The organism is Nostoc sp. (assembly GCF_036917095.1).
In the GTDB taxonomy this organism is placed as follows: domain Bacteria; phylum Cyanobacteriota; class Cyanobacteriia; order Cyanobacteriales; family Nostocaceae; genus Nostoc.
In genome coordinates, this window is the sequence record NZ_JBALFH010000044.1 from 1 (window position 1) to 57,671 (window position 57,671).

At 42.3% G+C, this 57,671-nt stretch carries 45 protein-coding genes; 14 read left to right on the forward strand and 31 right to left on the reverse strand.

Annotated elements, in window-relative coordinates:
• Positions 1-260 precede the first annotated feature (260 nt).
• From aroF to scyA, 17 genes are all read right to left on the reverse strand, one after another.
• Positions 261-1,361: a 3-deoxy-7-phosphoheptulonate synthase gene (gene aroF, locus V7L01_RS24500; RefSeq protein ID WP_335039321.1), complete on the reverse strand. Its 1,101-nt coding sequence runs from the start codon at positions 1,359-1,361 to the stop codon at positions 261-263.
• Between the two features lie 281 nt (positions 1,362-1,642).
• Positions 1,643-2,746, reverse strand: a complete 1,104-nt coding sequence (trpD, locus tag V7L01_RS24505) for an anthranilate phosphoribosyltransferase (protein ID WP_335039323.1) — start codon at positions 2,744-2,746, stop codon at positions 1,643-1,645.
• Between the two features lie 77 nt (positions 2,747-2,823).
• A complete protein-coding gene (trpB, locus tag V7L01_RS24510) occupies positions 2,824-4,053 on the reverse strand; it encodes a tryptophan synthase subunit beta (RefSeq protein WP_335039325.1) in 1,230 nt (409 codons plus the stop codon).
• 50 nt (positions 4,054-4,103) lie between these two features.
• Positions 4,104-5,354, reverse strand: a complete 1,251-nt coding sequence (locus V7L01_RS24515) for a tyrosinase family protein (RefSeq protein WP_335039327.1) — start codon at positions 5,352-5,354, stop codon at positions 4,104-4,106.
• A gap of 221 nt (positions 5,355-5,575) precedes the next feature.
• On the reverse strand, positions 5,576-6,418 hold the full coding sequence (gene trpA / locus V7L01_RS24520) for a tryptophan synthase subunit alpha (protein ID WP_335039329.1): 843 nt from the start codon (positions 6,416-6,418) through the stop codon (positions 5,576-5,578).
• 267 nt (positions 6,419-6,685) lie between these two features.
• Positions 6,686-7,513, reverse strand: a complete 828-nt coding sequence (trpC, locus tag V7L01_RS24525) for an indole-3-glycerol phosphate synthase TrpC (protein WP_335039331.1) — start codon at positions 7,511-7,513, stop codon at positions 6,686-6,688.
• A gap of 106 nt (positions 7,514-7,619) precedes the next feature.
• Entirely contained in the window at positions 7,620-9,821 is a 2,202-nt protein-coding gene (locus V7L01_RS24530) for an anthranilate synthase (protein WP_335039333.1), read from the reverse strand.
• Between the two features lie 684 nt (positions 9,822-10,505).
• Positions 10,506-11,702, reverse strand: coding sequence for a 3-dehydroquinate synthase (locus V7L01_RS24535; protein ID WP_335039334.1), 1,197 nt, complete (start codon positions 11,700-11,702; stop codon positions 10,506-10,508).
• Positions 11,696-12,343 carry a DsbA family oxidoreductase gene (locus tag V7L01_RS24540; RefSeq protein WP_335039336.1) on the reverse strand — a complete coding sequence of 216 codons (648 nt, stop codon included), beginning with the start codon at positions 12,341-12,343 and terminating at the stop codon, positions 11,696-11,698. The genes V7L01_RS24535 and V7L01_RS24540 overlap by 7 nt, the downstream gene beginning before the upstream one ends.
• Positions 12,344-12,355: 12 nt before the next feature.
• On the reverse strand, positions 12,356-13,447 hold the full coding sequence (gene tyrA / locus V7L01_RS24545; protein WP_335039339.1) for a bifunctional chorismate mutase/prephenate dehydrogenase: 1,092 nt from the start codon (positions 13,445-13,447) through the stop codon (positions 12,356-12,358).
• A gap of 18 nt (positions 13,448-13,465) precedes the next feature.
• Positions 13,466-14,755, reverse strand: coding sequence for a glycosyltransferase family 4 protein (locus V7L01_RS24550; protein ID WP_335039341.1), 1,290 nt, complete (start codon positions 14,753-14,755; stop codon positions 13,466-13,468).
• A 115-nt stretch (positions 14,756-14,870) separates the two neighbouring features.
• Entirely contained in the window at positions 14,871-16,067 is a 1,197-nt protein-coding gene (gene scyF / locus V7L01_RS24555; RefSeq protein WP_335039343.1) for a scytonemin biosynthesis PEP-CTERM protein ScyF, read from the reverse strand.
• A 156-nt stretch (positions 16,068-16,223) separates the two neighbouring features.
• Positions 16,224-17,522, reverse strand: a complete 1,299-nt coding sequence (locus tag V7L01_RS24560; RefSeq protein ID WP_335039345.1) for a ScyD/ScyE family protein — start codon at positions 17,520-17,522, stop codon at positions 16,224-16,226.
• Positions 17,523-17,619: 97 nt separating this feature from the next.
• Entirely contained in the window at positions 17,620-18,900 is a 1,281-nt protein-coding gene (locus V7L01_RS24565; protein WP_335040812.1) for a ScyD/ScyE family protein, read from the reverse strand.
• A gap of 63 nt (positions 18,901-18,963) precedes the next feature.
• Positions 18,964-19,935: a scytonemin biosynthesis cyclase/decarboxylase ScyC gene (gene scyC / locus V7L01_RS24570; RefSeq protein ID WP_335039347.1), complete on the reverse strand. Its 972-nt coding sequence runs from the start codon at positions 19,933-19,935 to the stop codon at positions 18,964-18,966.
• A gap of 25 nt (positions 19,936-19,960) precedes the next feature.
• Positions 19,961-21,022 (reverse strand): tryptophan dehydrogenase ScyB, encoded by a 1,062-nt coding sequence (gene scyB / locus V7L01_RS24575; protein ID WP_335039349.1) that lies wholly within the window; start codon positions 21,020-21,022, stop codon positions 19,961-19,963.
• A gap of 311 nt (positions 21,023-21,333) precedes the next feature.
• Positions 21,334-23,214, reverse strand: coding sequence for a scytonemin biosynthesis protein ScyA (scyA, locus tag V7L01_RS24580; protein WP_335039351.1), 1,881 nt, complete (start codon positions 23,212-23,214; stop codon positions 21,334-21,336).
• A 1,855-nt stretch (positions 23,215-25,069) separates the two neighbouring features.
• Here scyA and V7L01_RS24585 point away from each other — a divergent pair.
• Both V7L01_RS24585 and V7L01_RS24590 read left to right on the forward strand, forming a co-directional pair.
• Positions 25,070-27,049, forward strand: a complete 1,980-nt coding sequence (locus tag V7L01_RS24585) for a scytonemin biosynthesis sensor histidine kinase (RefSeq protein ID WP_335039353.1) — start codon at positions 25,070-25,072, stop codon at positions 27,047-27,049.
• A gap of 141 nt (positions 27,050-27,190) precedes the next feature.
• Positions 27,191-28,114, forward strand: coding sequence for a response regulator transcription factor (locus V7L01_RS24590; RefSeq protein WP_335039355.1), 924 nt, complete (start codon positions 27,191-27,193; stop codon positions 28,112-28,114).
• A gap of 131 nt (positions 28,115-28,245) precedes the next feature.
• Here V7L01_RS24590 and V7L01_RS24595 read toward each other — a convergent pair whose 3' ends face one another.
• Complete coding sequence (locus tag V7L01_RS24595; protein WP_335039357.1) at positions 28,246-29,448, reverse strand: AAA family ATPase; 1,203 nt, start codon at positions 29,446-29,448, stop codon at positions 28,246-28,248.
• 286 nt (positions 29,449-29,734) lie between these two features.
• Between V7L01_RS24595 and V7L01_RS24600 the strand changes: the two genes are divergently transcribed.
• Together V7L01_RS24600 and V7L01_RS24605 are read left to right on the forward strand one after the other, a co-directional pair.
• The gene (locus V7L01_RS24600) at positions 29,735-29,857 is read left to right on the forward strand and encodes a hypothetical protein (RefSeq protein ID WP_335039359.1); all 123 of its coding nucleotides are present in this window, start codon (positions 29,735-29,737) and stop codon (positions 29,855-29,857) included.
• Positions 29,858-30,005: 148 nt separating this feature from the next.
• Positions 30,006-30,170, forward strand: a complete 165-nt coding sequence (locus V7L01_RS24605; RefSeq protein WP_335039362.1) for a hypothetical protein — start codon at positions 30,006-30,008, stop codon at positions 30,168-30,170.
• 141 nt (positions 30,171-30,311) lie between these two features.
• On the opposite strand, the gene argJ is transcribed toward V7L01_RS24605, so the two are convergent.
• The 3 genes from argJ to V7L01_RS24620 all read right to left on the reverse strand — a co-directional run bounded on the left by argJ (position 30,312) and on the right by V7L01_RS24620 (position 35,130).
• A complete protein-coding gene (gene argJ, locus V7L01_RS24610; RefSeq protein WP_335039364.1) occupies positions 30,312-31,475 on the reverse strand; it encodes a bifunctional glutamate N-acetyltransferase/amino-acid acetyltransferase ArgJ in 1,164 nt (387 codons plus the stop codon).
• 151 nt (positions 31,476-31,626) lie between these two features.
• Positions 31,627-33,141: a hybrid sensor histidine kinase/response regulator gene (locus V7L01_RS24615; protein WP_335039366.1), complete on the reverse strand. Its 1,515-nt coding sequence runs from the start codon at positions 33,139-33,141 to the stop codon at positions 31,627-31,629.
• 12 nt (positions 33,142-33,153) lie between these two features.
• The gene (locus V7L01_RS24620) at positions 33,154-35,130 is read right to left on the reverse strand and encodes a PAS domain S-box protein (RefSeq protein WP_335039368.1); all 1,977 of its coding nucleotides are present in this window, start codon (positions 35,128-35,130) and stop codon (positions 33,154-33,156) included.
• Between the two features lie 1,173 nt (positions 35,131-36,303).
• Between V7L01_RS24620 and V7L01_RS35505 the strand changes: the two genes are divergently transcribed.
• A complete protein-coding gene (locus V7L01_RS35505) occupies positions 36,304-37,218 on the forward strand; it encodes a WGxxGxxG family protein (protein ID WP_442937015.1) in 915 nt (304 codons plus the stop codon).
• A gap of 108 nt (positions 37,219-37,326) precedes the next feature.
• Here the strand turns inward: V7L01_RS35505 and V7L01_RS24630 are convergent, their stop codons facing one another.
• Positions 37,327-39,387, reverse strand: coding sequence for a potassium channel family protein (locus V7L01_RS24630; RefSeq protein WP_335039370.1), 2,061 nt, complete (start codon positions 39,385-39,387; stop codon positions 37,327-37,329).
• A 133-nt stretch (positions 39,388-39,520) separates the two neighbouring features.
• Between V7L01_RS24630 and V7L01_RS24635 the strand changes: the two genes are divergently transcribed.
• The gene (locus tag V7L01_RS24635; RefSeq protein WP_335039372.1) at positions 39,521-40,006 is read left to right on the forward strand and encodes a pentapeptide repeat-containing protein; all 486 of its coding nucleotides are present in this window, start codon (positions 39,521-39,523) and stop codon (positions 40,004-40,006) included.
• Positions 40,007-40,147: 141 nt separating this feature from the next.
• Here V7L01_RS24635 and V7L01_RS24640 read toward each other — a convergent pair whose 3' ends face one another.
• On the reverse strand, positions 40,148-40,921 hold the full coding sequence (locus tag V7L01_RS24640; protein ID WP_335039374.1) for a glucosamine-6-phosphate deaminase: 774 nt from the start codon (positions 40,919-40,921) through the stop codon (positions 40,148-40,150).
• 195 nt (positions 40,922-41,116) lie between these two features.
• Between V7L01_RS24640 and V7L01_RS24645 the strand changes: the two genes are divergently transcribed.
• On the forward strand, positions 41,117-41,803 hold the full coding sequence (locus V7L01_RS24645; RefSeq protein ID WP_335039376.1) for an HAD family hydrolase: 687 nt from the start codon (positions 41,117-41,119) through the stop codon (positions 41,801-41,803).
• Positions 41,804-41,858: 55 nt separating this feature from the next.
• Here the strand turns inward: V7L01_RS24645 and V7L01_RS24650 are convergent, their stop codons facing one another.
• On the reverse strand, positions 41,859-42,485 hold the full coding sequence (locus V7L01_RS24650) for a PadR family transcriptional regulator (RefSeq protein ID WP_335039378.1): 627 nt from the start codon (positions 42,483-42,485) through the stop codon (positions 41,859-41,861).
• A gap of 131 nt (positions 42,486-42,616) precedes the next feature.
• The gene (locus V7L01_RS24655) at positions 42,617-43,537 is read right to left on the reverse strand and encodes an AraC family transcriptional regulator (protein WP_335039380.1); all 921 of its coding nucleotides are present in this window, start codon (positions 43,535-43,537) and stop codon (positions 42,617-42,619) included.
• Between the two features lie 175 nt (positions 43,538-43,712).
• On the opposite strand from V7L01_RS24655, the gene V7L01_RS24660 reads away from it, so the two are divergent.
• The 3 genes from V7L01_RS24660 (at position 43,713) to V7L01_RS24670 (ending at position 45,634) form a co-directional block, all read left to right on the forward strand.
• Positions 43,713-43,907: a hypothetical protein gene (locus V7L01_RS24660; RefSeq protein ID WP_335039381.1), complete on the forward strand. Its 195-nt coding sequence runs from the start codon at positions 43,713-43,715 to the stop codon at positions 43,905-43,907.
• A 96-nt stretch (positions 43,908-44,003) separates the two neighbouring features.
• Positions 44,004-44,738 carry an SDR family oxidoreductase gene (locus tag V7L01_RS24665; protein WP_335039383.1) on the forward strand — a complete coding sequence of 245 codons (735 nt, stop codon included), beginning with the start codon at positions 44,004-44,006 and terminating at the stop codon, positions 44,736-44,738.
• Positions 44,739-45,175: 437 nt separating this feature from the next.
• Positions 45,176-45,634, forward strand: coding sequence for a helix-turn-helix domain-containing protein (locus V7L01_RS24670; RefSeq protein WP_335039385.1), 459 nt, complete (start codon positions 45,176-45,178; stop codon positions 45,632-45,634).
• A 112-nt stretch (positions 45,635-45,746) separates the two neighbouring features.
• Here V7L01_RS24670 and gatA read toward each other — a convergent pair whose 3' ends face one another.
• Positions 45,747-47,207 carry an Asp-tRNA(Asn)/Glu-tRNA(Gln) amidotransferase subunit GatA gene (gatA, locus tag V7L01_RS24675; RefSeq protein ID WP_335039387.1) on the reverse strand — a complete coding sequence of 487 codons (1,461 nt, stop codon included), beginning with the start codon at positions 47,205-47,207 and terminating at the stop codon, positions 45,747-45,749.
• 644 nt (positions 47,208-47,851) lie between these two features.
• Here gatA and V7L01_RS24680 point away from each other — a divergent pair.
• Both V7L01_RS24680 and V7L01_RS24685 read left to right on the forward strand, forming a co-directional pair.
• Entirely contained in the window at positions 47,852-50,773 is a 2,922-nt protein-coding gene (locus tag V7L01_RS24680; protein WP_335039389.1) for a glycerol-3-phosphate acyltransferase, read from the forward strand.
• Positions 50,770-51,117, forward strand: coding sequence for a cupin domain-containing protein (locus V7L01_RS24685; protein ID WP_335039391.1), 348 nt, complete (start codon positions 50,770-50,772; stop codon positions 51,115-51,117). Before V7L01_RS24680 ends, V7L01_RS24685 begins: the two co-directional genes overlap by 4 nt.
• A gap of 90 nt (positions 51,118-51,207) precedes the next feature.
• Here V7L01_RS24685 and V7L01_RS24690 read toward each other — a convergent pair whose 3' ends face one another.
• From V7L01_RS24690 to cobJ, 3 genes are all read right to left on the reverse strand, one after another.
• Positions 51,208-51,564, reverse strand: coding sequence for a hypothetical protein (locus tag V7L01_RS24690; RefSeq protein WP_118164567.1), 357 nt, complete (start codon positions 51,562-51,564; stop codon positions 51,208-51,210).
• A gap of 530 nt (positions 51,565-52,094) precedes the next feature.
• Positions 52,095-52,586, reverse strand: a complete 492-nt coding sequence (locus V7L01_RS24695; RefSeq protein WP_335039395.1) for a DUF4174 domain-containing protein — start codon at positions 52,584-52,586, stop codon at positions 52,095-52,097.
• 171 nt (positions 52,587-52,757) lie between these two features.
• Positions 52,758-54,485, reverse strand: coding sequence for a precorrin-3B C(17)-methyltransferase (gene cobJ, locus V7L01_RS24700; protein ID WP_335039397.1), 1,728 nt, complete (start codon positions 54,483-54,485; stop codon positions 52,758-52,760).
• Positions 54,486-54,759: 274 nt separating this feature from the next.
• Between cobJ and V7L01_RS24705 the strand changes: the two genes are divergently transcribed.
• Complete coding sequence (locus tag V7L01_RS24705; RefSeq protein ID WP_335039401.1) at positions 54,760-55,008, forward strand: helix-turn-helix domain-containing protein; 249 nt, start codon at positions 54,760-54,762, stop codon at positions 55,006-55,008.
• A 44-nt stretch (positions 55,009-55,052) separates the two neighbouring features.
• A complete protein-coding gene (locus tag V7L01_RS24710; RefSeq protein ID WP_335040815.1) occupies positions 55,053-55,679 on the forward strand; it encodes a restriction endonuclease in 627 nt (208 codons plus the stop codon).
• A gap of 11 nt (positions 55,680-55,690) precedes the next feature.
• Here the strand turns inward: V7L01_RS24710 and V7L01_RS24715 are convergent, their stop codons facing one another.
• Together V7L01_RS24715 and V7L01_RS24720 are read right to left on the reverse strand one after the other, a co-directional pair.
• A complete protein-coding gene (locus V7L01_RS24715) occupies positions 55,691-56,800 on the reverse strand; it encodes a DNA-methyltransferase (protein ID WP_335039404.1) in 1,110 nt (369 codons plus the stop codon).
• 213 nt (positions 56,801-57,013) lie between these two features.
• Positions 57,014-57,403, reverse strand: a complete 390-nt coding sequence (locus V7L01_RS24720) for a hypothetical protein (RefSeq protein WP_335039405.1) — start codon at positions 57,401-57,403, stop codon at positions 57,014-57,016.
• Between the last annotated feature and the right edge of the window lie 268 nt (positions 57,404-57,671).

Below are 57,671 nucleotides of genomic sequence, written 5' to 3' on the forward strand. Positions count from 1 at the left end.
CAGATTTCTTGGTTTTCGCACTATCCCTCAAGCTCAACGTGCTTTAGCCAATCAAATTCAAAAGGTTTTTTCTTTCTTTGTATGAAACCACCCTGGGGGCAGGCAGGGGGAGCGGGGGGAGAAATCCGGGCTTAACTTAAGCGTATTGCCCGATATCCTATATTCTTTTCAAGAAAACCCGATCGACAGATTTTTCACAAAAAAGAATCTGTCGATCGGGTTTAGCCGTTTGCAAAAAATCGGTCAAGATGACCCTCTATCTATTTTGAGAGTTCTGGTGTGAAGAGAATGCGGCTTTCACCAATCTTATCAAATGCAGGTGTAGACCAGCGATCGACTACTTTTCCCAAAATTGACATTTCTTGAACTAAGCGGTCAAATTTATCAGGGGTGAGAGATTGGGGGCCATCAGATAAAGCTTTAGCTGGATTGGGGTGAACTTCAATCATTAAGGCATCTGTACCAGCTGCGATCGCAGCCATTGCCATTGATGGCACATATTCAGACCTACCAGTACCATGACTAGGATCGATCGTAATCGGTAAATGAGTGAGCGATCGCAACACCGGAAGCACCGATAAATCTAAAGTATTCCGGGCATATTTGCCATCAAAGGTTCTGATTCCCCGTTCACAAAGAATCACATTGGGATTTCCAGATGCCAAAATATATTCTGCCGCCATCAGCCACTCGTCAATTGTGGCAGACATCCCCCGCTTGAGTAGTACGGGTTTATCTTGAGCGCCTACCTTTTTGAGCAACGAGAAGTTGTGCATATTCCGCGCTCCGATTTGGATTATGTCAGCGACTCTCGCCACTGCTGATAATTCGGCAGCATCCATGAGTTCTGTGACGATACCCAAACCAGTAGCTTCCCGCGCTGCTGCTAACAAATCTAAAGCGCTTTCACCATAACCTTGAAATGCATAAGGTGAAGTGCGGGGTTTGTAAGCACCGCCACGCAGAAACTGCGCTCCTGCTGCCTTGACGCGCTTTGCCGTTTCGACAATCATCGCTTCATTTTCAACGGAACAAGGGCCAGCTATCACTACGATAGGATGACGTTCGCCGAAGTAGACATCACCGTTAGGTGTAGGTACAACAACCTCGCTGGCTTCTCCATGTCGGAATTCTCGACTTACACGCTTGAAAGGTTGTTGCACTCGTAATACTTGCTCAATCCAAGGGCTGAACTCTTGAACCTGTAATTTATCGATGCTAGTGGTATCACCAATTAGCCCTAAGACAACTTTATGAGTGCCAACGCTTTTTTCTACCGTGACTCCCCAAGTTTCACTCACTTCTTGGCTGATGCGAGTAATTTCCTCAACAGGCGTAGCGTTCTTAAGTATGATAATCATCTGTTTTTCCTTGCGTATAGTTTTGGGTGTAATACAGTTCGTTTGTAGGGGCACAGCAACGATCGTTGGTGTCAACTTAAGCTAAAAATCCCTTATCTATTGGCTTCCACGCCCGCCCAGAACTAAAGTTCAGGGCTAATAGCTAAAGTCATCTAAAGATGACTAAAGATTTTTCGGATTATTTAGTCATCTTCAGATGACTTTCGCTATTAGCAAGGAACTTCAGTTCCTTGCTGGACATGGTTTTTACGTTAAATTGACACATATAAAATGCTGTGCCCCTACCTTGGTGATTCGTGCAAAAATTCAGCAAGTTGTTCTAGTTTTGTCCAAGCCGCCCCGCTTTGCAGAATTTCCTTAGCAAGGGTAATACCCTTAACACAACCTGCTAAAACATCAGTTTCCCCGTGAATAGCTTCACCAACTTGCAGTGCGAGGGCTGTATTTAAAGCGACTACATCCTGCTGCGCTTGAGTGCCTTTACCTTGGAGAACTGCCTTCAAGATTTCGGCATTTTCTTGGACATCTCCACCGCACAACGCCGCAGTCGGTGCAAAACTCAAACCCAGTTCTTGAGGATTGAGAGTTAGAGAACGCACTTTTTTATTTTGGAGTACAGCTAAGTCAGTCACATCTGCTAAACCAGCTTCATCTAAACGTTCCCGTCCGTGGACTGCGATCGCTTGCTGACATCCCAATTGGGATAAAGCTTGAACAATCTCCTCTAATAAAAGCGGATCGTTGACACCAATAATTTGCCCTGTCGGCCGCATGGGATTTACTAGCGGGCCGAGCAAGTTAAAAATAGTCCGCACTTTCAAAGTTTTTCGCAAAGTAGCGATCGCTTTAAGTGCAGGATGCCAACCTGGAGCAAACAAAAAGGTGATTCCGACTTCGCCCACTGCGGCTTGCACTTTCTCAGGAGTGGCGTTGAGATTTATACCCAAAGCTTCCAACACATCAGCCGAACCAGTCTTGCTGGATGCCGAACGATTGCCATGTTTGGCAACTTTTACCCCTGCGGCTGCGGCAACAAAGGCGACAGCTGTAGAGATATTAAAGGTTGAAGCTCCATCTCCACCAGTTCCACAGGTGTCAATTAAAGGAATTGGGGATTGGGTACTGCGGATTGGGGATTGGGATTGCAAGACACTAGCCATGCCAACTAATTCTTGTGCAGATACGCCTTTGGCTTGAATTGCGGCTAAAATCGCTCCTGATAGGACATGGGGAATGGCATCAGTGAGCCAACCTTGCATCAAATCCGCACCTTGGGAAACCGTCAAAGATTGGCGATTCAGCAACTGTTGCAATAAAGCTGGCCAGTTGTAGAACTCAGAAGGGATGAAGATATTATCGGGTGGAGTTTGAGTTACAGCGATCATATTTGTCGTTAGTCATTGGTCATTAGTCATTGGTCATTTGTCATTTGTCATTTGTCATTTGTCGTTTGTCATTGCATTTAGTGATTCAGGACTTTGGCGACGGTTTGAACGTCTTTGTCACCTCTGCCAGAGCAATTGATGACGATGCGGGGGTTGCCTTCTAACTGAGGACAAAGGGTTTCTAGATATGCGATCGCATGAGCAGTTTCTAAGGCTGGGATAATTCCTTCGAGTTGCGAAAGCCTTTGAAATGCATCTAACGCTTGTTTATCGGTAACACTGTAATATTCGGCGCGACCAAGATCCTTTAAATAACTATGCTCAGGCCCAACGCCGGGATAATCTAATCCGGCACTAATTGAATGGGCTTCGATTACTTGACCATCATCATCTTGGAGTAAATAGCTCATCGCACCATGCAATACACCTATTCTTCCTTTTGTCAAGGTGGCAGCGTGTTTTTCTGTATTTACACCTTCACCAGCCGCTTCTACTCCAATTAGGCGTACAGTTGGTTCATGCACAAACTCATTGAATAAGCCGATCGCATTGGAACCTCCACCCACGCAAGCCAGTAGAATATCTGGTAATCCTCCCCATTTCTCCTGAGCTTGAGCGCGAGTTTCTACACCAATTATCGCGTGGAAGTCACGGACAATCATCGGGTAAGGATGAGGCCCAGCAACAGAACCCAGGATGTAATGAGTTGTTTCCACATTCGTCACCCAATCCCGAATTGCTTCAGAAGTTGCATCCTTGAGAGTTCCCGTACCTGCTTCCACTGGACGAACTTCTGCCCCCATTAATTTCATGCGAAACACGTTCAGGGCTTGGCGTTCCATATCGTGGACGCCCATGTAAATCACACATTTCAAACCAAATCGCGCACACACAGTTGCAGTCGCAACCCCGTGCTGACCTGCACCCGTCTCTGCAATCACCCGTTGCTTACCCATGCGTTTAGCTAGCAATACCTGAGCTAAAGCATTATTAATTTTGTGAGCGCCTGTATGATTTAAATCCTCACGCTTTAAATAAATTTGCGGCCCCGTACCATCTGGTCTAGCGTAGTTTGTTGTTAGGCGTTCAGCAAAATATAATGGGCTGGGTCGTCCTACGTAGTCACGCAGTAAGTTTTGCAGTTCCGCTTGGAAACTCGGCTCATTGCAATATTGATGAAATGCTGTTTCCAATTCACTTAATGCAGGCATTAAGGTTTCGGGGACGTATTTACCACCGAACTTACCAAACCTGCCCAAAGAATCGGGTTGGACAGTTGCAGTCTTGATGTCTTGTATGCTTACCACTGTTTAAAATCCTTTTATGTTCGAGTATTTTTTACTTTCGTTCTAATTTTTTAGAACTTATTCCACAGATAAAATTCTTTTCGCGTTTCCTTTTCACGGGTTTCGTAGGTATAGCCCAATTCCCTGTGATTCAAAACATCTATAGGGCGCACCAAATCGTTAGAGTCAAAATTTGGTAATAGGGATAATAAATCTCCTAACGCCGTAGCTTTCGGGGTAGACATACCGCCGTCCCAAGGCCACATTAGGTCTTTAAGGTTATGCCCGTAAGGCTGACTATGACCATCAGGAGGATAAAATTTGCTACCTTGATGACCGTTTTCTTGCCATTCGACCCAGAGGCGGTCTACGTTGGCATGATGCAACCAAAACACTGGGTCATAGGGCGAACTTGGTATATTGCCCATAGTACCCAAGCCCTTAAACTTTACGGGTCTTGTGCTTGCGTCTATCTGCACCCCACCAACTAAACCATGAATGTAGTTGTGGATGAATCCTCCTGGGGTGACTTTACCCTGCTCATCTACAGAGATAAATCCTTCCAAAGCAGCACGAAATAGAGAATAGTCATTAAGAGCCAGGGCACGCTCAACATCTTTTTTGGGCACAGGGTAATCGCTGGCAGGAGGTAGCTTTAGAAAGCGGACAAGTGATGTACCTAATGATGTGTTGGTATCTGGGTCAATATTTAATGCTGGATTCATAACCCAGCCATTTGCAGCAGAAAAAGCGCCAGGTACAGGGCCGCCTGTAAAGTTTCCCTGATTTGGAATTTTGATGGTTACTCCTTGACCGTTAGAACCAAGAAAATCATCGTTAAAAACCACATCAAGTGATTTGGGGTCAGTCCAATCCCAGTATGGGAGAGTAACAGTTGGGTCTACTGCTTGCAGTGCTTGTTCAAATCTGCGAATATATTCTCGATGCCAAGGGAAAAATGCGGCATTTTCATGAGCAAGTTCTTGAACGGAACCATCAGAATGCCCTTTATGGTTATGAATCAAGCGTGTTGCCCCTAGATGTATGGCAACGAATTGGTCGTAAATACTGAGCTTGCTACCTGCGGGAATTGTAGTTTTTAATGTTTTGATAGCCTTGACAAAGGCTGTTTTTTCTGCTGATGTCAGGTCAGTTACGTTTTTTCTTATAGCTAGGCGAGCGTATTGTCCAACATTGTGATTCCAATGGTATTTGTATTGTTTGTTGTCAATGCGATCGTGGGCGAAGACTGTAAGGGCACAGGCGCTAACTAGAAGTACGCTATAAATTAATATTTTGACGGATTTCAGCAGGGATTTCATAGCCAAGATTTCCTTTGTATTTCTTCCTTTGCGACCTTTGCGTTCTTTGCGGTTCGTTATTCTTTGTCGAACCACAGAGGCGCAGAGAACGCAGAGAGAGAAAAAAGAGAGCTTTTTATTTTCAGGACTTACGCAAAATAATGGAAAAACGAACCGCGAAGGCGCAAAGGACACGTTCGCCCTTGGCGTTCCCGAAGGGTAGGAATGAGAGTTTCAGAGAGTTATTGCGTAAGTCCTAATTTTGCGGAACCAACTTGTTGCAGGGATACTTGAGTAATGGCTGTTTTAAGTTCTTGGCAGAGTTGTTCAACAGCTTGTAAGCGTTCAGTTGGGCTACCTTCAGCTAACCTTTTAACAAAAGCACTACCAACAATTACCGCATCTGCACCCCATTCCATGACTTGATGTGCTTGTTCTGGCCCTGAGATGCCAAAACCAACGCCGATGGGTTTATCGGTGACGCTTCGCAAATCTGTAATTAAATACTTTACGCGGTCTTGGATTTGAGCGCGGATACCTGTAACACCTGTGACGCTAACCAGGTAGATAAAACCCTGAGATTGACGAGCGATCGCTTCAATTCTATCTTGAGAACTGGTAGGAGCTACGAGCAAAATTACCTCAATTCCAAAAGATGCAGCAGTCTGGATTAATTCTTCTGCTTCTTCTAAGGGTAAGTCTGGTACTACCAACCCTTGCACGCCAGCAGCAGCAATTTGCGCCAAAAACGTCTTAATACCCCGGTGCAAAATGGGATTGTAATAAGTAAATAGAATTATTGGCGCTTTTAGGCTAGGAATCACTATGTGCAACATCTCTAGCACTTGCTCTAATTTCGTGCCTTTTTGCAAAGCGCGGGTTGCTGCTGCTTGAATCACAGGCCCATCTGCCAGAGGATCGGAGTAGGGAACACCCAACTCGATGAAGTCTGCACCATTGCGATCTAAGATGCGTAAAGCTTCGGCAGTGGTTTCTAAGTTAGGATCGCCTGCTGTGATAAACGGGATTAAAGCACACTGTTGGCGATCGCGTAAAGTTTGAAAGGAATCGGAGATAGAGGTCATGCTGAAAAATAGTTAATGATTGGTTAATAGTTTTGGAATAATTAACACTTAGCAATTAGCGATGCCCATGTTAAATTTTTTGTTTATGAGTCTTTGAACTCCATTAATGAGTCTTTTCGCTCCATTAATGAGTCTTTTATCTCCATTAATGAGTCTTTTAGCTCCATTAATGAGTCTTTGAACTCCATTAATGAGTCTTTTATCTCCATTAATGAGTATCAGAGCTTCATTTTTTAGATTCCAGATTTTAGTAATTAGGTAACAGATTTAAGAAAGGCTCAAAATCTCACGCACAGCTTGTTCTACATCGCTTTGTTTAACTAAAGACTCGCCAATCAAAACCGCACGCGCACCAGCTTCAGCAACAAGAGATAAATCAGCAGGTGTATACAGTCCAGACTCGCTGACGACAGTGATATCCAAACTTTGTAATTGTTGTTGACGCTCTGCTAAAAGTTGCTGGGTTGTTCCTAAATCAAGGGTAAAATCTTCTAAATTGCGATTGTTGATTCCTACTAAACTCAGGTTATCAAGTTTTAGCACTCGATCCAGTTCCGCTAAAGTATGGACTTCTACTAGCGCAGTCATGCCCAAATCGTGGATTACTCGCAAAAAATCTTGGAGTTCTCGATCGGATAGAATAGCTGCAATTAACAATACTGCATCCGCGCCTGCTGTCCGCGCTAAATAAATTTGATAGGAGTTAATGATGAACTCCTTACACAGTAATGGTAATGCTACTTGCGATCGCACCCTTCGCAAATTATCAAAACTGCCTTGAAAAAACTTTTGGTCAGTCAGGACTGATAAACAAGCTGCACCACCTCGTTCATAAGCTTGAGCAATAGCTACAGGGTCAAAATCTGCGCGGATAATGCCACGGCTAGGTGATGCCTTTTTTACCTCGGCAATTAAGCTAGGTTGGTTGGGATTTTCTTGCAAAGCATTCAAGAAATTTCGCACAGTCGGGGCTACCTTTAACTGTTGTCGCAAAGAAGCTAAAGGCAGTTCTTGCTGCATTTGTGCAACTTCTTTCTTTTTATGCAACACAATTTCTTCGAGAATATGGCGGGGAGGAGCAACTTGGTTAGTCATAATCTGTTATTTAGCAGGGAAAGCAGGGGGCAGGAGGCAGGGGGAGAATAACAATGACCAATAACCAATGACTAATGACCAATGACCAATGACCAATGACCAATGACTAATGACCAATGACTAATGACTCTTTCGTTGTATATGCACGCACCACATTTTTAATGATTTCCAAACCGACTTCTCCCGCTAGCGTCATGATTGATTCTGGATGAAACTGAACGGCGGCGATGGGAAGTGTCTGATGTTCAATGCCCATAATTACGTCGTCATCAGAAATCGCTGTTACTTTGAGTTCTTTTGGCAAATGTTGCGGTAGAGCAAACAATGAATGGTATCTACCCACTGCAAAAGATTCCGGTAAGTTTTTGAAGGTGACAGAATTGGAATCGGTGACAAAAAGCCGTGAAGATTTACCATGTTGAGGATAGTTGAGAACTCCCAATTCTCCACCAAAAGCTTCAACGATGCCTTGCAGTCCCAAACAAACTCCAAAAAGAGGAATTTGGCGATAAAGAATAGCACCGACAGTCTCTGGAACCCCAAAATCACTAGGTCTACCAGGGCCAGGAGATAAAACAACTAAGTCAGGTCGTTCTGTGTCGAAAATTGAGTCAGAGAAACCATGTCGGAGTGTGGTGACAGTTGCACCAGTTTGGCGAATGTAATTGGCTAGAGTATGAACAAATGAGTCTTCATAGTCTATTAATAAGATGCGTTTGCCAGTTTTTACACCGGCGATGCGTTTACTTAATTTTATAGAATTAGATTCATCAACTTTCTGACTTGTTTGCTTAACACGCCGAATCGTCTCAAATAAAGCAGCAGCTTTGGTAATTGTTTCTTGTTCTTCTGCTTGTGGTATGGAGTCATAAAGGACAGTAGCACCAACTCGCACTTCGGCGATGCAGTCCTTTAATCGGATTGTCCGCAGAATTAATCCAGTATTTAAATTGCCATTGAAATTTAAATAGCCAACTGCTCCACCATACCAACGTCGAGCGCTCTTTTCATGCTGTTCAATGAAATCTATTGCGGCTCTTTTGGGTGCGCCGGTGACTGTAACTGCCCAAGTATGACTTAAGAATGCATCTAAGGCATCAAATTGCGATCGCAGTATTCCTTCAACATGATCTACTGTATGAATCAGGTGGCTGTATAATTCAATTTGGCGACGGCCAATGACTCGTACTGAACCAGGTTCGCAGATGCGGGATTTGTCATTGCGATCGACATCAGTACACATTGTCAACTCAGCTTCATCTTTATGGGAGTTGAGTAACTGACGAATTTGTACCGCATCGTCAAGAGCATCTTGTCCCCGGCTAATAGTGCCACTAATTGGACAGGTTTCTACTCGCCTACCTTCAACCCGCACAAACATTTCTGGAGATGCACCAATCAGATATTCTCCACCCAAATTAAAAATAAACCCATAAGGACTAGGATTTATGTCTTTTAAAGTTTCAAATAGCTTGCTGGGTTCCTGTTCATAGCCCTCAAAAAAGTTTTGGCTAGGAACTACTTCAAATAAATCGCCTCGGCGGAAATAATCGAGCGCACCCTCAACTTTTTTCGCATATTCGCCTACTTTATGGTCGGCAGTTTGATTTGGGAAAAGATGTTTTCCGCGATAATCAAAATACTCACCTGTTCGAGGTAGATTATTAGTGCTGCCATGCGCTGTTTCAAATTCGTATTTTAGACAAAATGCGCGTTGCTGATAGTAGTCAACAACTACCAATTCATCAGGCAGATAAAGCACTAAATCCCGCTGATCTGTGGGGCGTTCCAGGCGGTGATTAATTGGTTCAAATTGAAAAACTAAGTCATAACCAAACGCGCCATACAATCCTAAATGCTCGTCTTCTTGACTAGAAAACGTATGGAGAATTTCGCGGACTATTGTAAATGCTGAAGGTTGTCTGCTACGTTCTTCTTCAGCAAATAATGTTTTCCTCGATTTAACAAAGCCTACGATATGGCTATTATCTTGGGTAACTTTCTCAAGTTGTTTTGACTTGGATAAACACTCTAAGAGTAATGGTAAAAGTACTCGACCGCGTTCATTCAACGCTATCAAAGTGAAAGCATTCTCCTGTGTAGTCAATTCCAATGGTGGATTGACAAATCCGATCGCCCATCTCTTGTATCTCCCTGGATATTCGTAGCTGCTCCTTAACAAGCCTCCACGTTGAGAATTTAGATGGAAAAGAATTTCTTCGAGGGCAGTGTCCATCTTAACTTCTGTGATGGAGCGAGAAACACTTACACCGCCAAGGGTTGTGTATGAACGCGAATCAAAACTCATAGGGCATTTCTCTGGAATAGTTATTAGTCAGTCATCAGTCGAGAGCCATTAATCATTATTGGTAATACCATTTCTTTGTGAACCTGCGCCAAACCCTTTTAACTTCTTTCTTTCTTTGTGTCCTTTGCGTCCTTTGCGGTTCGTTTGTTTCTTGTACTTAAATATGGTTTAGCGCATATTCATACAGAATTGGTATAACTATCTTAAAATTGAAAACAAATCCAGATAATCCGATTCCATTTAATCGAAATTATCCAAATCTGCGTATTTCTTTGAAAAGTTGAAATGAAAAATTTTTTCCTTCTTATTTAAGAGTACTAGACATCAAGCAGATAATACATTGAATAATTTTTCGATTAGGTGTCAATTTATTCGCTTTTTATACTGCTTTTCTAGTACATTTCCTGATAGCCTTATTTCAAAATCTCCGCCTCCCTCAAAGGTAATAGATAATCCAGGGCTATTTCGTTCTAGATATAAACCGCCCAGAACTAAAGTTCCAGGCTAATAGCCCAACTCCACTAAAGTGGACTAAAAGCCTTTATTAGTCGTCTTTAGACGAATGAGTGCTATTAGCCTCAGAATAAATTCTGAGGCAGGCTAGATGAGAATGAAATAGCCCTAATAGATAATCTCACAAGTTCGCATCAAACCTCAGCGTTACTCTGTGTTGAAAATCCAATCCTAAAATTCCCGCAACAGCGCTATTGCTTGTCTGTACAAAGACAAATCCACCTCATGAACTTCAATTCCTTTTCCAATGCATCGTAGCAACGTTAAAGTCAATTCTCCGCCCAAGTGTTCGCGGAACTCACTTAAACCTCCGAACAAACAATCAGGATGTTCTAGTTGTGATAACTTCTGGGCTAATTCTGGCACATACAAGGTGAAACCCAACGCCGAGAAAGTATTCAATATCCGTTGCCACTCTGAGCAATCCAGCAATCCTAATAGATAAGAATAAGTGCTATCCAAAGCGATACCGATCGCAACTGCTTCGCCATGACGCAAGCGATAATTTGTCAAATGCTCCAGTTTATGAGCCGCCCAATGTCCAAAATCCAGGGGACGAGACGAACCCATTTCAAAAGGATCGCCGCTGTTGGCAATATGTTCTAGGTGTAACTGGGCGCAACCATAGATAACCTGTTGCATGGTATCCATGTCTCGCCGTACAAGGGCTGCGGTGTGAGAGTGGATATAATCAAAAAAGCTAGCATCCTTAATCAGCGCCACTTTGATTGCTTCTGCGATTCCAGAACGCCAATCGCGATCGTCTAGAGTTGTCAGGAACGCAGAATCATTTATAACTGCATAAGGTGGCGCAAATGTACCGAGAAAGTTCTTTTTACCAAAGGCGTTGATGCCGTTTTTTACGCCAACCCCGGAATCATTTTGCGCTAACACAGTCGTCGGAATCCGAATTAGACGAATTCCCCGGTGAGCAGTTGCAGCAGCATATCCTACCAAATCCAACACAGCCCCGCCGCCGATCGCTAACACATAAGAGTGGCGACATAATCCGGCTGCTTCAATCACTTCGTGGATTTGCTCTAGCAAAGCGGGATCGTTTTTAGCAGTTTCTCCCGCCGAAACTATCATTGGTTCGGCTGCGATCGCTAGTATCTCTGCATAAAACTTCGTATACGCTACTAATTGCTTAACCAATTCAGGTTGATACTGCAATATTCCTGCGTCTATTACTGCTACTACTTTCTTCGGCTTTGTCTCCCCATCTGCTGCGATCGCTTGAGCTAAGGTGGGATTTTTTAACTCAAATAAATTTTGGGTGAAATAAACCTCGTAGTTAAAAGTAACCGAAACACGTTGATGAATTGTTTGCAGATTGAATCTACTTTTTTGCTTGATGTCAACTACCATATTTTTGCGGGTATCTCTATAAGTGCGGCACGATTCAAAGCTTGAAGGAACATTTCTACCGAATGAGAACCATTTATCTTGACTTTATTATTGATGATGAAGAACGGCACGCTGTTGATGCCATTGGGCCGAGCAAATATCGATTCCGCCACAAAAGCTTTAACAGCAGCATCATCACTCAATTGCAGCCGTAATTCTCTAGAATCCATTTGGTAAGCTCTACCTATGGCAATCAGAACTTCAATATCTCCGATGTTCAAACCGTCTTCAAAGTAAGCTTTATAAATGGCTTCTACGACATCGTTTTTTATTTTTGCTGGTGCGAGTGTAATCAGCCGATGCGAAAGCTTAGTATTGACAGCCAAACGGATTTTATCGAAATTTAGCTTGACTCCAGCCGCCTCACCTGCGTATTGTGTAGAATCAAACAGATTTTGCAATTCTTGGGCTTTTATGCCTTTTCTATTTCGCATAAAGCTGTGAAATTCGTACCCGTCAGCAGGAACGGTATTGTCCAGAATAAAGGGATGCCACCGGATATCTACTTCTTTTTCTGGACATTGTGCCAGTGCATCAAAAAGATGCTTTATCCCTATTCTGCACCAAGGGCAAACGGGATCGTGAAAGATGTCTATCAGCATAGTTTTTATCCTTCAAATGCTCATATTTGTGTGCATCTGTGGTTTAAAATCTCGTTGCAGAGGCGTTGTGTTTAAAGGCTGTAGAAAAGTGGTGATTTTCTCTTCAAAAAATCTTTGAGTATTTTCAAACTCTTGAATTAATGCGTCTCTATCTTTTCTCGCTACCAGTTTTGCCAAACGGCTGTAAGTATTAGCTAAAAAGCTAATTGTATTACACCTTTCTTCTGTAGCTAGCATAATATCAACACATAAATTCGGATTTTGAGAAAATAAACGTTTAACAATATCAATTTCTTGACGATAGTTAGGAGTTGACATTGTTAAGCTCTGCTCTATGTCCACTTTTACTTCTGCTAAGAAGATACCAAGGCTAAATCTACAGAAGTGCTGCGTTGCTTGCACAATCACCATCATTCGATCGTGTTCTTCCGGCGTGCAAACAACTAACTCTCCACCTTTACTTTTAATAAAGTCTAAAAACCATTGAAATGAATCATCGTTCCGACCTGGGCACACTACCACTTTTTGTCCCAAAAACGATTTTATATTTGGCCCAAACATTGGATGTAAACCCATGACTGGGCCGGAATGGTGTTCGAGCATCGCCTGAGTTGGCTGAGTTTTTACGCTCGTGATGTCACACAAAGCTGTAGTTTTGTCAAGGTATTTCGCTGCACGCTTGATAACATCAACCGTATGTTCAATGGGAACGCTTACTAATACTAATTCTGCCTGATTTAACAGTTGCTCTGCGTATTCCCAATCATCATGTTCGAGAACGCTAACATTATGACCAACTACCGAAAGTTGCTCTTTGAATAATCTTCCCATCCTGCCGCGTCCACCGATAATCGTAATTTGTCGGGGACTGACATGATTTATTGCATATTTAGGAATCAAAGTGGCATGACAACTCTTGAGCACACCTGCCCAAACAGACTCAGGAATACCAGCTTGAGCAAGTAGGGGAGCCACATCAGCCAGTTGTTCGTCTAAAGAAGGTTGTTCTGATGCTGCTAATAATGATAGGCGATCGCTCAGTAGGGCGATCAAGCTTTGGTCAGTTTTTTTAAGCCGATCTGAATCAGAGGATTTCAAAGACATTTTTCTTGTCCCCAATTTTCAAATATCAACAAGTGATTCCTTAGAACTCAATTCCGGCAAGATATCCAAAGTTGTTGCTCGTTTGGCGATCGCATCAGCAAATAACTCTTCATACCGATCTAGCGCTTGCTCAAAGGAATACTTTTCTACAGCAAACTCTCTCCCTTTGCGCCCTAATTGCGCTGCTAATTCCGGCTGATTATATAAATCTAATACCGCCGCAGCCAAAGCATCTGCTGACTCTGGCTCAACGATAATGCCGCCACCACTTTCTTTGATAGCTTTGGCAGCAGTACCAGTGGCGGGAACTGAACCGACAATTGGGCGACCGCTAGCTAACAGCAGTGGTATTTTAGAAGGCATATTGAAGGAAATCACATTGCGCTTTTGCACAATCAACCCGATATCAGCGGCTGCTAACATTTGCGGTAGTTTTTCTCGCGGTTGCAATGGTAGCAGTAAAACATTATCTGCACCACAAGCAAGACAATGTTTTTGTAACCTTTCGAGAGCTTGGGGTTCGCCTGCGATCGCAAAGACAATATCATTAATATGACGCAAGCGAGCTGCTGCTTCTATAACTGTCTCCAAGCCTTGCGTGAGAGCAATATTACCTGAATAAAGTACTACAAATTTACCATCTAGTTGATGGGTAGCTCTCCAAGAGTTATTCTGCTTCGGTAAAGGGCGGATAAAATTTAGATTTACCCAATTTGGAATGCAGGCAATTTTATTAGCAGGTACACCTTTATTTATTAAATTATCTACAAAGCCATCGGCAATCACGCTAATGGTATGTGCAGTTCGGTAGGCAAATTTTTCTAGAGCTTCCAGAGCTTGAATCATCAACTTATTTTTAATAAGCCCAACACGCACAGCAGCTTCTGGGAGAATATCTTGCACATTCAGCACTACTGGGCAGTTGTATAGCCAAGCTATTAAGGTTGCAGGTAGGCAAACTAGTAACGGCGGCACTGTTAAAAGAATTACATCAGGTCGCTCGCCCTTAAGAGCTTGTGGCAAACTCGTAAAAACAAAGCTCAACTCTAGCATTAGCCTGTCTATAAGATTAGGTTTGGACTTAATCCGCAGGTAACTACGCTGAATTTTGACACCATTTTTATGTTCAGTAACGTATAACTTGCCTCGATACTCATCGTAAATCTGACGCTGAGGATAGTTAGGCATACCTGTGATTACCCGCACTTGATGCCCTCGTTTCACTAGCCCTTCTGCTAGTTCAGTCATCAAAGGTGCAATACCAATTGGTTCTGGATGATAGTTGTATGAATAAATCAGAATGTGCATGAGCTATTAATGTTCTGGAAGCACCTTGATAATGTTGGCTTTGTTGAATTATTGGGATGGTGCGTTAGCCAAGGACATAACGCACCCTACGAAACTATTACTCAAGCCGCAGAACTCAGCACTGTTTTTGCAGTTCCTTCTCTAAACTGAAGACTGGCTTTTGTTGCCCACGTTTCCGCAATGCGATCGTAGCAGCGCCAAGTCCAAGCAACGCTAAACCCAATGCTGAACTAGGTTCAGGTACTTTAGTTGTACCTTCTACGTTTAACACTTGGACGCGACCTTGGAAGAAATCGCCCACATAAAGCTTGCCATCTTTGAGGCTTGTGCCACCCGTCCAGTTAAATCTGCCTGGTGTGAGGTCGAGGGGATTACCAAATGGGGGGTCAGTTAATCCTGGAGGTGGGACTGGGTTGCCTGATGCATCTAGGGCTGGTTGACCGTAGGAAGTCAAGAATTTACCGTTTTTATCAAATACCTGAACGCGGCTGTTGATAGAATCAGCTACATAAACATTCTCTTGGTCGTCCACTTCGATGCCAATTGGCTGAAGAAGCTGTCCAGGCCCGCTACCTGCTGAACCAAATGTGTACAGAGGTTTACCATTTGGATCGAGTACCTGAACGCGGTTGTTATACTGGTCAGCTACAAAGATATTTCCACTAACTGGGGAAATTCTTGTACCGGCTACACCTTGGAATTCTCCAAGTGCAGTGCCATTGGTGCCACCAATGACACCAATTTGCTTTCCGTCTGATGTGAATTTAAGGATTCTTTCGCCGTTAAAATCACCAACGTAAACGTTGCCAGTTTTGTCAAATGTTACACCAGATGGCCCAAAGAAAAACCTACCTGGTATGAGAGGGGTAAATTCTCCATTGGCAAAGGATCTAATAAAGTTACCCTGAGAATCGAATTGATTGATGCGGTTGTTGTAAACATCACCTGCATACAAATCCCCTGTTACGGGATTAAAGTCTACAGTTGTTGGCTCGTCAAACTGTCCGGGCCCTGTGCCGCCGGAGCCAATTGCTCCAATATACTGACCGCTGGGACTAAATTTTTCAATTTTGTCACCGAGGTTGTAGTTAGGAGTACCATCCGGGTTAATACCGCGTCCGTTAGATATAAGGGTATTCCCTTGGCTATCCACCGCTATCCCTTGGGGAACAAACAGTTGTCCAGGGCCGAAGCCAGGTTCGCCGATACTTCTGTCGTAAGTTAATGTTACAGCCTTGGCTTGGGCTGCTGTTGCCAACACCATGAACCCAGTACCGAGAATGCCGATTGACAAATTTTTGACTAATCCCATGAGTTTTAAGTCCTGGTTGTATGAGTTATACTCTTTCCTAGACTAATTTTGTTCCCAGTCTCAGTTCGGGAACCCTGATATTTGGGCTGCTGCCTCTTGTTTGAAATGCAACTTTCTATGTGAGGCAGCAGCCTATTCTGTAAGCTTTACGAGGAATTAGACAGTCTCTGCCTTAACTAATTCTTTGCTGCGTTTGCGCTTCAGCATTGAAGTTGCACCCAAAGCACCAGCAATAATCAGACCTATTGCAGAGGTGGGTTCAGGGACTTTAGCTACTCTCGGATCGATCTTGATAACTTGTCCTGTTCCTGCAAGTCTGGCTCGGTTTGCGATATATAAATTTCCATCAGGGCCATAGGTGATGCCAGAAGCAGCTTCTAGTCCATCACCACTCCAGATAGTTTCACGAGTTCCATCGGTGGCTATTTTGATCAAAGAACCACTAATATCACCAGTGATAATACCGCCCTGTTGAATTTCCTTCCATTCGGAAGTATTAATGTGTTGCAAGGCATACAAACTGCCGTCAGGGTCATAAGCTACACCAGTTAGTTGTGTAAACCCATCTTCGATGACTTTTGATTGCAAGGTATTGGGGTCAACGCTAAAGATACGTGCTTCACCTTCTGGATAAGGAAAATAAGTATATTCGCTAAGTGTTAAACTACCATCTGGAGCGATCGCAATCCCAGTAGGTACTGATTGCTGTGTTACAGGAAGCGCAGATGGATCTACACCTGGTGGAAGCTCAGGATATTCAAGTTTATCTCTATCTATCGTTTTCAGAGGCAATCCAGCTACGTTCTTAATACCACTGCCATCGAGTCCCACAGAATATACTGTGTTTCCGCCGCCATCAACTACGTAACCAGTTTCACCTTTAATTGCCAAAGCATAGGGGTTGGAAATTAAATCAGTACCATCAGGATTAAATGCAGTTTCATAGGCTGCAAAATCCGCAAGAGTTGTCAACCCACCAGTGTTTAAGTCTACTTTGTATAATTTACCGAGGTCAGGCGATTTTAAAACGGTATCACGGTTGCTTGGATCGCCTGCAAGACCGGTCAATAGATAAGCGTTACCTAAAGAATCAAATTTGATGTCCGCAGGCCCGGCTGCTTGTTCCCCAGAGGGCGATAATGCTAGAGAAGTTAGGTCTGAAATTATATTTGTTTTTGTACCGTCCTGAGCAATTTTGATCAGGGAGCCATTCTGACCGGCGCATAAAGGGATATATCCCGCGCTAGGTGATGCAATACATCTTCCGTCTTTTCCATCACCCCCAGAACCACTCTCTGTAACATAAAGATTACCGCCAGAATCAAAGCCGATTCCGCGTGGGTTACTAAGGCCATCGGCAACTACTGTAAAGCTTGCAGCTTCGGCTGCTTTTGGTGCAGAAACGGCAGCAATACAAAGGGTCAAAAGCGTAAGAGTAAATGACTTGAGTTTCATACCTTTGGAGATTAAGAATTAAGTAAGTGGAAAACTTTATGGTTTTAAAGACAACGAATCGCAGTCTTTGAGAAAGGCAGGATTGGTTTGAAACTCTTTACTTGAGGGGCACGGCTCCATTTATGGGAGGTTTGGTAGCTCTCTTCTTGTGCAACCAACCAACGCCCAAGGCAGCGATCGCTAATACGCCGAAAGCAGAATCAGGTTCAGGGACAGATTTGATATTTTCAATTTTGAGAACTTGGCCAAGTCCAGGGCGATCGCCTCGGTTTGTGACGTATACTGCACCATCAGAACCAATAGTCAAGGCGCTAGGCGACTCTAATCCATCCCCACTCAGAAGAGTTGTGCGTGTCCCATCAGGAGCTATTTTGATGACAGAACCATCAAAATCACCCTTCCAAGCTGACTGATTGGCGTATTGCAAAGCATATAAATTGCCTTCAGTATCAAAATCCAAGTCTGTGAGTTGGGTAAAACCATCGGCAAAGACTGTTGGCTTGCCATCAGCACCAACTCGATAGATTTTCGCCCCACCTTCAGGAAAGGGAAAACCAGTAAATTGGCTGACATAATAAGCACCATCAGGCCCTTTTGCCACACTTGAGGGTACTGCTTGGGTTGCAAACTGCGATCGCACTACTTCACCTTGAGATGGCACCTGTGCCGGTTCATTGGATGGAGTACCAGAAGGTGGGAAGACTGGATTAGTCAATATATCTTGGGGAAACGCAGCGATCGCCTGCAAATTATCATTTTCAGTATTAGCACGTAGTAAGTCGTTTGCACCTGCATCAACTGCAACTAAATTATTACCATCTATGACAAAACCCAAGGGATTGCTACCAACATCAGCACCATCGGGATTGTTGGCGAGTTCATAGTTAGCTAAATCAGCAACACTCGTCCAGGAATTGGTATTAAAGTCGGGAGCGATGATTTTACCGAGGTCAGTCTTACCCAAATTGCGATCGCGAAAGGCAGGATTAGCTGCATACCCAATCAGAACATAAGGTTTACCTTTAGTATCAAATTTGATGTCACGAGGGCCAGCGGCTCCAGTGCCATCTGGTAATGCTAAGGAAGGAAGTCCTGTAAGTATGCGCTCGGTTTTACCATTCTCAATTTTGGTAACTGCACCACTTGTGCCATAGCATAAAGAATCACCTTGACCGCTTGCTGGTGGAACACAAGCTCCACTTCCCCCTATCCCCGCCTCTGTAACATAGAGATTACCATCAGGGCTAAAACTCAGACCACCGGCATTATATAGACCGTCGGCGATTACCGAAAATGATGCAGCTGAGGCAGCTTTCATTCCCGAAAAAGCGGCAACACAAAAAGTGAGGAAAGTAATGGTAAGTTTTTTCAGTTTCATGTTTTGTCCTTTGTCATTTGTCATTTATCATTTATTAGTTGACCAATGACCAATGACCAATGACTAATGACTATTAACTAGTGATTCTTGAATTTTTGGTAGATAGCTCATTCCCCGATCGAATGATTTGAGATTGCCCGCTTTGGCTTCGAGTAAACGTTTGATGTTCATGCTCTCAGCCCCAAAGTCTTCAATTTGAAGTTTGCCGTGGCTAACAGTTCCATCTGTTTTCCAAAATGTGATTCGATGCAGGATAAAACCAGAAGCTTCTGGGTCGGCGAAAGCATAGGCGGTTGGGATGAGTAACGCTACAGAACGCTGATAATATTCGTAATCTGGATAGAAATGTTCTTGTTCAAGCAAGTAGTATTTGCTCAGACTATGAACCCGCACGGAAACTTTTACCTTCTGGTCATATTCATCTTTGAATTCACCTGAATCAGAAGTAATATTGCCATTTGGTCGCAATAAATGTGCCCACTCATCTATATTGTGTAAATCCTTTAAGTATTCAATGCCAATTTCAACTGGGGCATCAACATAAATGGTGTCTGTATCAATAAAGTGGCTTCCTTTGGCTGCTGCGGTCAGGCCAGTTTTACGTTCCAAATTGCCTTTGAGAGAACGACATTCGGAAGTGTGTACTGTATGAATTCCCTGCATAATCATCTGAGTCTGCCGTTTGGGATCGACAAAGCTCAACCAGTGAAAGTACACACCTTTTTCATCTGTTCCCGGCTCGATGTAGTCTGTAGGAAACAGCAAAACAGGGTAAACCTGAAAATATTTTTGATACTCTAATCCACAGTGCCACTCAATGCCGTAGAAAAGTGGATTTTCTAGTTTTTTAACGTGATAGTAAAGATTTTTGTGATAACCAGACGCAGTTCCGAGCCAGGTATCTTCGTCAACTTGCTCTTTCATCCGGCTATAAAGCGTCCATTCATCTAAGTTTTTTAAACTACAAAGATAGTCGAAAGCACTTTTTGGTGAAGTAGCAATGTAAGCTGATGTCGCAAAGGTATTTTTTTCCACTTTTCACTCCTTAAAATAATAACAATTAAGCTGCGATCGCCTTAGTCTGGTTTCGCTTAACGCCCTGAATCCGGTCTTCTGCTAATCGTTTGGCAGCATCGTTAGTAGTAACTTCCTGCTGTTTAGCAATATCAAAAATTGCTAATAGGGTGTCATAAATGTTATGCACTTGCTTGAAAGCTTTTTCTTCGTCATAACCAATCATTTCGTTGTAAACGTTGATTAGCCCTCCGGCGTTAATTACATAATCAGGGCTATAAAGAATCCCTTTCTTGGTAAGCATTTGACTATGTAGTTGCTCATTTTCCAACTGATTATTAGCTGCACCAGCAATAATGGAAGCTTGGAGAAAAGGAATTGTATGACTATTAAGAATTCCTCCTAAAGCGCAAGGAGCAAATATATCTACATCAAGAGCGTAAATTTCGGCTGGTTCTACAACAGTTGCGCCAAAAAGCCGTTTTGCCTCTTCTGTTTTTGCTGGATCTATATCGCTAACAAAAAGTTTGACATCATGCTCGTGTAAGTGCCGACAGAGATTTTTACCTACATTTCCTAAACCTTGAACTGCAACTTTCATGCCATCAAGTCTTTTGCTCTGCCAACGAGACTCCACGGCGGCTTTAATTCCGAGAAAAACTCCTAGTGATGTTATGGGAGCAGGCCCACCAGACTTTTCTGATACGCCAACAACATATTTCGTTTCTTGACTGATTGTCCGTACATCGTCAGGGGTAATATTGACATCTTGTCCGGTAATAAAACGCCCATTTAGGCTATTAACAAAACGTCCGTAAGCTCTCAACAGATCGTCTGTTTTATTTTCAGGATTAGCAATAATGACTGCTTTTCCGCCACCAGCCGGAATGTTGGCACAGGCAGCTTTATATGTCATCCCACGACTGAGACGAAGCGCATCTTTTAAAGCAGCTTCTTCGTTGACATAAGGCAAAATTCTTGTAGCTCCCATTGCTGGGCCCAAGGTCGTATCATGAATAGCAATAATTGCCTTAATTTCGGGATTTTTACCATGACAAAAAAGGACTTGTTCGTGGCCCATTTCTCTAACAGTTTCAAATAGCAGCATCTTGACCTCTCGATATTTTTGGGGATTGGTTAGAGAAAGTAATGAACATTACAAAATGTAAACTTATAGACACAAAACGACTCTCGAACATTAAGATTAGATGGAGCTAAGATAAAGATTTAAAGTTAAAAATCAAAAATTTTAAATTCCAGTTTTTTGGTGATAGTTTTTATCTGGAATAAAGTTTTTGCCGCTTCTAAATTCATCCTTTATCTTTTGCTAAATGGGTTAATCCAAACTGCGTTGTAAATTCCGCATTCTGGGAGTGGTTTAGTGTCTATAACAATTGAATGAGATTGCAGCTTTTGAAATCAAACCATCGGGAATGAAACTTGCTTGGCTGTATTTTTAGCCGGACTCGATTTAATTCCTTGTGCAGCCAAACTTTTATTGCGTCCACCAGAGGGTGCAGGACGATCGGCGTCAATAACTACATCAATCAGAAAGGGAACGGTTGATGCGATCGCTTGTTCTAATGCGGCTTCAATATCAGACTCTCTGACGACTACGATCGCTTCTGCTCCCATACCGCGAGCAATCATGGCGAAGTTTGTTGGTGGAATTGTTGCATCTGCGCCCTTTAATCCCAAGATTTTCATCCCTTGATGGCACATGTTGTAACGCGCATCGTTGAGTACAATCCAGATTGCGGGAATTTTGTATTTCACAGCTGTGCTGATTTCGTTATTCATCAGCATTGCTCCATCGCCGACAATCCCTACAGCCTTGCTATTGCTCGCCAGTGCTGCACCCAATACTCCGGTGACGGCGTGACCCATTGCGCCAACTCCGGTGCTGACTCGGTAACGATTGGCTTCGGCAAATTGGAGTAGATGTGTTGACCAAGTAAAGGAGTTACCACACTCCGCCATTACTATGGCATCGGTATCTTCAACAATTATCTTTTGAATTGCTGCCATCAATACTTCTGGCCGCACTGGATAATCTACGTCTGATGCAGGTTCGATTGCTTTGTGTTCTGGACGAGGTAGCAACATTGTGGAATCAGAAGCATCTGGCAATTGCTGCAACAACTCTTTCACAAAAGCTTTGATATCAGACCGAACTGCAAAAGTTTCAACGTGGGGATAGGCTACACCTGGCACTTCCGGGTCAATATCAACATGGACAAAACCTGCTTTTGGAACTAGCGCCGAACTCCAAAAAGAAGTCGGTTCGCCAAGGCGGGTTCCTAATACGAGTGTGCGTAGTGGAGGTTGCTGTTCCATATATGTCAAGACGGAAGCATGACCGCCCAAACCTGTAACACCCACAAACTGCGGATGATCTTCAGGGAAAATACCTTTACCACGAGGCGAACACATTACAGCTGCTCCCGTTTTTTCAGCGAGTTCAAGGATTTCCTCTGCTGCCTCACGCGCACCGAAACCAACCCAGATGGCAAAGGGGCCAGATGATAATAACTCTACAGATTTAGCGATCGCTTCTTTGGAAGCAGTCATCGGAAACGGAGCAACATCTAGTTGAGGCAAGGATATATTCTCAACTAAACTTGTCTGCACTGCGGTGGGAATGCTCAAATGGGCGACAAATCCGCCTGGTTGCGCCATAGCTAATGCAAGTTTGCGGAAAATCTGCGGTAGTTGAGCCGCAGATTCAATAGTGATTGCATAGTTGAATAGCGCTCCTGGGGTAAAAATTCCCCCACTGGGCAAGGTGTAAGTGCTGGTTTCTTGAATAGCCCAGCGTCCACGCTGCGGTGCTGATGTGCAAGCCGACAGCAAAATCACCTTTGCACCTTCACCACGAGCCGCAAACAATCCGGTGAGGGCGTTGGTGATCCCCGGCCCTGCTGTGGTAAAAACTACAGCGGGACGATTATTGGCAAAGTAAGCTTCCGTCGCTGCAAAGGCTGCTCCTGCTTCATGGCGGAAGTTCAACACTTCTATGCTGCTATTCGACAGCGCACCCCAAAGGCTTGCCATTGCGCCACCTGCGACACCAAAAGCGTAGCTTACTCCCAAATTTTCCAACATCTGAGCGATCGCATCGGCAACTGAGAGCGTTGGAGCTATCTCATCGTTTAAAAAAGGCTGAATTCCCCCGTTATTCTCCGATTCATCAAACTGGCGGGAGTCAGAGGTAGATTCTACATATCTGTTTTCTGGAAATTCCTTGTATGGCTCAGTGGTGATTAGAGGAGAGTTTGAACCAGTATAGTTTTGACTCATTGGTTTCACGTAATTACATAAAGTTACACAAAGGCTTTTCAGTTTACAATCACAGCAGTGGCAATATTTAATACAAACAACTCTGTTGCTTTTACAGCTATGACTTAGCCTGGTCGATTGTAGAAATGGTCGATCGCTGCTGATTGATCCTTGTGAGCGCAGTACCAAAAAATTTTTACCAAAAGCATACAACAGTTGAGGCTGTGCTTCTTGTGACCAGAATAAAGGAGTTAAAGACAGTTGTGCAATCAAAAATCTTTTGATTGGGGTGTCAAATTTTTCGCTCCTATGGTGGTAACTACAGTACTTAAGTAGGTTGGCAGGGAAAAACTAAATCATCTAAAGGGATATAAACTTGCAACTAACCTGAACTCAAGCACATTTCATAATCTTTACAAAACTTAATGAAGTTAAGTTTAATAGCACCGATGCCTGCGGCGGGCTACGCCTACTACTTACTAAACCGTCTGGGGAGGTTCTTAACTTGTAATCATTATTATGATGAAAACTTAACTTGCAATGAAAAATCTTTTGATGTGGGTGTCAATTCTTTCGCTTTTATCCTGAATGTGACATTTCCAACTTAGTCATTCTGAAAGATTAATATTTTGCAATCGCAAAATCGGCACATTACCAAATTTACAATAGAAAATCTTTTGATATGGTTGTCAATTCTTTTGCTTTAGGACTTACACAACTGTTATATTATATTTTTTCGTAAATGTTATTTAGGAAAGCCAACGCGCTAATCAGACAATCCGATCTTCTCTGAAGTGGCTACCCATGAGTAACTGCCTGTCTTCTCTTCTCTACAAGAGGCTACGCCAACGAGACGCTCCGCAACTACAACAGTTTGGCGGTCTTTATATTGCCACCAAAAATTCTTTGAGTCAATTATTTGTAACGATAAAGACATCGTTTTTTTAACTTTTTATATTTCCTTTGAGAGATGACTAAGTATTCACTACGTAATAACTTGATGAAATCTATTTTTATGACAAGTATTTTAGTAATATATACTTAGTATACGAATACATTGTTTCTTTATGAAAAAACAAACACAATAATATACGTAAAAGTATGCGTAAAAGTATACGTATTTTTTAATACGAATGTACTCCTTACGACGGATGACTAAGCATATTCTTCTATAGTTAAATCCCTGAGAGAGTAAGTTAAGATAAATTAAGAAAATAAATTAATGAGTAAAATTTGTTCATTTAAGCCAAACCCAGCACTGCAAATTCATTTATGTTGGAAATCAAACGACTCTACACTAGTACAGCACGGCGTAAATCCGGCTACCATCTCAATTAACAAGACAAGTTGCTCTGAGCAACAGGTTAAAGGTAGGCAAACTGACGCCACAGTGTACTAGTAGTTCGCCAAAGTCCGTAGTGGTGGAAAGGTTAAAGGGAAAAATTTTTATCCTTCAAATTTTTCCCAGTCGAAAGCCAGCAATTTTAGGTTGGTGAACCATTAGTTAGCTTTGGTGCAGGGCTAGTTTAAAGTTAAAATATCTTTTCTACTTATGGATTAAGAATTTTGAACTCTTATCTAATAAAGTTTATTGACTAATCTGGATTTGATTTGTCTAAATTTTGTGTTGTCATAAAAAACTGTTTAAGTCAATAAAAAATTTTAACTAAATATTTAGTTTTTTTAGGAAAATTTGGTTCATAATTCAGTTTTTATTGGTATGATAAGTTTTGTTAAGATTGTTAGTAATCTGTTTTAACTTACTAACTAATTTTATTTTTAACAGCCTAACAGTGCACCAAAGATTTTAATAAGTTATAGCTATTAACTAATTAATGGCTATGGTGCTGATGGATTAGTAAGAGGAAGTAGGGATATGAATTCTGGCGATTATACATTAGCTAGATCAAACACTCAATGGGCGCTACAACCAGAAGTACAAATGAAGTTTGCTCACTTCCTAATAAATAACGCTGTAGATGCTGCTTTCTGTTTAGGAGCAAACGCGCAGTTTCTTTACGTCAACGATGCCACTTGTCTTATGACTGAGTATTCCCGTGAGGAATTACTTTCCATGAGACTGCATGATATAGACGTAGACTTTTCTCTACACAATTGGTCAGATATTAGTTCGCAGGGTTCCCTTACCTTTAAATCTCGCTACAAGACAAAAAGAGGTCGGATATTTCTGGTAGAAATATCCATTAGCTATGTAAAACAACAAGATATGGAATTTGGCTGTGCTTTTGCTCGTGAGATAAGTGATGAAATAGTAGAACTGAGCGTGCAAAAGTGGACTGATGAATTAAGGGATGCCAAAGACAATTTGCAACAGGAATTTTCTCAACTCAAGGCAAAAGAAGTAGAACTAGAAACATCTCTTTCTTTACTTCGTTCTACTCTCGAATCTACTGCCATTGGTATTGTTGCAGTTAACTTTGAGGGAGATATTCTGAGTTTGAATCAGAAATTTGTGGATATGTGGCAGATCCCGGAGTCTCTAATACTATCTAAGAAATGCCCTCGATGCAAAGCCTTTTTTGAGAACCAACTTAAAGATCCACAAGCTTTTAGTCGGCTGATTTGGGAAGTGTCTAGCCAATCTGATTTCGAGAGCTACGACATTCTGGAGTTGAAAGATGGGAGAGTTTTTGCACACTACTCTAAGCCTCACTTGTTGGAGGGCAAAATTATTGGTAGAGTGTGGAGTATTTGGGACATTACTGAATCGAAACAGACTGAAGAAGCATTGCGGTTGAACGCAGCTAGATTTCGGACTTTAGCAGAAACGACAGATGTTAGCACTTTTCTGATTCAAGACACGCGACTTTGCTACATAAATCCAGCAGTGGAGAAACTGACTGGTTACACACAAGAGGAACTGCTAACAGATTCTGGACTACGCCGACTGATTAAAAACAAAAAACCTAGGCAGGTACGCAACCAGTCTGAAGCAGCTAATTTTGAATACCAGGAGATAAATATTTTGACAAAAAACGGCACCGAGCGCTGGCTAGCTTGCGCTGTTGCCATGCTGGATGGAGTGCTAGATTTTGGGGGAAAGCCTGTCGAACTGGTTGCAGGCATCGATATTACTGATTACAAATATGCAGAATTAGGTCTTAACCAAGCTTTAGAACAAGCAAAACAACTTAGCGAACTTAGAGCACGTTTTCTTTCTATGGTCTGCCATCAATTCCGGACTCCGCTGAATATTGTTTCATTTTCTAATAGCTTACTAAAGGAAGAAGTAGACAAACGTACACAGAAAAAAATCCAACCATTACTCGATCACATACAAAAAGCTACCGAACAACTCAGCCAAATGTTGGATGATATTTTGTTCTTCTCTAAGGCAGAATCAGCAAAAATTAACTGTGAGCCAAAACCGCTTGAGTTAGTTAGGTTTTGTAATGATTTAGTTGCACAAATGCAGATAAGTATTAGCAAAATTCCGATTATTTTTGTAAGTCAAGATAAATCTCTTACGGCCTGCATAGATAGAAAACTGTTAGAGCCAATTTTAAAGAATTTGCTCGACAATGCAATCAAGTATACTATCTCAGAAATTGCAATTGAGTTGAAATTATATTGCAAACAAGAGAAAGTGATTTTTCAGGTAAAAGATAAGGGGATCGGTATTTCAGCAGTAGATCAACAACGAATATTTGAGCCATTTTACCGTGGTAGTAATATTGATAGTATACCTGGTACTGGACTGGGGCTATCGATTCTGAAAACCCTTGTAGATTTACATCACGGTCAAGTCTCTGTAGAAAGTCAAGTTGATGTGGGCACTACTTTTACCGTAATGTTGCCATTAATCAAATCAGAGTTTAGCACTTCCGAGTTATGAGTGTTGAAATGAAGATAGTTGTTAATTAACAACTTAACAATCATAACTCTCGGAACGAAGTAATCGATCTCATGCTTATTTACATACTCGCCAAAGAGTCTAGTAAGCAACTTCTGTAAAAAGTTATGGTAATAGAAAATTATGTACGAATCATCAAATAAAATTCTCGTCATTGAAGATGATAAGGTTACTCGCAATCTTTATTTAAAGGGTCTTGAAGCTAAAGGTTTTGATACTATAGGTGCTGACAATGGTCTTGCAGGTATCCAAAAAGCGCAAGAGCGTATACCCGACTTAGTGATTTGCGATATTACGATGCCTGATATGGATGGTTATAACGTTTTAACTACGCTACGCCAAGATCCTCTTACAGCAATTATTCCTTTCATTTTTCTGACTGGCAGTAGTACCAAAGCAGATGTTCGCAAAGCTATGGAATTGGGAGCAGACGACTATCTTACCAAACCCTCTACACTAGACGAATTGCTCAGAGCGATCGCTAGTCGCTTAGAAAAGCAAGCGAATCTCCAATACTGGTGCAATATTCAATTTGAAAAAGCTGCAAAATCAGTATTTGCTGATAATACTAGAGCGATCGCTGTTGCCGTTGACGATGGCATTGGCGTTGGCGTTGGCGTTGGCGATAGCGAAGCGGTAGCGACGTTAGGAGCGTCAGCCTCTGGTAGAGAAGCCACGAATAAGTCAATCTTTCCTTACATTCCCCAATTAAAAGAAGTTTTCGACTTTATCGAAGCCCATTATCATCAAGGAATTACTTTGTGTGATGTGGCTCTTGCTGTTGGTTACTCACCTGCTTATTTAACTAACCGAGTCGCAAAGCAGACAGGAGAAACTGTAAACTGCTGGATTGTCAAACGCCGGATGGCGGGTGCTCGTTTTTTACTCCAAAATAATAATCAGACTGTCGAGAAGATAGCAAAAGCATTGGGCTATCAAGATGTGTCTCATTTCTCCCGCCAGTTTCGCCAACATCACGGTTTACCTCCCCAAGCTTGGCGCAAAGAGCATCAGCTTGTATCGCAACAACAGGTGAAATTCTGGTGAAAGTGGTGAAAGTAGATTTACAGCAATTTTCAAGATTGAGATGGGGAATGGGGAATGGTGAATTGGGAGTAGTGTAGTTCAACAAGAAAAGTATTATTCCTTCTGCCTCCTGCCCCCTGCCCCCTGCCTCCTCATACAAATAGTTGCGTAAACTCATATATTAAATCCACCCTACCCTTACGTAACATGGCTGGATCTAATCTTTCGGTAGTGTTGCAAGTCATCAAGACAACTAACCGTTGCTGCATCTGAATACCAGAGTCATCAATTACACTCTGATACAAAGTGCCATCCAGCAAACTTAGAATGTGTTCGGTTTTGTTATTGTATTGCGCTACCTCGGAAGCACGATTTTGCGCTAGGTTATCAGCTTCGTTAATAACGATACAAATACGTTCTATGTAAGTTGGTGGGACAAAGTTAGCGATCGCATCATGGTCTAAAATAAAAATCACATACCCTAAAGGTACAAGAATTTCTTTAGCTACTGCCTGTGTCCACACGGTTTTACCTGTACCTGGTTGCCCATGTACAACAACCGCTAACTGGTTTTGATTAAGAATCGCTTGCTGTACAGAATCAGTAAAGTTTTGGATATCTGCGGGAAATGTCCGAATGGAAAATTGACTATGAACTTTGCCTACACGACTTTGATATCCACTCAGCATAACTGCTAAGTCGTAAGTTGCTTTGTTAATTAGTGGCGCAATATTTTTCGCCATTAAACTATATTGTCGTCGCCCGCGATCGTAGGGATCAATTTGCAACCAAACGTCATACTTCGCCCAGTAAGCATAAACAGTATTAATAACTTCTAAGCGTTCCCAGCTAACAAATTTGTCTATAGGAAAATAAAAATCTCTTTCTGAGTAATACTGGGTAATAATGTCGGGACTACCCAACACACCTAAAACTCGCAGTACAGTAATTTCTTGCAATCGGTTAAGAACATAATCAATGGGAATGCTACTACGACTGACAAATTGGACGATGGGTGTTTCTGTACTCAAAACATCTTTGTAGCGATGATCTGGTGATAGAGGATCTGGGGTGATGTAATTCCAAAACTTTTCAACTTCGTAGCGGGTATTATCAGATACAACACTTAATAAATTAGCCCACCAAGCATAATTATTTCGTCCCAAAATATCGGCAACATTACTTGCCAAATTCAAACTTTTTTGAGTTAATTCGTGGGAATCACTATACAACAGTTGCCACAAAAACCCCCAATCTAATTCTCGGTTAAACGGTCGCCAACCGCTAGCAAGCAAGCTTTGCCGGGTATTATTTGTAGGAGCGCCTTCATTGCTTCTAAAATAGTCAAAATCCATATTTGTTAGTTATGAAGCGTTAGTCGAGTTATTTTCTGTGAAGTAGGAGATTATGAAAAAGTTTTCTTGCAATATAAACTAACTGCGTCCAAATGGTAATTTTATTTGCACCCTGCTGTAGTAGTACACTGTGGCGTCAGTTTGCCTACCTTTAACAAGGGAATTTTTCCCCAAGTCTTCTTAATTGAGATGGTAGCTGGATTTACACACCCGCTGTACTAGTTAGGAATTCTTTTTAATTTAACTCATTAGCTTTGTATTATAGTATAATACAGCAAGACTACCTATGTCAACTTTTTTGACAAAGCAATTGGTAAGTGCGGGTTTACTTTTAGCTATTGGTGTACCTGCACCAGTTATCCATCTCTGGATGAGAACTAATATCACATCCGTTGAATTTCCCATATAAAGCACCTAATCCCATTTTTCGCTTCCTCTCTCTGCTAGCTTGCCTCGTAGTAAGGACTTCAGCCCTTACTACGCGTCATTATCAATCAATACACTTAGTGTTAGCGATCTTTTGCTCCACAAGATCCCCGACTCACGCGAGTCACTACATGGGGAACCACTGCCAATATGGTTCGGTTAAGGCAAGAGAGGCGATAAATCGCCGTCAAGACAAAGGACTGATTATTGTAAAGACGGCGATTTATCGCGTCTTTGCGATTAGCGGCGTGTCATCCAAAAACCTTATCCGAACCGTATTGGAACCAGTGCGGTGACGGGTTCCCCGGTGTGTGGAAACCGCCAGTTCTGTGCGCTGGTTGCCCCTAAAGAGCTTTACTTCCTCCCTTTTAAGAACGGTTAGGGAGGAGCAAGCCTTAACCCAAGCGTATTGCATTATCAATTACAAATTATTTTAATCAAGTTGAGTATTTGCCATTAATTTCTATATAACCCTCTGAAAGATCGCAACCCCATACAGTTGCCGAAGCTTCACCAATATTGAGGCTAACATGGATATTTACTCGATCCTTGGACATAATTTGCCGCAACTCTTCTAGATTTTCATTAGTTAAGCTATTAGGATAAACTTTCACATTATCAAAACTGATAACAACTCGTTCTGGATTTATCTGCTGTTCATTTTCACATTTACCTATAGCCATAGCAACTCGCCCCCAATTCGGATCTGCTCCATAGACGGCAGTTTTTACTAATGGTGAATTTACAATTGCTTTAGCTACTGTTTTAGCTTGTGCATAGTTAATAGCTGAATCTACAGTCACCTCAATAACTTTGGTAGCACCTTCTGCATCGCGGGCAATTTTCAGCACCAATTCTTGTGCAACTTCTTGCAATGCACTAGCAAAATCTGGTTCTGAAACTTCACCCGCTAAACCATTAGCGAGAATCACGGCGGAGTCACTAGTAGAAGTGTCAGTGTCTACACTTAAGCAGTTAAAGGTTTTATCTATAGTAGAGCGAAAAATTGAACGAAGACTATTTGCAGAAATTGCAGCATCAGTAAAAAAGAAAGTTAAAAGGGTAGCCATATTAGGCTCAATCATGCCAACACCTTTGGCAATTCCTACCAGCTTGGCATTCCCTATTTGCCGTGTAGCTAGTTTCGGTACTGTATCGGTGGTCATAATACCACGGGCTGCGGCATGAAAATCAGCATCAGTCAATTTTTTCCCCAATCCTAATAAACCTGCCCGGATTTTTTCAATTGGGTAACGTCTGCCAATTACACCTGTAGAAGCTATTACAATGTTATGTGCAGCAATTCCAGTTTCAGTTGCAACTAATTGCAGAACCTCTTGAGCATCAGAGATCCCAACAGAACCATTAGCTACATTTGCATTTTTAGATATAACGACAATTGCTTGTGCTTGTGAATCTTTTAAGTTATCGCGGCTAATAGTAATACTTGGCCCTGCAAAAAGACTTTGAGTGAAAACTCCATCAGCAACACAAGGAACAGATGATTTAATAAATACAAAATCATCTGTTGTATCCCGTATTCCCAAATTAGTAATAAATGCACTAAAACCTTGAGGTGTGGAAGATATAGTTAATGACATTTTTCGGAATTTAATAATTTGCTTTAATTATCTCATACCATATACCAAGTTTTTTATGACAGATAAATCGGCTATATTGGCGTACATCTGTACGCCAGAAGCAAGATATTTATAGAATAAATTCAATGAAATTTTAATAAAAGTCAAAAACCTATAAATCAGTTAATGTGAGAGTGAATGTAGTCCATCCGTTGCTACTTTCTACTTGAATGTTTCCTTGCAGTTGTTCGACTAATCCCTGTACTATAGGTAAACCTAATCCCGAACCACCTTGATTCCAGATATCTGCATTGGGGACGCGATAAAATTTCTCAAAAATTCGTGGTAACTCTGTTACCGGAATTTCTGCTGAATTACTGATAGTAATAATAATTTTTGCAAGCGCTTCCGAGGGATTGTGATTTACACTTAGGACAATTTCACCACCCGTAGGTGTGTATTTACAGGCGTTATTGAGCAATTCTACTAAGATTCGTTCCAAGCTAATGACATCTGAGAACAGCGACGGGAGATTTGAAGGGAGATTTATCTGTAGAGTTTGCTGATGTTCTTGAACACGGATTTGAAACGGCTCAATAACCCAAGGTAACCACTGTTGTAATAGCAATGCATCAGGTGTAATAACTGGATAGGATGAGGTTTCTAGCCGTTGTAAGTCTAGTAGATCGTTAATTAATCCTAGCTCGCGATCGCACTCGGATTCCATCAATTCTAGATAGCGTTTAGCTTCCTCAGTAGTAATAGATAATCGGATCATTTGAATCATTACCTTCATATTACTTAGAGGCGATCGCAGTTCGTGGGAAACTAAATTCAAAAAGTCATTTTTGAGTTGATTTATCTTTTCCCATTGCACCACAAGTTGCTCTTGCTCAATTTGCTTTTGACGCGCCTCAATCGCTCGTTTGCGCTCAGTAATATCTCGAAAAACTAATACAGCACCTGTAATATTATTTTTATCATCTTTAATTGGTGCTGCGCTGTCATCAATTGGTATTTCTGCACCGTCTTTAGTAATCAGAATAGTTCCTACTGGTAGCTCAACGATAGTACCACCTTGAAGGACTTTGACAATCGGACTTTCAACAGTGTTATGAGTTTCTGCATTGGCTATATTAAATATTTCTGAGGAATTTCTGCCACAAGCTTCTTCTTCTTTCCATCCGGTCAGATTTTCAGCAACAGGATTCATAAAAATTATCAATTCTTGCAGATCGCTAGCAATTACACCATCACCGATACTTCTTAAAAGTGCATCAAGCCATTTTCTATTCCCCTTTAATTGCTTTTCTAAACCATGTTTAATCAGAGTTATTTCAATATTTATTTGTAGTTCTCTTTCTTTAAAAGGTTTGAGAAGGTACCCAAATGGCTCAGTTATTTTGGCTCGTTTAAATGTATTCTCATCTGCATAAGCAGTCAAATAAATTACTGGAATATCTAAACGCTTATAGATTTCTTGGGCAGCTTCTATACCATCCATCGATCCTTTTAGCTTAATATCCATTAGTACTAAATCTGGACATATTTCTACTGCTTTATTAATTGCTTCTTCTCCTGAAGAAGCGATAGCAGGAACTGTGTAACCGAATTTTATAAGTCGATACTCTAAATCTTTAGCAACAATAGCTTCATCTTCTACAACTAAAATTTTTGCGTTTGTCATATTTTAGTTATTTTATATTAATGTAAATGTCACTTGACACTCGACTCCCATAGCACCTTGGATATTGAGATTTCCTGAAATTTGATTAGTTAAAGCATCTACTAGTTGCCAGCCTAAAGAAGCTATCTTTTTAAAATTAAAATTTGATGGTAAACCAATTCCATCATCACTAACTGTAAGTGTAACCTGATGGTCTTGATTTTTTTTAATTCCGATATGAATTGTACCATTTCTACCTACTGGAAATGCATATTTCAAGGAATTGGATACAAGTTCATGGATAATTAAACTACAAGGGATTGCTGTATCCAGTCCTAAAAACACTCGATCGTCGATATTTATATTTAGAGCGATCGCATCTCGATCGACTTCGTATGCACTAAATAAACTTGCTACTAAATCTTGAATATATTCACCAAAATTAATCTTTGCCAAGTCTTGAGACTGATACAATTTTTCGTGAACTAAAGCCATTGATGCAATCCGCTGCTGGCTTTGTTTAAATATTACCAAATCGTGTTGGTCTTTGATATAAGCAGATTGCAAGCTTAACAGACTAGAAATAACCTGTAAATTATTTTTAACCCGATGGTAAATTTCTTTTAATAACACCTCTTTTTCTAAAAGTGATGCTTGGATTTGCTCCTCCCACTGCTTGCGATCGCGCAGCGCGGCTTGCCGTTCAGTAATGTCTTCGATCACAGAAATAAAATACTTTGGCTCCCCACAAACTTCACGCATTAAAGACACTGTGAGATTAACCCAGACTATGGAACTATCTTTGCGGAAATAGCGTTTTTCCATTGAATAAGTTTGAATATTATCCGCTAATATCTGGTCAATATATTGCAGGTCGGCGTTAAGATCGTCTGGGTGAGTAATATCTTGGAAAGTTAGCAATTGTACTTCTTCGGCTGTGTAACCAAGAATATCGCAAAACTTCTGATTAACTAACAACCACCTTCCATCTATTGCTACATGGGCGATGCCAACAGCAGCTTGATGGAATGCAGCGCGGAATCGTTCTTCGCTCTCCCGCAATGCTTCTTCTATTCGGTGGCGCTCAGTAATTTCTGCCTGTAGTGATTCATTGATTATTGTTAACTCTGCTGTCCGTTCCTCCACTTTGCTTTCTAGTTCCTCCAGCAGGTTACTTAATGTCTCTTCTGCTTTTTTACGCTCAGTGATATCTTTTTGTGTACCTGTCATCCGCACTACGTTACCATCTTCATCCCACAGTGCTTGACCTCGATCTAAAATCCATTTGTAGGTGCCGTCTTTACATAGAACTCGATGCTCGGTAGTATAAAACGGTGTTTTTTGTGCAAAATGCTCTTCAACTGCTTGTGTCACCCGGTCAAAATCATCTGGATGCACTCGTGTCACCCTTTCATCTAAATGGTTAGAAATTTCGTCGTCTTCGTAACCGAGCATTTCTTTCCAGCGAGGTGAAAAGAAAACTTCATTGGTTTTAACATTCCAGTCCCAAATTCCATCATTATTGCCGCGCAAAGCTAATTGCCAGCGTTGTTCGCTTTCCTTCAACACCTCCTCAGTCCGTATGCGTTCAGCAATTTCCTTTGCTAGTTGGTAGTTTGTAGCCTCTAGTTGGGCAGGACTCGGTAGAGCTAGTGCTTGGGGTATTAATGGCACAAGTTCTATAGCCGTCAATACGGAGGCAAAAGCGGTGATAGCTTTAATTAACCCTGATAGCCAATAGGTAGGGTACCAAAGCGTCCACACATCCATTAAATGGGTTGTGCCACAAGCAACAATGAATGTGCCAAACATCAGGAATATCCAGCGGAAAGGCATATCTTGCCGTTTACGGACAAAATAAACCAACATCACTGGAATTGAATAATAAGCAAGTCCAGTTAACACATCTGAAATCAGATGCAACCTTACTAATTCTGGTTTCCATAGGTAGCAATGCCCGTGGGGGATAAACTGGCTAGTAGAGAAAAAATTATTTAAAAATTCCATCATAAAAACCTATACACTGCACAAGTTTTCACTAAAGTCCAAAGCGCAAAGGAAGAGGTTTATTACCCTAAGACCTCTGTAGAGGCACAGACGCCTAGATGGTGGCTTCTGATACTCTTCATCAAAACACGTTGGGCGTTCGTCAGAGTTTTTCTGCACTAGCCGTAGGCTAGGGTCAAGTAACAGCTTGAGCTTCTATATCCAGTCTCTGTCATCCTTTCTGAGTTTTTTAACCTGATAATGTAAGATTTATTGAAATTAAAGTACCGCGATCGCTTTGGTTTGTGTTACCGTAGATTCTCTGAAATGAACCATTTACATTTATAAAAACCTTCAATAATCACAGTAATATTTCGCTTACTTGAAGTAGCAAAAATTTTTCTAAGTAATATCGCTTAATTAAGGTATATATTTTAACGTACATTGCTTGCGATCGCTCGATTGTATCGCTGACAATTTTCCAGGCGAAATCTTCCCAACATCAATGATTGTGTGTAATTTCTAACGATTTCACCATCTGTTATTTGGGAAACTGATTTTATCCAAGCCAAAAAGCATTCTTGAAATTGCTGTGAGACAATTTCAAGAATGTATTTGCGAATGTATCGTGTGAAATGACATAACAAACTAACTGACTGACTGACAATAAAAATATTCCTTAAGTTTAATATAAGACACACCTAGAGTATGAAGTTATAAGTTCTCAGGTGAAATAAGATTGGAGAGTATTTTCAATACAATAGATGGTAACATGTGCCTGCTTTAATGCCAAATTCATTCCTGCGATATAAGTGGTTTTAATCTTATGGTAGAAGCGTGGTAAAAAACTAGCAGTTATCCTAAACAGGAATAACAAAATAATTCACAATAAGTAATTAGAAATTATGATGGCAAGAGAATATAGTTTATTGAGAATAAAATTATTCTTTGCATTTTGTGAACAAGCGGTTTTGCTCGTTTATTCTTAATCATGAATTAGTAATTACTTATTATGAATTGGTTTGACTCTAGCGAATAATCTTTTGTTGTGGGAGCTTCAAATGCTTTCAATTATTCCAAAAGAAACTAGACGAGCTATTCTTGTCAAAATTTACCTAATTTAGCAGTGGATTGAGTAGACAATATCAGTTTTGACAATCAACCACGGAAATCTAGAACATAAAAGGAACCATAATTATGAAGTCTTTTGCTTTATCTAAAGCTGTTTTGGCTACTGTCTTTGCTATCAGTTTCGCTTCTCTGTCATTACCTCCTTCTGTTTCTGCCCAAAGCGGAGGCTCCGGCAGCGGAGGTTCCAGTGGTGGCAGTAGCTCAGGTAGTAGTACAGGTAGCGGTGGTATAGGTAGCGGTACAGGCACTGGTACAGGCACTGGTACAACGGGTAGCGGCGGTATAGGTAGCGGTACAGGCACTGGTACAACAGGTAGCGGCGGTATAGGTAGCGGTACAGGCACTGGTACAACAGGTAGCGGCGGTATAGGTAGCGGTACAGGCACTGGTACCACAGGTAGCGGCGGTATAGGTAGCGGTACAGGCACTGGTACCACAGGTAGCGGTAGCGGCGGTCTAGGTAGCGGTACAGGCACTGATACCACAGGTAGCGGTAGTAGTGGTCTAGGTAGCGGTACAGGCACTGGTACCACAGGTAGCGGTAGTAGTGGTCTAGGTAGCGGTACTGGTACCACAGGTAGCGGTAGTAGTGGTCTAGGTAGCGGCACTGGCACTGGTACCACAGGTACTGGATCTACAGGCACTGGTACAGGTACCGGAGCTACAGGCACTGGTACAGGCAGTGGAACAGGTACTGATACCACAGGCAGTGGAACTACAGGTAGTGGAACTACAGGCAGTGGAACAGGTACTGATGCCACAGGCACTGGCACTACAGGTACTGATGCCACAGGCACTGACACAACAGGAACTAACAGGAATGCAGGCGTCACAGCTTCCGAAAGAACTAGCGATCGCGGTTTCGATTGGGGTTGGCTAGGTTTACTTGGTCTAGCCGGTTTAGCGGGTCTAGCTCGTAATCGCGAAAAAGTCCGGGCTTATAACGATCCTAATGAAGTAACAGGTACTCGTTCTAGATAGTATTTAGCACACTGTAAAAGCCGTATATCTGTCGTTTACAGTGGTTAGATGCACCCGTATGGGCACAATATATTGATATTGCGCCCTTACAATGACACGCAAGTTCGCTCAAGTCGAGCTACTGTCTTGTCCAATGTAGATTACACTTGCCAAAACTTGTACTTTTATTAACTCGCGCACGAGACGTTGAGCTTGATGTTTATAAAGTGATATTGGCAACACTCCAGGCAAATTATTCATCCATTGCCTAGCAGTAGCTGAACTGCATCCCGTAATCAAGACTATTTCTTGGGCGCCATACATAATAGCATTTGTAGTCAGAGCTTTTTCAATCTGCACCTGCCAAAAGCGAGGCAGCATTTCACCCCATTCAATTCGCTGCAAACTACTGCTTGTGGCTAAAACAATCAAGCGATCGCTAGCATAAAGCTTAACATCATACCAGGGCATTAAGGAGTAATTGTCTCGCTGATATTTCTGGTAGAGAATCGGCACAACACTGTAGCCATAGGCTATTTCAGATAGAAGCAACCCATTGAGAGTATCGCCTTCTTCAATTTTGTATTCCGTCACCATGACTATTTGCTCGCTCAAGTGAAACAAGCTCAGAACATTTTCTCCAAAGGCAGCACAAGCAAAAACTTCTGCCGATAATGCCGCGCCACACAAAACTTGAGCATAGGGAAAAAGAGGGGCTATATTATCGCTAAAATGGCGATCTTGAGAGCGGATAACCAAGCTAGTGGCGGGGTTTATTGCATGAGCCATCAAACCAATTTCCAGATTTTCCATATTATCGTCCCCAACCAAAACGATGCTTTTGGCACGGGAGAGATTTACCTTAGTTAGCGCTTCGGTAGCATTGCCAACAATAAGGGGCATATCTGGTAAAGTGTTTTGGTCGAGAGTGGTAGTATGAATTCCTACTAACGGCTGGTTGAGTTCTTGTAAAAGAGCAGCCACTCTCTGTCCCAAGCGATTTAAGCCAATAACCACCACATGGCTGTGTTGTGGTATGGGAGGACGGGAATTGAAAAAATGGAATCTTGAAGTGACAAGAGCATCAGTCAGCAGTGCGTATAATACTCCCACGAAAGCTTGACCTGTCAACGTGAGTCCCAAGCTAAACAACCGCAACCACCACGGAATATGCTCTGAAGGTTCTGATTGCGATGTAAACTCAACACCGCCAAATAAATCTCCGTATCCTCCCAAAAGCAAGACTGCTGTCGCATAAAAAGCTTCTTGCAGAGTGATGTGAGGATAATACAAACGGTAAAGAACTATTCCAGCCAACCACAAAATGAGTACAGTAATCGCATAGATTGTCGCAATTCGCCGGATTTGATTTTGGCTTTGGTAGTAAGATTGCCAAAATTGCGCTATTTTATCCTTGAGATTTTTCCCTGTGATGCCTTGGACAAATTGTTGCCACTGCCACCTTTGATTATGAGATTTCCGGTGTTGCTCAGATAAAGCCAAATCGTATGCAACATCAATGTAAACCAGCGTGTCTCCTACCTGCACTTCTGCTTCTGGGTTCCAGCCAAACAATTCTTTGAGTGGGTTAGATGAAGCAGTTGTATGACTCAAGATGCGGCGAGTTGTGAGATTCAGTCTATGTACTGGCTTGCCATTACACCAGCTATCCTTCGCTTGTACCTGGTGCTTTATTACTTGTAATAGTTGCCCTTCTAAGGTGAAATATCCAATAGCTTCAGAGCCGAGAGCTGTCAGAGCGAATGCATGAGCTGAGAGATGGGTAGGCTCAAAGGCAACAAAATTGCCGAGATTTTCCCACAAGAGTTTGTTAAAATTTTGTTTGTCAGAACGTACAATCAGGCGAACGTGCGGATTAAGACGCCTTGCTGCAAAGGCGGCTTCTATATTTATCCGCTCATTTCTGGTCACTAAAAGTATTGACCGACACTCCACTATACCTGCTTGCTCTAAAACACTTGGCTGGCGGCAGTCTCCTATAATTAACTTTTCTAGTAAGCTTGGGACTTCTGGGACTTCCCAATGTTCGAGTTGTACATCGTCAATGGCGTTAACTTTAACATCGTATTCCTTTAGGACTGCAACACAATGCTGCCCTAAACTTTGGAGTCCGCATACTAAAAAAAGGTCTTGGGGTTTTTTGGGATTGGTGCTAGGAGGGGGATGCACTTTCTGTTGATAGCAGCAGTCAATACTGCTAACAGTATGTGTTTGGTAGGATTATATCTTACTGTTTATGTAATCGCTTGAATTGGGCATTAAGCATTGGGCAATATGTGTTACTTGATGTGGGAGTTGAGGTATGGAAAGGAAGAGAGTTACTGTAGAGGAATTTCTCAGACGTTATGCTGCTGGGGAGCGAGATTTCCAGCAGATCCTTTTAGAATACGCTGACTTGAGTGGGGCTGAACTGAAAGGTATTAGTCTCAGAGGCGCTCAATTTTCTTATGTCAACTTGAGTAGTATTAAGTTGAGGGATTGCGATTTGAGGGCTGAATTCATCTACTGTAACTTTACGGATACCAACATCGAGTCTTGTGACTTGGAACGAGCTAGGTTTTTTGACTGTGATTTGAGAGGGGCTAATATAAGGCTATGCGATGTGAGTAGTACTGCTTTCACCAGAGTTAACCTTCAAGGTGTTACACGGAGTAACTCTGGCAAAGATCCTTGTGAGTACTGGGATATCATTCGGGAAGACGGAGTTTTCATACCTGGTTTTACCCTCGATCTTTATATTGCTGAACGTATTGCTGAAAGCAAAACTAGAGGGAATGATGTTTTCTGACCATGTAAAGGGTTGCTTTTCAATAATATCCTGAATTTATTTAGGAACATTTGATAAAAAGTAATACTGAATTCCACAATCTTGATTTTTGATACATCACCAAAAACTTTTAAAACATCCTCTGATAATTCAGAGACAAGTTCAAGAAAGCAAACTAGCAGAATTTACGTCCAAAAATAACGTCGCTTGAGATTGTTGACGGAGAATAGAAGCCGGACAGTCTGTACTTATAGCTCCTTGCAACATCTCTTTTACCACATTCGCTTTACGTGTTTCTGGAGCCAGACAGATAATTTTTTTAGCTGAACAAATCGCCGAGATAGTGACAGTAAAAGCATACTGTGGGACAGTTTCTAGATTCGGAAAGTGACCTGTGCTTACTTGTTGCTGACGGTTCACTGTATCTAGTTTCACCAGCTTCACGCTGTAAGGATCTTGGAAATTTGCTACTGCTGGATCGTTAAAAGCCAAATGTCCATTTTCGCCAACACCAAGACAGCATAAGTCAATTGGTTGTGCAAGGAGTAGTTTAGTGTAGCGATCGCACTCTGCCACTGGTTGCAATGTATCACCTTCTATATAGTGAAATACTTTAGGAGCAACCCGCTTCTCTACACGTTCTCGCATATAGCGCCGGAAACTCGCAGAATGGTCAGCAGTAATTCCCAAATATTCATCTAGATGGAACAGAATAATTCTTGACCAATCTACACCACCCAATGCAATCAAAGCATCAAGAAATTTGAGTTGGGAGTTACCTGTTGCTAACAATACAGCAGCTGTCTCCTGAAGATTAAGAACTTGCTGTAAATGCTTTTGCGCGATTTCGGCAACGTCTTGGGCCATTTCGACTTCAGAGTTGTAAATCTGCACTAGTAAATCATCAACGCGAAAAAAGTTTGGATTGGCTAGCATTTGCTTACATAGAAGGTTATCAATTATACGGCAGTTTGTTAAGAGGTTTTACCTGTCTGCTCTTATATGCCCTATCCAGTATAGATTTTAGGATTTAGCAGATTAATTTATAGCTTTTTGCGCTGTATAAGGACAAAAAAACAATGTAAACTATTTAAATTAAGTTAACAATTATTTACATTTTACCCAAAAATCATGTTGGCTGCAATTCTCTTTGACCTAGACGGCACTATTGTCAACACTGACCCTATACATTACCAAGCTTGGGGAGAAATGCTGTTAAATTACAGCATAGAAATTGACGAAACATTTTATAAATCCCGAATTAGTGGGCGGCTAAATCCAGAAATTGTTAAGGATATTCTGCCACAGTTATCAACAGCAGAAGGGGAAAAATTTGCAGACGAAAAAGAGGCGCTTTTTCGCAAACTCGCCCCGCATCTAAAACCGTTGAGTGGATTTTCTGAACTACTAGCATGGACAGAGACACATCAATTAAAGCGGGCATTAGTAACTAATGCTCCTAGATTAAATGCAGAATTTATGCTAGAGGTTTTGGGAATCAAAGAAGCTTTTCATTCAATTGTTGTAGCGGATGATTGTATTGCAGGTAAACCCGATCCTGCACCCTACCAAGTCGCTCTGAGTAACTTGGGGATTACAGCAGAGGAAGCGATCGCTTTAGAAGACTCTCCCTCTGGTATTCGGGCGGCGGTGGGCGCAGATATCCGCACTATTGGCATCGCCTCCACCCACGATCCCCAAGTTTTACAGGAAGTCGGCGCATTTATGGCAATTCCAGATTTTACTGATTTGCAGTTGTGGACATTGCTCAACTCACTCATCGAGCCAGATTTGAGTGCGATCGCTTCTAACTCTTAAGCGCAAAATCTGAGAACATCAACGTAGAGACGCGAATTTGCTAACCCGTCTCTACTTATTTTTGGGCAAGAATCGCGTAAATTTCGCGTTTAACTTGCTCTAGAAGCTCACGCACCCGATTTATCCGCTCCATATTGCCACTACGAGCAACTTGCACCACAACACCAGCTAATTCTGTTGCAGCATTCCGCAACTCAATAAACTCTTGGGGCTTACCTTTCACAAAACTTTTTACGGTATCCCAAGGAGAGTCTAAAGTTTCTTGTTGGGCACGTTCTGCTAATAATTGTCTACCTTCATCAGTAATCGTGTAAATCCGCTTGCCACCTTCCTGTGCGCTCTTGAGATAGCCTCCTTCCTCCAGCAATTGGAGTGTTGGATACACTGAGCCAGGACTGAGGCGACGGAAACCACCATAGCGAGTTTCCATCTCTTTAATCAGGTCGTAACCATGACTAGGATGCTCGGATAACAATTCCAGCAGGATGAACTTGATGTCACCCCGACGAGTCCGATGCTCATCTCCCCAACCACGACCAAACATTTCGTTGCCAAAGTGTTTGTCACGATCTCTACCATGATGCTTGCCATGCCCAAACCATGACCTAACAAGCAATGAATCATCTTCGCTAACTCCTGCCCATGCAGGTGTACTAAAGCGTGACCGAAAGTGTCTAAACATAAATCAATCTCAAATCAACTTTCTCTAATATACGATATATCGGAATATATCGCGATATATCGGAATAGAATTTTGATGAAGATTTATGAAGTAAGCAATTATGCCAACCCAAAGCTGATACAGGTCTACGCTCAGGCTGTGCGTAAACGTTGAATATCCTTGATTGGTGGCGCACCGAACATGCGCGAATATTCGCGGCTGAACTGTGAGGTGCTCTCATAACCCACCTGATAGGCAGCATTAGCCGCATCGGAGTTTTCGGCAAGCATCAGGCGACGTGCTTCTAATAGTCTTAATTGCTTTTGATATTGAAGCGGACTCATCGATGTCACTTCCTTAAAATGGTAATGGAAAGATGAAGGAGACATACTGGCCTGCCCAGCTAATTCCTCAACCCGCATCGGCTTTGTGAAGTCAGCTTTGATGAGTTTTATCACCTCGGCGATGCGCTGCATGTTGCTACCGAATGTTGCAATCTGACGGACAGCTTCGCCTTGTTCGCCGATTAAAAGCCTGTAATAAATTTCACGAATAATCATTGGGGCGAGTATTGGGATATGCTGCGGCGTATCCAAAAGCCGCGTCAGTCTGATAGCACAATCGATTAACGGTGCATCAGCGTTACTGACGAATAAGCCTCTGACAGAGTTTTCTTTCTTAGGCGTACCTGGTCTGATTTGGGCAATAAGATCGCAGAGTTGCTTTGGGTCTAAATTCAGCTTAAAACCTAAATACGGCTTGTCTGGCGTGGCCTCTACAACAAATGCACTAAGCGGCAACTCAACCGAGACAACAAGATACTGAGCCGCGCCATAGCAATAGGTTTCTTCACCCAGCAGAGCTTCTTTTTTGCCCTGAACGACAATGCCAAGAATAGGTTCATAAACACCGCATATTGTCGTGGAAGCAGAAGACTCCCGCATAAATTCCAGTTGATTTATATCTGTTTTATGGGTACCGTTCTTTTTGCCATCGGTATGCTGATTTAGTAATGCCGCCAGTTCTTTACACTCATTGACGGCCGCGCCGTGCTTCAGTATTTCAATCGTCATGGTGGCTTACTGACTGATTTAATTATTCTCATTCGCTCATTATAGAGAATATTTTTCCTTCACAAAGCTTAGTTTTGGAGGATTAGGCAACAATATGCGAGATTTGTGCATTTTAAACTCTGCTTATAACCCATATTATGAACACATCCGAAAGAAGCAGTTAAAGGATAAGGCAATGACGAAAGACAAGACAAAAATTGCATTGGTGACGGGATCGAGCAGAGGAATTGGCAAAAATACCGCTTTGACCGTTGCTAAAAAAGGGGTCGGTGTTCCTGATGATATCGGAGGTGTGATTGCTTCTTTGCTAGAAGAAAACAAATGGGTGAATGCACAGAGAATTGAAGTTTCCGGCGGTATGTTTCTTTAATTCAACGAAAATTGCAGGGAATCCCATCCCAACAAGAGGGGTGAGAAGAATAGCCGTGGGATGAGTTAACTAACTTAAATACAAAGGAAAATAATCATGCTTTACGTAGAAAATAAAGTCATTGCTATCACTGGAGCAAGTAGTGGAATCGGTGAAGCCACCGCTAAACTACTGGCCAAAAACGGCGCAAAAGTTGTTTTGGGCGCACGGCGCACTGAAAAACTAGAAACGATTGTCGAGGATATCCGCGCGAATGGCGGCATAGCAGAATTCAAAGCCTTGGATGTCGCCAATCGCCAGGATATGAAAGCGTTCATTCACTTTGCCCTAGACAAGTTTGGTCGGGTCGATGTCATTTATAACAATGCAGGTGTTATGCCCTTATCCCCGATGAATGCCCTGAAAGTCGAGGAGTGGGATGCCATGATTAACGTGAATATCCACGGCGTATTAAACGGCATAGCTGCGGGTCTGCCGATCATGGAAGCGCAGGGTGGTGGCCAGTTTATCAATACCGCCTCCATCGGCGCACATGTGGTAGTGCCTACTGGCGCGGTCTACTGCGCCACAAAATATGCCGTTTGGGCAATATCCGAAGGATTGCGTCAGGAATCAAAAAATATCCGCGTGACAACAATAAGCCCCGGTGTTGTTGAGACTGAACTCGGCTCTGATATTACAGAGGAGTCAGCAAAAGGCGCTTTGAAAGAATTCCGCAAAATTGCACTCAACCCGGATGCGATCGCTAGAGCCGTTTTGTATGCCGTTTCCCAGCCGGATGATGTCGATGTCAATGAAGTGATTGTCCGCCCGACGGCAAGCGCATTCTAACGCTGGGAGAAAATCCATAATAAATAGACAGATCGCACATTGAAGGGGAAGTGGGTACTGTAAATTGGGCATTGGAAAGAGGCAGAGGGGCGGGGTGCTGCTCTTGCTGAGGCGAAAACTCTTTTCCTCTGCCCCCTGCCCCCTCTCTTTTTTGGTAACAGCGATCGCTGCAATTATCCCAGTCTAGAGTAGCAGTTGGAAAAATACTTGTATTAGAAATTGCATTTAGTTAATTTCTATATCCTAAACTTTCTATTATAAAGTATATATTAAAACCGAAGAAATACTTAGTATTGGCAGCATTAGCATTTCCAAGTCTAGATTTCAACTATTATCAAAAAAAATTCCCTAAAATCAATTATCCAGTAAAAATACGTATGCACTTTTGAGTCTTCTCACTATATGAATAGTAGAATTAGCCCATAGAGGAGAAGACTGTGACGCTCTTAAACCAAGCTCAAGTAGAGCAGTTAAAGGAAATAACCACACAATTACGACAAGTAAGACAAGAAAAATCCATACGCATAGAAGAAATAGCCTCTCAAACACTGATTCGAGCAGGTGTTTTGCAGGCTTTAGAAGAAGAACGATTTGAAGAATTGCCTGAACCTATTTTTGTTCAAGGGTTCATCCGTCGCTATGGAGATGCTTTAGGACTGGATGGAAATGCTTTATCACACACTCTTATGAGCAATGTAGTCCGCCAGGACTCCAGAAATGAGCATAAGAATTCAGACAACAAACCAAATACATATATACCTATTGTTGTTACCTACATTTTCTTATTAGTAGCTGCATCTGCTGGTCTCTTATATATACTTAATCCACCACAAATTACATCTGAATCCCTGACTCCAGAAGTCAATAGTCAACAGTCAATAGTGAGTAATCAGTGAATACTAATAAGGGAGTGAGGAAGAAGCAGGGAACAGAGGGGAGAATAAAAAATTACCTCTTTCCCCTCTGCTCCAAGCTTTGTGTCCCTCTATCTCTTCCCCATGCCCATTTTCAAGATATTTGCGGTTTACGCAGATGCCAAGTAGTGGATTGCTCATAAGCGTAAGCTACTTGAAACAGTAGCTCTTCTTCCAGGACATTGCCAATTAGCTGTAATCCTATCGGTAGGCCGCGATCGTCAAAACCACATGGCAAACTTAAACTGGGTAAACCAGCAAGATTTACAGGAATAGTCATCAAGTCAGTTAAATACATGCTCAAGGGGTCAGTAGTTTTTTCCCCTGCTTTGAATGCTGTAGTGGGAGATGTAGGACAAACTAACACATCAACCACGCCAAAAGCCTTTTCAAAGTCTTGCTTAATCAGGGTGCGGACTTTTTGCGCTTTCAGGTAGTAAGCATCGTAATAGCCAGCCGAAAGTGCATAAGTGCCAATCATAATCCGGCGTTTGACTTCTGTACCAAAACCAGTGGCACGGGTACGAGTGTACATCGATAGCAGATTATCCGCATCAGGGGCGCGGTAACCATATTTAACGCCATCGTAACGAGCCAGGTTTGCTGACGCTTCTGATGGGGCGATAATGTAGTAGGTGGGTAAGCCATACCGAAACCTGGGACAGGAAACTATCTGAATCTCCGCTCCCAAACTTTGTAGTTGGTCTACTGCTTTGGTAACAGCTTGTTCCACAACAGAGTCTAAACCTTGACCAAAAGTTTCTTTAATGATGCCAATTTTTAGCTGACCTCTGGGTTTTAAGTCTGGTTTTAAGCTGGCTGCGTAGTTGGGAATGGCAACTTTGAGGCTGGTAGAGTCTTTGGGATCGTGACCTGCGATCGCACTTAATAATATTGCAGCATCTTCTACTGTGTTTCCAAATGGCCCAATTTGATCCAAAGACGAAGCGTAAGCCACCAAACCATAACGGGAAACCAAACCATAAGTAGGTTTCATCCCCACCACACCGCAAAAAGATGCAGGTTGGCGAATCGAACCGCCAGTATCAGAACCGAGAGCAACAACACATTCTTGGGCTGCCACTGCCGCCGCCGAACCTCCCGAAGAACCACCTGGAACTCGTGACAAATCCCAAGGATTAGCCGTGACTTGGTAGGCAGAGTTTTCTGTAGAACTACCCATCGCAAACTCATCCAAGTTGGTTTTGCCTACCATTACCGCGCCAGTATCTGCCAGTTTTTGCGTCACTGTTGATTCATAAGGCGGCACGAAATTTTCCAAAATCCGGGAAGCGCAGGTGGTAGGAATTCCCTTGGTACACAAATTGTCCTTAATCCCAACAGGAATTCCTGCTAGCAGCCCAATTTCTTCTCCCGCAGCAATTTTAGCATCCACAGCCCCCGCCTGCTCTAATGCCCGTTCTGCGGTCACACATAAAAAGCTGTGCAATTTCGGCTCTAACGCTTCAATGCGCTTTAAAGATTGTTGGGTAATTTCAACGGCAGAACGTTCTTTGTTAACCAGCTGTTGGTGCAACTCGCGGATGGATGCCATGATTGCTCTCTTTGTAACTCAAGTCCTTGATTTTAGTACATATTGACCAAAATTGGGTATGGGGCATTGGTCAATGTCAATAATCAATAGTTATTCTCCCTCTGCCTCCCCTGCTTCCCCTGCCTCCCCTGCCTCCCCTGCTCTTCCCCCACTCCCCATCACTGTAAAAATAAGACAATACCTCTCACGAAGTAAGCAATTGTGGTGATGGAAAAATTGCCAAGCTTAAACAAAATAATATGAGGAATTTAACATCATCCTTAAATAGAAGGACTACAATCAAAACGGACAAATTTTTCATGCTCCAAAAAGAGAGGATTACAAAGCTGTGTCCGACTTAAATCGCGGAATTATGAAATTTGAGGGTGCAGATTCCCCAAAAGTAGTCACTATCTCTACCGTGTTGCTTCTGGGATCGATCGCTGCTCTCATAATCTGGGCCCTGCAAGCTGCCTATGCGCTAAACTAAAACCATTACTAGCTTAGAAGGACACTGGCAAAAACGGTTTCCGTCGTAGCCAAGTGTCCATTCAGCAACTAGTAAATAAAAACCCCTTAATAACCATCAAAAATTTCAGAAAAACTTTAGATTTTAGATTTGAGGTTTTAGATGGAAAATTTAAATCTAAAATCCAAAATCCAGAATGTTTGAACCTTGGGGTGTCTTAGTTATTTTAATTGTCTGCCCCCTCTTGGGCGGATTACCCCTGATTGCATGGATCACTTACGCGCTTAAGCGCAAGCAATTATCACAAGTTGGTACAGGCAACATTAGTGTATCAGCTGCTTTTTATCATGGCGGTAGGTTTGTAGGAATTCTGGCAGTCTTGTCAGAAGCTCTTAAAGGAGTTGCAGCAGTCTTACTCACCCGCTTTTTCTTCCCAGATGGATCGTATTGGGAATTGATTGCCCTTATTGCTCTGGTAATAGGGAGATACTGGATAGGCAAAGGGGCAGGTACGACAAATGTCGTCTGGGGATTTGTCGTACACGATCCGCTGGTGGCAATATTTGTATCTTTCTTTGCAGGTATTAGCTTTACCATTCTGCAATCCAGACAGGCAGTAAAATATGGGGTTTTGGTTCTATTTCCTTTGTTTGTCGCACTTCTGCACATTAGCGATATTCCCAGAATACTTGCTGCTGTAGCCTTAGCTGGTTTATTGGGCTGGATTTATAGAAAAATTCCTGATGATATGAACCTCCCAGCCCAAGAGGCACAAACAGAATCGCAAGTGATGTTGGAATTTTTACGCGGCGATGTCTACGACGGGCTACGCCAACGCGCGATGGTTTCTCTAGAAGAAGAATTGGATGCTGCGATTGTCGGAGCAAAAGCAGCTACATTATCTCAAATTAAGCGTTGGGGCTATCCAGTCCCGAAGGGGTGGGTACTTGCCCCAATCGACGATCCACAACTGTTGACAGAATTCCTCCAGCCATCAGAATTGTCTCCCTTGGTGGTACGTTCTTCAGCTATTGGAGAAGATTCAGAACAGGCTTCCGCCGCTGGGCAGTATGAAACAGTTTTAAATGTTACCAGCCCAGAGGCATTGCAGTCAGCGATCGCTCAAGTTCAAGCTTCTTACAATCAGCCATCTGCCGTGCAATATCGGCGCGATCGCGGCTTAAATGACTCAGCAATGGCTGTGTTGATTCAACAACAAGTCCAAAGTGTATATTCTGGTGTAGCTTTCAGCCGCGATCCCATTACCCAGCAAGGTGATGCGATCGTTATTGAAGCCCTTCCAGGCAGCCCGACGCAAGTCGTTTCGGGAAAAGTCACACCAGAACAATATCGCGCTTTTGTCGTTGAAACAGAAAATTCTTCCTCTGTACAATTAGAGGGTCAAGGACGAATACCGCAAGCATTAATTAAGCAAGTTGCATACTTAGCTTACCGACTCGAAAAGCGTTTTCATGGCACTCCTCAAGATATCGAGTGGAGTTACGACGGCCAAACGCTTTGGGTGTTGCAATCTCGACCGATCGCTACTCTACTGCCCATGTGGACACGCAAAATCGCCGCCGAAGTGATTCCCGGAGTAATTCACCCCTTAACATGGTCGATTAATCGTCCCTTAACTTGTGGAGTTTGGGGAGAATTTTTTACTCTAGTTTTAGGCGATCGCGCTTTGGGGTTAGATTTCGCCGAAACAGCAACTCTGCACTATTCCAGAGCCTATTTTAATGCATCCCTCTTAGGAGATATTTTTCTCCGCATGGGACTGCCGTCGGAAAGTCTGGAATTTTTAACCAGAGGAGCTAAATTAAGTAAGCCGTCTTGGGAGTCAACTTGGGAAAATTTACCAGGGCTAGGGAAATTGCTGAGGCGGGAATTAAGTTTAGAAAAAGACTTTAAGCAGGATTATCACAAACGGTTCGTTCCTGGGTTGTCGCAGTTGGCGCAGGAAGATATAGATAACTTAGAACCATCCAAGCTGTTGGCAAGAATTGACTTTATCCTAGATTTGCTGCGTCATGGTACGTATTACAGCATTTTAGCTCCCTTGAGCGCTGCCCTGAGACAAGCGATTTTTCGGGTGAAGGATGGACAAATTGATAACAGCGTTACCCCAGAGGTGGCAGCATTGCGAGCGCTAAGTGCAATAGCAACAGATGCCAAGCAAGTATTGCTTGAGTTTGAGCCACAGCAAGTATTTGAGCAATTAAAACAAACCCCAGAGGGAGAGAAGATCCTGCAAGAATTTGACGAATTGCTTCAGGATTACGGCTATTTAAGTGAAGTGGGAACTGATATTTCCGTTCCCACTTGGCGGGAGAATCCCCAGATGATTAAGCAGATGTTTGTGCAGTTAATGCAGGGTAACGAACCACAATCAGGTGCTAAAGACGCAATTAATAGCATCTTTGCTGGTAAGCGCAAACGCAAACGCTCTTTTGTGCAACGGCGTGTAGATATTAAAGGACGAGTTACCGAAGTTTATTCACGGCTTTTGGCTGAATTGCGTTGGAGTTTTGTAGCTTTAGAGAAGATTTGGTTAAAGTCAGGTTTACTCAAGAAAACAGGAGATATCTTTTTTCTAGACTTTGATGAAGTGCGGCGTCTATTTGTGGGTGAGGATTCTAGGTTAATTGAGCAGGTGGATAAGTTAGTGGAATCGAGGCGATCGCAATTTGTCCAAGATAGCGAGATTATTCAAGTACCCCTTTTAGTCTACGGCAATACACCCCCTCACCCCTTAGCTCCCTCTGAACTCTACTCTGACCAATTTTTACAAGGGATTGGAGCCAGTCACGGACAAGCCGAAGGCAGGGTGAAGGTGTTGCGAAATTTACAAGACTTGCCAGAGATTGACCGAGATACGATTCTGGTAGTACCTTACACAGATTCCGGCTGGGCACCTTTGTTATTAAAGGCTGGAGGATTAATTGCCGAAGTTGGTGGACGGCTTTCTCACGGTGCGATCGTTGCTCGTGAATATGGAATTCCCGCTGTGATGGATGTTCGGGGTGCTACATGGCTTCTACAAGATGGTCAACGGGTAAGAATTGATGGGTCTAGGGGTATTGTGGAATTATCTAACGATTTGAGACCCGAATGATTACTACTTCTCTCAAAGACCTACCAGAAGAGTCTGTTTCTCACAATCCCGAAATCAAGAAAAAGGTGATGCTACGCTTCGGCGATTTGCCTCACCTAACTAACTTTTCTCAAGCACGTTTTGCTCCCGGACAAACCGCACCAGCACACGCGCATCAAGATATGTGTGAAGTATTCTTTGTGGAAGCTGGTTCAGGAGTAATTCACATTGATGGTAAAGAATTCCCCTTGCTTCCAGGTAACTGCGTGGCAATACAACCGGGAGAAGTGCATGAAGTTGTCAATAGTGGCTCAACTGAGCTTGTTTTGACATACTTTGGTTTGCGAGTCGAAAAAATAGCGTAATTATTTTAAATACAAAATATAGTGAGGGCACAACATTGTTATGCCCTCACAAATGTTTGCAGATGTTGCTTAAGATAAATTTGTAGAATCTTAATATACCAAGGGTGTCGCACCGCGCATCTGACGTAAAGAATTTATACAAGCAGGACAATCGCAGCCAAATAAATTGATTGCCACATTGCTTTCTTCGTCATTGAACTCCAGCATGGGAGCATCTTCTTGAGAAAACTCTATTTCACGCTGATAGTTAGGAATTTGAGCCAATACGGAGGCTCTTGCACATACTAAACCCACTTTATGTTTATTACGTATACAAGATAGACGGTCTGTGGTTTTGGCTGCTGGTTCTGGCTCCATAGCTTGTGCGTGATTCAGCATTACTCCCATCGAGAGAATAGAGCTAATCAGCACAGGAGAAGAAAGCAAACTCAGTATGAATTTGTTCATTGGTTTTGTTAGAAAACAATCTCGATTGCTCAGATTATCCGATTAAATCTTACAGTGCAAGTAAACCTTTATCAGGAATATTACCAGTTGTATCATCAGGTAACTTCTCCCTTGTGTGAGCAGACTGCGATCGCTCCTCTTAATCCCCTCTCCGCCTGCTCTTAGAGGAGACAAAGCTAATCCTAACTATAGCAATTCTAGTAGTCTGTCCCATTAATTCTGACAAGTAGATAAATTCTTCAATTTCTCTTCTTTCCTTCTTCCTTCTCTACGAGACGCTGCGCGAACGCGTACTTCGCGTCTTCTCTGCGAGACGCTACGCGTAGCTTGCTTCTCCGTAGGAGTACGCGGTTCGTTCTCTTATCTCTCAAAATTAATGCGATAGACCACTAGTAGTCTGTCCCAAAAGTTTTGATAGCTGAATCAGTTTTAAATTTCTCTTCTTTACCTCTTATACTTCTACTTCGCGATCTTTGCGCCCTTTGCGGTTCGTTCTCTTAACTCTCAGAATTAGCGGGACAGACCACTAATTACTTTTTGCCTCGCTGTTGCATTTCTTGCTGACGCATAGGCATAGCATCGATTTCCTCAAAAATGGCTGTCGCCTGCACTGGTGTAGCATCACTGCGCTTAACACCACCATCTTTTCCCACCAAAATCAGGCGGAAATTTTCTTTGTCAACCCCAAAGTACTCGCGCAACTTAGCAGCAGAAGACTCATCTATTGGCTGTTTGTTAGCATAGCTTCCATCTGTTGCCAAAACCTGAACGAGAACTAAATCCCGATCTACAAAACCGCTGTTATGCTCTTGCAATAGTTGCATTTGCTGCTGATAGGTATGGTTATCTACAGACGGTGCAAAGACTAGTAGCACGCGGTTTTTCCATTTTTGGGAACTGAGGTTAAATGAAGACATTTTGATGGCATGATTGGTTGAGCCTTGGACAATATCAGCTTTGCTAACTGGCAACAGGACTATATACGCTAATAGGGGAAGGGCAATTAATGCTGAATTATTCACAATGGGTTGTTATCTTTTTTCTATGCTTTCAAGCTATCATTAGTTTCCCCACTTTTCCTCTATCTGTTGATGGTTTGTGCTTAAAAAAGTGTTTATCCTACCTCCCCAACAAAAGAGAAGTTTTGCTTTGTGTTTAATCCACCATCTTGCCTTATTTCTTAACAGCAATGCCTACTGTTGGGTATAACGACGTGGCGTATAAACCCAGATATTACCATCGCGGCGTTTGATAATTCGGGTTTTTGTGGAACCAACAAGAATAATTGTCCGCATATCAGCGCTTGCTGATGTTAACTGGTCAAGTGCGATCGCTTTCACCGTTTGTCCTGGTCTACCGAGATTCCGGGCTAACACTACTGGTGTATCTGGTGTTCTATATCGCAGCAAAATATTTCTCGCTTCTGCCAGTTGCCAGGTACGCTCTTTGGAAACAGGATTGTAGAAAGCAATGACGAAATCAGCCTCGGCAGCAGCGGCAATTCGTTGTTCGATCGCAGACCAAGGCTTCAAAATGTCAGAGAGAGAAATAGCACAGAAGTCATGCCCAAGAGGCGCACCAATCGCTGCTGCTGCTGCCTGCATAGCTGAGATGCCTGGTGCCACATGAATATCGATACTGTCCCATTCGGGTTTGGCATAGCGATCGCATACTTCAAAAACCGCTGCTGCCATTGCATAGATACCGGGGTCGCCAGATGAAACTACAGCTACATATCGCCCAGATACTGCCAAATCAAGGGCCATTTTTGCCCGTGCTTCTTCTTCGCGGTTGTCTGACTCATGCTGTTGCTTGCCATCAGCCAGAGAACCAACTAAATCTAAATAAGTTTTGTAACCCACTAGATCGGTTGCCGACTTGAGTATCTCCCTCACTTCGGGAGACATCCACTGCGATCCACCAGGGCCCGTGCCAATAATCGCTAACCGTCCGCGTGGTTGACCGATGGTGTTAGGGTCAATTGGTTGAGGGGCAATGGCGATCGCTATATCTGGAGATGAGGAAGACAAGGGGGATGTACCTGTGGCGGCGATCGCTACTGCTTGGGCGGGGCTATAACCTTGTGATAACAGACTTTCTAGCTGATTTGGGGTAAAAAAGCGGGTAGGCACTCCCAAGGCGCTAGCTACGGCATGGATTGCTGGATCGGCAGCAGCGGTAATGGCTGCAAATATCCCGGCGACTGATGCTCTTTCGAGTTTGGCATCAGCTAGTAGCTGCTGTACTAAAGCTACTGCATCATCAATGGGGGCGCTAATTGCGATCGCGATCGTTGCTGGGTGGTAGACAAGGCAGTTGGCTGTAGGAGTCACCAGACGTTCCGTAACTTGGATGGTCAAATCTCCCTGTGGATCTATGGGCAGCTTACTATCGCTCAACCAAGGTGCTATTCCTTCTAATTTGACTTGTGCTCCGGCTAGCAAATCTGAGATAAATTTCTTAGCATCGTCTGGGTTTGCTAAATGGTATCCAGGGGGAGGAGACAACAGGGTTGTGCCCAAACGTAAATCGCCTGTGGTCGTAATTGCAGGGTTGACATCAAGCGCTTCGGCAATGCGGCGTGCCAAATCGTTTACCCCACCAAGTCCGCCCAAGAGGGGCACAACAGCACTACCATCCTCAGCCACAGCTAGCACTGGCGGTTCCTGTCGTTTATCCGAGATTACGGGCGCTAACGTCCTAATTAAAATGCCGGCGGCACAAATGCCAATTAGCGGCGTTCCCTGAGCAAATAACTCGCGCAACGTCTCGCCAAAATTTGTGAAGCTGACATCAACTCCCGATGTGCGACCTGCTAGACCATATAGTGTCGCCCCTGGTAGGACAGTGATTATTTTGCGTGCTACTGTCACGCTATTTTGACCTAGTACTACAATGGCGGGTGCAACTTTCACGATCATAAGTAGATATCTTGCAAAATTTGATATCCTTCAAATGAAACCACAGATTTAGACATACAGCGACTTCCCGTTTACGGCTTGGGGAATTCAGAGTGCGATGTCTACGACGGGCAACTCTTGGAGAGGCTACGCGTGTGCTGTCTTCATAGTAGCTTTCTGAAACCTATTTTGGGTTTATCCTATATTAGGTTTTAGAATTTAACTGAGTTCAGCAATATGTAATAACTTTCATCGAGATCGAATTAAACCATCGCCCGAAAAAAGGCAAGCTAAAGTGCCTAAATCAGTTTTCAGCGAAGAGTACAATCGGTTTCGCCAGCTACTTATTGAGGCCCGCAAAGCTGCCAAGCTCACTCAAGCAGAGTTGTCGGCAAAGTTAAAGCTTCCGCAATCCTATGTATCAAAGTATGAACGTGGAGAGCGTCGTCTTGACGTAATTGAATTTTTACAAGTTGCCCAAGTCCTTGAAATAGATCCGCTTGCTTTTATCGAAGAACTCTTGAAATACCAAAAGGAGACATAATAATCATTATTCAATATGTTGACTTTAACGCAGCAGATACAATCATTAATACCCAATACCAGAACGAATGGCATGAGATTATTACTACTCTCACTAGAATGCCTTTGCACATCAAAGCTTCAGATCAAGCTGGTATTCAGGGTAATGCAATATTCGATCCAGTAGGTACGAACGAATACATTAAAGCTGCCTTTATTCATGATGATTGGAAATCAAATATACCTATTCCAGTACCTTACAGATTTTTGGGTACAGAGGTTGATTTTGCCAAAGCTGGCATCATCATTGAAATTCAGTTTTCTAATTATCCCTTCCTACTCAATAACACCTTGCGCTCAGAATTGTTCTTCAAAGCTAAAACTGAATTTGTTGGATACCCGACTAATCTGGTAATTCTGGTGACAAAGGCTCTGATGTTTCCTGCTTCTAATAGCACTCTTTATTACGAGCAAGCTGTTAATCAGTTAACAGCTTTGACTAAATACCAAGTTTTTGATGTACCAATCAGACTGGTTGGATTATTTGAACAACAGAATACAATAGTACCTATCATCTGGACTGAGTATTCATCTAAAAGATATTCTAGAACTGTGAATATTAGAGTTAGTCGCCAATGTCAAATCATTGCTGGACGTTCAGCCCGTAGTCGTTGTTTACTTAACTTATTGTAATAATTAATCTATTAACTCCATAATCTCAATTCAATTTGTTCTATTTCTTCGACTTGTTTTGCTATTTGATTTTGCAAAGAGGTCTTTTTCCCATTACCATTAAGCTTTGGATCTACTGGAATATCTTCACCTCTTAGATTAGCTGCAAAAGCAGATTCTTCATAAATTAATCTATCTTCCATTTCTTGCAAGTGATACTCTTCTGGATAAATTTTTGCTTTGCTGCGTTCTGAAGCTTGATTTCCTACTTGCACATCAAACTTAAATTTATCAATAGATTGACCAGTTTTTTCAACATAATCGCGCAAGGTTTTTAAATTTGGAAAACAACCATTTTTATCTGGATTGCCACTAAGACGATGCAAGGCAACTTGATGATATTTTGGTTCAATTTCTGATCCAATAAAATGGCGTTCATGATCTCTCGCAACCACTGCCGCAGTACCAGAACCCATAAATGGATCTAAAACAATATCATTTTTGTTAGTTGTAGCTAATATAATTCGAGCTACCAAGTCTTCTGGAAATTGGCAGGGATGTATAGTTTGTTCTTCATGGTTGTGTTTAACATTCCGAAATAGCCAAATATCACCAGGATTTTTTCCTTCTGGATTGCATGAAAGTTCCCCCTTTCTATTTCCCCGATAATGTTTTTTATTTTGATACTTTTGTGGAACTCTAATAGCATCTAGATTAAATTTATAGTTATCCGATTTAGTAAACCAAAGAATAGTTTCATGTCTACAAGAAAACTTTTTCTGGGCATGAAGACCATGTTGCCTAGCCCATATAATTCGGTTGCGAGGAATTAATCTGCATGACTCTAAAATCGGAAAAAAGCGAATATCCAGAGGAATCAGCATTCCTCGGTCAGAAAAAGCACCAACTTGCCAAAATAGCGAACCTGTATTTTTGAGAATCCGGCTACATTCAAGCAAAACAGCTGTTTGTTCTGCCAAATATATCTCAAGAGCCTGCCTTGATTCGTATTCTTTGCCTAGATTATAAGGTGGAGAGGATACAACTAAGTCAACACATTCATCTGGCAGATTACTCAGCAGTTGTAAGCTATCTTCTAAGAGAATCTGGTCTAAAGGTAGATTCTCTCTATTAGTCTTCATTACGATACCTACCTTGCAAGTAATACTAGACTTTCGTCATCATAACCTAAAATAGGTTATTAACTAATTCGCGATCCAAAACTTTGAAGTGATGGAGAGGCGATATCTCACGACAAGCCGCTGTGCGTCTACGCATTTAAGTAATTAGGGGTTGCGATCGCATTTCCTAAAAATAGGCGTAGGCGTAGCCCGTCGTAGACATCGCTTCTTGTTTCAATTAGCTTTACGCTCTTTCAGCACTTGATCTAACAAGTTTCTAGCAGGTTGTGCTTTAGCCAACGCTGTTTGATGGTCATTATAAGCCCGAACAAGGCGAGAAAGACTGCTTACACCTACCTTGAGTTGCTCTAGTTCTTCACCAGCAACCAGTTCTCCATCAAGCATCCGCCCAATCAACGGTTTGATGTCACCCACTTCCTGCCGGACTTTTTGGAGCTTTTCTAGGCTACTCAGTAGGGTTTTGAGTGAGTTCAAGATGTCGTCAATATCCTGGGCATCCTCCACTGGTTCCGGCAAATCTTCAATTGTCACTGTATCTTCGTCTGAAATTGCAGGTAATTCCTGTGCAGACGTTTCAGTTTTAACCCCATTTGACCGTGCCATCAACGCTTCCTCAAGGAATTTTTCTTAGTGTATCGCTGATTTCAAGTTACCCAAGTTTCCAAAATTAGTATTGTTATAATTCGTTAAACTTGGTGAGTATTAATACAGTCCATAATCAAGATTGCGTTGCTTGAGCTTTAATTTATTTATACACGAACTGTCAACTCACTACATCTTTCACTTTTCGCTTGTTTAAGAAAGTAGACAAAAATGGTCGCTCAAAGAATAAGTAAAAATAATATGCAATGATTAATGACATTAACGTACC

Excerpts from the sequence above, each read along its gene's own strand:
- aroF (WP_335039321.1), bottom strand. The coding sequence starts at position 1,361 with ATGATTATCATACTTAAGAACGCTACGCCTGTTGAGGAAATTACTCGC.
- trpD (WP_335039323.1), bottom strand. The coding sequence starts at position 2,746 with ATGATCGCTGTAACTCAAACTCCACCCGATAATATCTTCATCCCTTCT.
- V7L01_RS24515 (WP_335039327.1), bottom strand. The coding sequence starts at position 5,354 with ATGAAATCCCTGCTGAAATCCGTCAAAATATTAATTTATAGCGTACTT.
- trpA (WP_335039329.1), bottom strand. The coding sequence starts at position 6,418 with ATGACCTCTATCTCCGATTCCTTTCAAACTTTACGCGATCGCCAACAG.
- trpC (WP_335039331.1), bottom strand. The coding sequence starts at position 7,513 with ATGACTAACCAAGTTGCTCCTCCCCGCCATATTCTCGAAGAAATTGTG.
- V7L01_RS24530 (WP_335039333.1), bottom strand. The coding sequence starts at position 9,821 with ATGAGTTTTGATTCGCGTTCATACACAACCCTTGGCGGTGTAAGTGTT.
- V7L01_RS24535 (WP_335039334.1), bottom strand. The coding sequence starts at position 11,702 with ATGGTAGTTGACATCAAGCAAAAAAGTAGATTCAATCTGCAAACAATT.
- V7L01_RS24540 (WP_335039336.1), bottom strand. The coding sequence starts at position 12,343 with ATGCTGATAGACATCTTTCACGATCCCGTTTGCCCTTGGTGCAGAATA.
- tyrA (WP_335039339.1), bottom strand. The coding sequence starts at position 13,447 with ATGTCTTTGAAATCCTCTGATTCAGATCGGCTTAAAAAAACTGACCAA.
- V7L01_RS24550 (WP_335039341.1), bottom strand. The coding sequence starts at position 14,755 with ATGCACATTCTGATTTATTCATACAACTATCATCCAGAACCAATTGGT.
- scyF (WP_335039343.1), bottom strand. The coding sequence starts at position 16,067 with ATGGGATTAGTCAAAAATTTGTCAATCGGCATTCTCGGTACTGGGTTC.
- V7L01_RS24560 (WP_335039345.1), bottom strand. The coding sequence starts at position 17,522 with ATGAAACTCAAGTCATTTACTCTTACGCTTTTGACCCTTTGTATTGCT.
- V7L01_RS24565 (WP_335040812.1), bottom strand. The coding sequence starts at position 18,900 with ATGAAACTGAAAAAACTTACCATTACTTTCCTCACTTTTTGTGTTGCC.
- scyB (WP_335039349.1), bottom strand. The coding sequence starts at position 21,022 with ATGCTGCTATTTGAAACTGTTAGAGAAATGGGCCACGAACAAGTCCTT.
- scyA (WP_335039351.1), bottom strand. The coding sequence starts at position 23,214 with ATGAGTCAAAACTATACTGGTTCAAACTCTCCTCTAATCACCACTGAG.
- V7L01_RS24585 (WP_335039353.1), top strand. The coding sequence starts at position 25,070 with ATGAATTCTGGCGATTATACATTAGCTAGATCAAACACTCAATGGGCG.
- V7L01_RS24590 (WP_335039355.1), top strand. The coding sequence starts at position 27,191 with ATGTACGAATCATCAAATAAAATTCTCGTCATTGAAGATGATAAGGTT.
- V7L01_RS24595 (WP_335039357.1), bottom strand. The coding sequence starts at position 29,448 with ATGGATTTTGACTATTTTAGAAGCAATGAAGGCGCTCCTACAAATAAT.
- V7L01_RS24600 (WP_335039359.1), top strand. The coding sequence starts at position 29,735 with ATGTCAACTTTTTTGACAAAGCAATTGGTAAGTGCGGGTTTACTTTTA.
- V7L01_RS24605 (WP_335039362.1), top strand. The coding sequence starts at position 30,006 with ATGGGGAACCACTGCCAATATGGTTCGGTTAAGGCAAGAGAGGCGATA.
- argJ (WP_335039364.1), bottom strand. The coding sequence starts at position 31,475 with ATGTCATTAACTATATCTTCCACACCTCAAGGTTTTAGTGCATTTATT.
- V7L01_RS24615 (WP_335039366.1), bottom strand. The coding sequence starts at position 33,141 with ATGACAAACGCAAAAATTTTAGTTGTAGAAGATGAAGCTATTGTTGCT.
- V7L01_RS24620 (WP_335039368.1), bottom strand. The coding sequence starts at position 35,130 with ATGATGGAATTTTTAAATAATTTTTTCTCTACTAGCCAGTTTATCCCC.
- V7L01_RS35505 (WP_442937015.1), top strand. The coding sequence starts at position 36,304 with ATGAAGTCTTTTGCTTTATCTAAAGCTGTTTTGGCTACTGTCTTTGCT.
- V7L01_RS24635 (WP_335039372.1), top strand. The coding sequence starts at position 39,521 with ATGGAAAGGAAGAGAGTTACTGTAGAGGAATTTCTCAGACGTTATGCT.
- V7L01_RS24640 (WP_335039374.1), bottom strand. The coding sequence starts at position 40,921 with ATGCTAGCCAATCCAAACTTTTTTCGCGTTGATGATTTACTAGTGCAG.
- V7L01_RS24645 (WP_335039376.1), top strand. The coding sequence starts at position 41,117 with ATGTTGGCTGCAATTCTCTTTGACCTAGACGGCACTATTGTCAACACT.
- V7L01_RS24650 (WP_335039378.1), bottom strand. The coding sequence starts at position 42,485 with ATGTTTAGACACTTTCGGTCACGCTTTAGTACACCTGCATGGGCAGGA.
- V7L01_RS24655 (WP_335039380.1), bottom strand. The coding sequence starts at position 43,537 with ATGACGATTGAAATACTGAAGCACGGCGCGGCCGTCAATGAGTGTAAA.
- V7L01_RS24660 (WP_335039381.1), top strand. The coding sequence starts at position 43,713 with ATGACGAAAGACAAGACAAAAATTGCATTGGTGACGGGATCGAGCAGA.
- V7L01_RS24665 (WP_335039383.1), top strand. The coding sequence starts at position 44,004 with ATGCTTTACGTAGAAAATAAAGTCATTGCTATCACTGGAGCAAGTAGT.
- gatA (WP_335039387.1), bottom strand. The coding sequence starts at position 47,207 with ATGGCATCCATCCGCGAGTTGCACCAACAGCTGGTTAACAAAGAACGT.
- V7L01_RS24680 (WP_335039389.1), top strand. The coding sequence starts at position 47,852 with ATGTTTGAACCTTGGGGTGTCTTAGTTATTTTAATTGTCTGCCCCCTC.
- V7L01_RS24685 (WP_335039391.1), top strand. The coding sequence starts at position 50,770 with ATGATTACTACTTCTCTCAAAGACCTACCAGAAGAGTCTGTTTCTCAC.
- V7L01_RS24690 (WP_118164567.1), bottom strand. The coding sequence starts at position 51,564 with ATGAACAAATTCATACTGAGTTTGCTTTCTTCTCCTGTGCTGATTAGC.
- cobJ (WP_335039397.1), bottom strand. The coding sequence starts at position 54,485 with ATGATCGTGAAAGTTGCACCCGCCATTGTAGTACTAGGTCAAAATAGC.
- V7L01_RS24715 (WP_335039404.1), bottom strand. The coding sequence starts at position 56,800 with ATGAAGACTAATAGAGAGAATCTACCTTTAGACCAGATTCTCTTAGAA.
- V7L01_RS24720 (WP_335039405.1), bottom strand. The coding sequence starts at position 57,403 with ATGGCACGGTCAAATGGGGTTAAAACTGAAACGTCTGCACAGGAATTA.